49 protein-coding genes and 1 other annotated feature (1 of these 50 cut by a window edge) are annotated in these 53634 nt (G+C 37.8%); of the genes, 45 read left to right on the top strand and 4 right to left on the bottom strand.

The features are described 5' to 3' along the window. Positions 1 to 265: 265 nt before the first annotated feature. Entirely contained in the window at positions 266 to 631 is a 366-nt protein-coding gene (locus tag D1839_RS03360) for a YugN family protein (protein ID WP_120378470.1), read from the bottom strand. A 194-nt stretch (positions 632 to 825) separates the two neighbouring features. Here D1839_RS03360 and D1839_RS03355 point away from each other — a divergent pair, with 194 nt between their 5' ends. The 7 genes from D1839_RS03355 (at position 826) to coaD (ending at position 5928) form a co-directional block, all read left to right on the top strand. Further along, positions 826 to 1893: a CAP domain-containing protein gene (locus D1839_RS03355; RefSeq protein ID WP_120378469.1), complete on the top strand. Its 1068-nt coding sequence runs from the start codon at positions 826 to 828 to the stop codon at positions 1891 to 1893. A gap of 785 nt (positions 1894 to 2678) precedes the next feature. Then, positions 2679 to 3083, top strand: coding sequence for a YlbD family protein (locus D1839_RS03350; protein WP_120378468.1), 405 nt, complete (start codon positions 2679 to 2681; stop codon positions 3081 to 3083). 11 nt (positions 3084 to 3094) lie between these two features. After that, positions 3095 to 3328, top strand: coding sequence for a YlbE-like family protein (locus D1839_RS03345; protein ID WP_120378467.1), 234 nt, complete (start codon positions 3095 to 3097; stop codon positions 3326 to 3328). 51 nt (positions 3329 to 3379) lie between these two features. Continuing rightward, positions 3380 to 3817, top strand: coding sequence for a YlbF family regulator (locus D1839_RS03340; RefSeq protein ID WP_120378466.1), 438 nt, complete (start codon positions 3380 to 3382; stop codon positions 3815 to 3817). A gap of 242 nt (positions 3818 to 4059) precedes the next feature. After that, positions 4060 to 4335, top strand: coding sequence for a YlbG family protein (locus tag D1839_RS03335; RefSeq protein ID WP_120378465.1), 276 nt, complete (start codon positions 4060 to 4062; stop codon positions 4333 to 4335). 543 nt (positions 4336 to 4878) lie between these two features. Then, positions 4879 to 5433, top strand: coding sequence for a 16S rRNA (guanine(966)-N(2))-methyltransferase RsmD (gene rsmD / locus D1839_RS03330; RefSeq protein WP_120378464.1), 555 nt, complete (start codon positions 4879 to 4881; stop codon positions 5431 to 5433). A 15-nt stretch (positions 5434 to 5448) separates the two neighbouring features. After that, the gene (gene coaD / locus D1839_RS03325) at positions 5449 to 5928 is read left to right on the top strand and encodes a pantetheine-phosphate adenylyltransferase (RefSeq protein ID WP_050352636.1); all 480 of its coding nucleotides are present in this window, start codon (positions 5449 to 5451) and stop codon (positions 5926 to 5928) included. A gap of 237 nt (positions 5929 to 6165) precedes the next feature. On the opposite strand, the gene ylbJ is transcribed toward coaD, so the two are convergent. Beyond that, positions 6166 to 7374, bottom strand: a complete 1209-nt coding sequence (gene ylbJ / locus D1839_RS03320) for a sporulation integral membrane protein YlbJ (RefSeq protein ID WP_183030193.1) — start codon at positions 7372 to 7374, stop codon at positions 6166 to 6168. 421 nt (positions 7375 to 7795) lie between these two features. Between ylbJ and D1839_RS03315 the strand changes: the two genes are divergently transcribed. Continuing rightward, positions 7796 to 8806, top strand: coding sequence for a SepM family pheromone-processing serine protease (locus D1839_RS03315; protein WP_120378463.1), 1011 nt, complete (start codon positions 7796 to 7798; stop codon positions 8804 to 8806). A 93-nt stretch (positions 8807 to 8899) separates the two neighbouring features. Here the strand turns inward: D1839_RS03315 and D1839_RS03310 are convergent, their stop codons facing one another. Then, positions 8900 to 10114 carry a nucleotidyltransferase gene (locus D1839_RS03310; protein ID WP_120378462.1) on the bottom strand — a complete coding sequence of 405 codons (1215 nt, stop codon included), beginning with the start codon at positions 10112 to 10114 and terminating at the stop codon, positions 8900 to 8902. Positions 10115 to 10599: 485 nt separating this feature from the next. Here D1839_RS03310 and D1839_RS03305 point away from each other — a divergent pair, with 485 nt between their 5' ends. The 3 genes from D1839_RS03305 to D1839_RS03295 all read left to right on the top strand — a co-directional run bounded on the left by D1839_RS03305 (position 10600) and on the right by D1839_RS03295 (position 12291). After that, the gene (locus D1839_RS03305; protein ID WP_120378461.1) at positions 10600 to 11130 is read left to right on the top strand and encodes a YceD family protein; all 531 of its coding nucleotides are present in this window, start codon (positions 10600 to 10602) and stop codon (positions 11128 to 11130) included. 37 nt (positions 11131 to 11167) lie between these two features. Beyond that, positions 11168 to 11341 (top strand): 50S ribosomal protein L32, encoded by a 174-nt coding sequence (gene rpmF / locus D1839_RS03300; RefSeq protein WP_050352640.1) that lies wholly within the window; start codon positions 11168 to 11170, stop codon positions 11339 to 11341. 455 nt (positions 11342 to 11796) lie between these two features. After that, positions 11797 to 12291 carry an RsfA family transcriptional regulator gene (locus tag D1839_RS03295; protein WP_120378460.1) on the top strand — a complete coding sequence of 165 codons (495 nt, stop codon included), beginning with the start codon at positions 11797 to 11799 and terminating at the stop codon, positions 12289 to 12291. A 106-nt stretch (positions 12292 to 12397) separates the two neighbouring features. Here the strand turns inward: D1839_RS03295 and D1839_RS03290 are convergent, their stop codons facing one another. Beyond that, positions 12398 to 12880, bottom strand: a complete 483-nt coding sequence (locus D1839_RS03290) for an N-acetyltransferase (protein ID WP_120378459.1) — start codon at positions 12878 to 12880, stop codon at positions 12398 to 12400. Between the two features lie 394 nt (positions 12881 to 13274). Here D1839_RS03290 and D1839_RS03285 point away from each other — a divergent pair, with 394 nt between their 5' ends. From D1839_RS03285 to carB, 34 genes are all read left to right on the top strand, one after another. Then, the gene (locus D1839_RS03285) at positions 13275 to 13655 is read left to right on the top strand and encodes a DUF3397 family protein (RefSeq protein ID WP_158589591.1); all 381 of its coding nucleotides are present in this window, start codon (positions 13275 to 13277) and stop codon (positions 13653 to 13655) included. A gap of 87 nt (positions 13656 to 13742) precedes the next feature. After that, a complete protein-coding gene (bshC, locus tag D1839_RS03280; RefSeq protein WP_120378457.1) occupies positions 13743 to 15362 on the top strand; it encodes a bacillithiol biosynthesis cysteine-adding enzyme BshC in 1620 nt (539 codons plus the stop codon). Between the two features lie 610 nt (positions 15363 to 15972). Continuing rightward, positions 15973 to 16404, top strand: coding sequence for a division/cell wall cluster transcriptional repressor MraZ (gene mraZ, locus D1839_RS03275; protein WP_120378456.1), 432 nt, complete (start codon positions 15973 to 15975; stop codon positions 16402 to 16404). Positions 16405 to 16446: 42 nt separating this feature from the next. Further along, entirely contained in the window at positions 16447 to 17424 is a 978-nt protein-coding gene (rsmH, locus tag D1839_RS03270; protein ID WP_183030191.1) for a 16S rRNA (cytosine(1402)-N(4))-methyltransferase RsmH, read from the top strand. Next, a complete protein-coding gene (ftsL, locus tag D1839_RS03265; RefSeq protein WP_120378455.1) occupies positions 17424 to 17795 on the top strand; it encodes a cell division protein FtsL in 372 nt (123 codons plus the stop codon). Before rsmH ends, ftsL begins: the two co-directional genes overlap by 1 nt. A gap of 26 nt (positions 17796 to 17821) precedes the next feature. After that, positions 17822 to 20026 (top strand): penicillin-binding protein, encoded by a 2205-nt coding sequence (locus tag D1839_RS03260; protein WP_120378454.1) that lies wholly within the window; start codon positions 17822 to 17824, stop codon positions 20024 to 20026. A gap of 146 nt (positions 20027 to 20172) precedes the next feature. After that, positions 20173 to 22104 carry a stage V sporulation protein D gene (locus tag D1839_RS03255; RefSeq protein ID WP_120378453.1) on the top strand — a complete coding sequence of 644 codons (1932 nt, stop codon included), beginning with the start codon at positions 20173 to 20175 and terminating at the stop codon, positions 22102 to 22104. Between the two features lie 124 nt (positions 22105 to 22228). Beyond that, positions 22229 to 23704, top strand: a complete 1476-nt coding sequence (locus tag D1839_RS03250) for a UDP-N-acetylmuramoyl-L-alanyl-D-glutamate--2,6-diaminopimelate ligase (protein WP_120378452.1) — start codon at positions 22229 to 22231, stop codon at positions 23702 to 23704. Continuing rightward, positions 23704 to 25059 carry a UDP-N-acetylmuramoyl-tripeptide--D-alanyl-D-alanine ligase gene (locus D1839_RS03245; RefSeq protein ID WP_120378451.1) on the top strand — a complete coding sequence of 452 codons (1356 nt, stop codon included), beginning with the start codon at positions 23704 to 23706 and terminating at the stop codon, positions 25057 to 25059. Before D1839_RS03250 ends, D1839_RS03245 begins: the two co-directional genes overlap by 1 nt. A 38-nt stretch (positions 25060 to 25097) precedes the next feature. After that, positions 25098 to 26084, top strand: a complete 987-nt coding sequence (mraY, locus tag D1839_RS03240) for a phospho-N-acetylmuramoyl-pentapeptide-transferase (RefSeq protein ID WP_120378450.1) — start codon at positions 25098 to 25100, stop codon at positions 26082 to 26084. Continuing rightward, positions 26081 to 27430 (top strand): UDP-N-acetylmuramoyl-L-alanine--D-glutamate ligase, encoded by a 1350-nt coding sequence (gene murD / locus D1839_RS03235; protein ID WP_120378449.1) that lies wholly within the window; start codon positions 26081 to 26083, stop codon positions 27428 to 27430. Before mraY ends, murD begins: the two co-directional genes overlap by 4 nt. A gap of 230 nt (positions 27431 to 27660) precedes the next feature. Continuing rightward, positions 27661 to 28770 carry a stage V sporulation protein E gene (spoVE, locus tag D1839_RS03230; RefSeq protein WP_330585415.1) on the top strand — a complete coding sequence of 370 codons (1110 nt, stop codon included), beginning with the start codon at positions 27661 to 27663 and terminating at the stop codon, positions 28768 to 28770. 227 nt (positions 28771 to 28997) lie between these two features. After that, on the top strand, positions 28998 to 29783 hold the full coding sequence (locus tag D1839_RS03225) for a cell division protein FtsQ/DivIB (RefSeq protein WP_120378448.1): 786 nt from the start codon (positions 28998 to 29000) through the stop codon (positions 29781 to 29783). Positions 29784 to 30734: 951 nt separating this feature from the next. Beyond that, entirely contained in the window at positions 30735 to 32015 is a 1281-nt protein-coding gene (gene ftsA, locus D1839_RS03220; protein WP_120378447.1) for a cell division protein FtsA, read from the top strand. 112 nt (positions 32016 to 32127) lie between these two features. Beyond that, the gene (ftsZ, locus tag D1839_RS03215; protein ID WP_120378446.1) at positions 32128 to 33279 is read left to right on the top strand and encodes a cell division protein FtsZ; all 1152 of its coding nucleotides are present in this window, start codon (positions 32128 to 32130) and stop codon (positions 33277 to 33279) included. A 434-nt stretch (positions 33280 to 33713) separates the two neighbouring features. Next, positions 33714 to 34634 (top strand): sigma-E processing peptidase SpoIIGA, encoded by a 921-nt coding sequence (gene spoIIGA / locus D1839_RS03210; protein WP_120378445.1) that lies wholly within the window; start codon positions 33714 to 33716, stop codon positions 34632 to 34634. Between the two features lie 21 nt (positions 34635 to 34655). After that, positions 34656 to 35369, top strand: coding sequence for an RNA polymerase sporulation sigma factor SigE (gene sigE, locus D1839_RS03205; RefSeq protein ID WP_199689926.1), 714 nt, complete (start codon positions 34656 to 34658; stop codon positions 35367 to 35369). 123 nt (positions 35370 to 35492) lie between these two features. Continuing rightward, a complete protein-coding gene (gene sigG, locus D1839_RS03200) occupies positions 35493 to 36275 on the top strand; it encodes an RNA polymerase sporulation sigma factor SigG (protein ID WP_120378443.1) in 783 nt (260 codons plus the stop codon). 702 nt (positions 36276 to 36977) lie between these two features. Beyond that, a complete protein-coding gene (locus D1839_RS03195) occupies positions 36978 to 37244 on the top strand; it encodes a YlmC/YmxH family sporulation protein (protein WP_120378442.1) in 267 nt (88 codons plus the stop codon). 25 nt (positions 37245 to 37269) lie between these two features. Continuing rightward, positions 37270 to 37398, top strand: coding sequence for a hypothetical protein (locus tag D1839_RS20715; RefSeq protein ID WP_286164710.1), 129 nt, complete (start codon positions 37270 to 37272; stop codon positions 37396 to 37398). Between the two features lie 133 nt (positions 37399 to 37531). Continuing rightward, positions 37532 to 38341, top strand: coding sequence for a peptidoglycan editing factor PgeF (gene pgeF / locus D1839_RS03190; RefSeq protein ID WP_120378441.1), 810 nt, complete (start codon positions 37532 to 37534; stop codon positions 38339 to 38341). 27 nt (positions 38342 to 38368) lie between these two features. Further along, positions 38369 to 39037: a YggS family pyridoxal phosphate-dependent enzyme gene (locus tag D1839_RS03185; protein WP_120378473.1), complete on the top strand. Its 669-nt coding sequence runs from the start codon at positions 38369 to 38371 to the stop codon at positions 39035 to 39037. 4 nt (positions 39038 to 39041) lie between these two features. After that, the gene (locus tag D1839_RS03180; protein ID WP_120378440.1) at positions 39042 to 39467 is read left to right on the top strand and encodes a cell division protein SepF; all 426 of its coding nucleotides are present in this window, start codon (positions 39042 to 39044) and stop codon (positions 39465 to 39467) included. 7 nt (positions 39468 to 39474) lie between these two features. Continuing rightward, a complete protein-coding gene (locus D1839_RS03175) occupies positions 39475 to 39738 on the top strand; it encodes a YggT family protein (RefSeq protein ID WP_120378439.1) in 264 nt (87 codons plus the stop codon). 117 nt (positions 39739 to 39855) lie between these two features. Then, entirely contained in the window at positions 39856 to 40632 is a 777-nt protein-coding gene (locus D1839_RS03170; protein WP_120378438.1) for a YlmH family RNA-binding protein, read from the top strand. 315 nt (positions 40633 to 40947) lie between these two features. Further along, a complete protein-coding gene (locus D1839_RS03165) occupies positions 40948 to 41451 on the top strand; it encodes a DivIVA domain-containing protein (RefSeq protein ID WP_120378437.1) in 504 nt (167 codons plus the stop codon). 129 nt (positions 41452 to 41580) lie between these two features. After that, positions 41581 to 41800 (top strand) — a binding site (T-box leader). A 405-nt stretch (positions 41801 to 42205) separates the two neighbouring features. After that, a complete protein-coding gene (ileS, locus tag D1839_RS03160; RefSeq protein WP_120378436.1) occupies positions 42206 to 44962 on the top strand; it encodes an isoleucine--tRNA ligase in 2757 nt (918 codons plus the stop codon). A gap of 427 nt (positions 44963 to 45389) precedes the next feature. Continuing rightward, entirely contained in the window at positions 45390 to 45860 is a 471-nt protein-coding gene (gene lspA / locus D1839_RS03155; protein ID WP_120378435.1) for a signal peptidase II, read from the top strand. Next, entirely contained in the window at positions 45857 to 46768 is a 912-nt protein-coding gene (locus D1839_RS03150) for an RluA family pseudouridine synthase (protein ID WP_120378434.1), read from the top strand. The genes lspA and D1839_RS03150 overlap by 4 nt, the downstream gene beginning before the upstream one ends. Before the next feature lie 250 nt (positions 46769 to 47018). Then, a complete protein-coding gene (gene pyrR / locus D1839_RS03145; protein WP_120378433.1) occupies positions 47019 to 47564 on the top strand; it encodes a bifunctional pyr operon transcriptional regulator/uracil phosphoribosyltransferase PyrR in 546 nt (181 codons plus the stop codon). Positions 47565 to 48010: 446 nt separating this feature from the next. Continuing rightward, on the top strand, positions 48011 to 48952 hold the full coding sequence (locus D1839_RS03140) for an aspartate carbamoyltransferase catalytic subunit (RefSeq protein ID WP_286164709.1): 942 nt from the start codon (positions 48011 to 48013) through the stop codon (positions 48950 to 48952). Further along, entirely contained in the window at positions 48897 to 50174 is a 1278-nt protein-coding gene (locus tag D1839_RS03135; RefSeq protein ID WP_120378432.1) for a dihydroorotase, read from the top strand. The genes D1839_RS03140 and D1839_RS03135 overlap by 56 nt, the downstream gene beginning before the upstream one ends. Beyond that, positions 50174 to 51268, top strand: coding sequence for a glutamine-hydrolyzing carbamoyl-phosphate synthase small subunit (carA, locus tag D1839_RS03130; protein ID WP_120378431.1), 1095 nt, complete (start codon positions 50174 to 50176; stop codon positions 51266 to 51268). Before D1839_RS03135 ends, carA begins: the two co-directional genes overlap by 1 nt. Further along, positions 51261 to 53634, top strand: the 5' portion of a protein-coding gene (gene carB, locus D1839_RS03125; RefSeq protein ID WP_120378430.1) for a carbamoyl-phosphate synthase large subunit. The gene runs 839 nt beyond the window's last position; 2374 of the gene's 3213 nt are visible here — the first part of the coding sequence; the start codon lies at positions 51261 to 51263; its stop codon lies off the right edge, out of view. The genes carA and carB overlap by 8 nt, the downstream gene beginning before the upstream one ends.

The following is a 53634-nucleotide window of genomic DNA, read 5'->3' as shown; positions in this document are numbered from 1 at the left end:
GGTATGATTGTCCATGTATGACTCCTTATAATTTGGGATTTGGACAGGACTACCATTCCCTTATTATAAGGTTTTTTATGGATTTTTGTAGTGAAAACTCCCATTATTCCCAATTTTGGAACAATATATTTTCGCTTGACTTTGAAATAAAAAGTTTATGCAACGCTAGTGTAATTTCCTAGACTACAAAGAAAAACCGACTATCTTGTTCATAGGGAGTAGTCGGTTTGAGTTAAAGTTTCAGCATACAAGCAAATGAATGGTTTCATTGCTTTAGCTGGTCAATTTCTGTTTTTAATTTACTGATAAGATTCTTAGCACGCTCCACTAAATCGTTTGGAAAATTTTCTTCTTCTCCATATTCAACGCCATGTGGATAGTAATGTTTGCCTAATAAAGGCGTCATTAGTTGAATGACGGCGTTTCCACGATCGACGTCACCTTCTATAGCATAGCCTTGAACTCGAATATAGTATGTAATATTTTTCTCTTCAGAATCCATTCGATAATCATAGGTAACTCGCTCATAGTCCCATTGCCCTGCCCGAATAAAAGCGTGTTTTGCCGTTACATGATCAAGCGGTTTTAAGTCAATCTTTACGTCTTCTAACCCAGTATTTTCTAATTTCATTTTCCCCACCTCACCTTGTTATCCTCACTATACTATATTAGTATGAAATATAGCAACTTTCAATGAAAAAGGCATAGTTTATGCAAATATTTGCGGTATGTTCTATTTTTTATTATGATACAGTAAAATATTAGAATAACTAGCATGATACTTTAAATGAAACATATATATCGTATAAAAAGGAGAAACGAATAATGCGATTTATACGAAATCTTTTATTATTAGCTGTAGTCGCCGTAGTCGGTTTTTATTTATTAGAAAGTAATGAAATATCACCACAAGAAACCATGCAAACGATTACCGAGACTGTGAAAGAAAAGGAGCAATTGCTTAAAACGAAAAATGTGCCGGAAGAAAGACCAGACATTGCTTTAGAGGGTGATATATTTCAATGGTATGGGAAGTCAGATGATCAGTTACAAAAAGAACTTGGAGAACCAGTTAGAAAGGACCTCAGCGCTTACGGTTATACGTGGTGGGTTTATACAAATAAAAAAGACCAATACATTCAATTTGGAATTATAGACGGTACTATTCACACGATTTATGCTACTGGTAAAGGAACGAATATAAAACCTGTAGCAATTGGAGACAGCTATGAAAAGGTGCAAAATCATTTCACATTTTCTGAAGAAGTAAATTATCGAAATGGGCTTGCCTCTTATACCTTTAAACTTAATGCGGATGACAGAAAAACACGCCCATTAGTAAAGATTTCCGATTCTATATTTATGCAGCTTTATTTCGATACATTTCAACAGCAGCTATCCTCTGTGCGCATATTAGATATCGATACATTATTAAAGCATCAGCCTTATGAAATACAGTATAGAGGAGAGCTTCCTAAAAAGCCAAGCTTAGATGATGATCAGTGGGCTAAAATTGAAGCTGGAATGGAACGACAAATATTCGATATTACGAATATTATGCGTCAACAACGGGATAAAGAAATGTTGCAGTGGGAAAAATCAGTTGGTGAAGTTGCCTTTTTACACAGTAAAGATATGGCAGTAAATAAATATTTTTCTCATTCAAGTCAAGATGGAAGAGGGCTGAAGGAACGCCTTGACGAAGGAAAGGTTTCTTTTGTAGCAGCTGGTGAAAATATTGCTGCACAATATCCAGACGCAGCTGCTGCAATGGAAGGCTGGTTAAATAGCGAAGGTCACCGCGAAGCATTATTAAGTGAAAAATACACACACTTAGGTGTCGGCGTTTATCGTCTATACTATACACAAAACTTCTTGGCCAAGCCTTTTTAGAATTAAATTGATTTCTGAATTTTGAGTGGTGTAATGCTACCATCATGATGTGAAAAAGGTGCATTCTAAGCATAAAACAGAAGTTACCATGATCGCCTAGCAAGATAAACCGGCTAGAAGCAGTATTTGATGACTGCTTCTAGTCGGTTTTTAATTTAGGCTATACCAATATTTGTTGGAGTTAAGGGTTAAGAATAAGCCTCTAAAATATATGTTGGGGTGTAGAAAAAAGTTAGATAAATAAAAACAAGCCAACTCCATTCTTGTTAAGCTTGAATTACCTCAAACCAAGTAAAGGGGCTGCTAGTAATTAGAATTCTAATATCTTCTTTACTTCGTTTGGTCCCGCATCTAAGGTGTTGTAAGACTTCCGCTTCAAGAGTTGATAATCTGGAGCTGTAATAAGTCTAAGCAGGAGATAACAGCACCTAAATGTCCTATTTCGTAAGCGGCCCATATCATTTGCCGGTATGAACAAGCCGTAGGGCGAATTTTTAAAGTCCCACCGTTGTGGGCGATGGATCCGGACGTGGTTATCTGGTTATTTCGTTATCCCTAAGTACTTCATTTTATGCTTTTTATCTTATAAAAAAGGGGGGCGATTCCCGGTGGAAAGACAGCAAGATAAAATAATAAATGGGAGTGAGCTAAATCTTCAGTCTCATCAACGTTGACTTAAAACCTTAATTTGCGATTCATTATACAAAAAGCTATTAATCACAAGCGTTCATAATAGACATAAACTAATTAGTACATATGACTATGTGAAAAAGAGGTGAATTCAAATGAGTGAACGGCATTTACACCCTTCCGTAACTGCTTTCAAGCAATTCATAAATAAACATCCGAAATTAATAGAGGATGTTCGAAAAAGCGGAAAACCATGGCAAGATATGTACGAGAAATGGGCATTACTAGGTGAGGATGATCCTTATTGGGACAAATTTAAACAAGCGGATACAAACGAAAACAAAAAAAAGAAAGACGATAATTCTACGAATGAAAATAATAAGGAATTATTTAGCCAGTTATTAAAAATGGCAGAATCCATGGACTTAGATAAAATCCAACGGCAAGTGGAGCAATTTAGCTCATCTGTTACTACGATTCAGGAAATTATTTCCCAATTTAAACAAACAAAGGATACGAAACAGCCAACGAATGAACGTATGGGGTGGTTTCGTGATTAAGGAGCATAAATATGGACCCGTTATGTTATAACTATTTAGAGCAGCACCCGGAATTATTGCAATTCGTTCGGATGAATCCGGTTTGGTATCGCTACTTATCTCGGGACCCCTCTTTATTATCAGAAATGAAAAAGGAAGCCAAACAATTTTATGGGAAAACCTTTCCTCAACGCGTAGAGAAGGTAAATAATCACTTGCAGATGGTTCGAATGTTGATGCAGTTTGCTGGAGCAATGAAGGATTAAATATGTTCACAGGCTATAAAAAATGGTACTATGAAGTGGGAGGTGTATGGGATGATAGCGACAATGGACTATGTAGCAATCCTCGATCATTCAGAGGAGTTAGGAAAAATGATCTTGGATTCTGATGTCATGGAAGCCTATCGTCATTCTCAAAAAGAATTACAAGAAGATAAAGAGGCTCAGAAGCTTATTCAAGCTTTTTCATCCATTAAGGAGCAATATGAGGATGTACAGCGATTTGGCAGATATCATCCAGATTACAATACAATTATGAAGGAAGTACGGAAAGTAAAGCGCGAAATGGATATGAATGAGAAAGTAGCTTCTTTTAAAATCGCTGAGCGCAATTTACAGCAATTATTGGATGAAATTAGTCAATATCTAGCATATAGTGTTAGTGAACAAATCAAAGTTCCTAAAGACGGCGCGGCTTTAAGTGATAGTGGCTGTGGTTGCGGAAGTGGCGGCGGCTGCGGCTGTGCTGTATAATTGCTTTATCAGTATACTAATCCTTTATATATAGTAAATAGCGATTTGGATAGGGGAAGTTTCCTTCCATAAGCTACTGATATGTGATCTAAATAAGGAGAAGACAACATATCTGTTGATGAATGGGACTACAAATCATTTGTATTCAAACATCCATCTCTTCTCCTTATGGTCACAATATGGATGCATAAATAATCATCATTAATAATTTATCTGATAAATAGTAAGTGAGGTTAAAAATAATGCGCACAAAACGTCAAGGCTTAATTGTTTGGTTTCAACATATGAAAAATTTAAAACAAATCAAACGATACGGTCATTTATTGTATAGTTCAAAAAAACTAAAGTATGCGGTCATTTACGTAAATCAAGATGAATTAGAAAAAATTGAAAAAAAACTTTTGAAGTTTACTTTTGTTTCTAAAGTTGACAGATCATATAAACCTTTTGTTGAAACAAATTTTGAAAATGCGAAACCAGATAAAGCAAAACAGTATGACTATAAAATGGGAATATAGGGAAGACGGCTTGTTATCCCATATATAAGGTGCTGGAAGACTCTCACTTCAAGAGTAGGGTGAGACTGTACTACAACAACAAGTCTAATTGAGAGATACCAGCAGATAAATGCTCTATTTCGTAAGCAGGCTTTAAGTCATACCATCATGGTACTAACAATTACTGGGGGATTGAACGAAAACCCCTGCTGATGGAAGTTTTACTTTATCATTAGAAAAAACACAGAATATTGTTACGTTATTTTACAAAAAGAAAAAACCTGCAGAAAAAGTTCTACAGGTCCTTTTGTTTTCTTATAAAGAAAACAAAAAGGCAAAGGGAGAGGAGAAACCGGAAGAAGAACTTATGGGGAAGGGTAAGTCTTCTCCGTTTAATGAAACAGCCAAAGTAATCTATAGCTGATTCATTACACTAGTATGGACGTTCCGATGAATAATATACATATTGCCCCATTAATTTTTAATCCGCTCGTTATTATTTTTCGTTTCAGCGCTTTTGTGGTAGGATAAATGTCGAATAATGGTAAACGTGGAGGTGAAGCAATGCGGATAATTGCTGGAGAATATAAGGGAAGACAATTAAAAGCAGTTCCCGGTCATCTGACTCGTCCAACGACAGATAAAGTAAAAGAAGCAGTTTTTCAAATAATGGGACCTTTTTTTAATGGTGGGTATGCCTTAGATTTATTTGCTGGTAGTGGAGGATTAGGAATAGAAGCATTAAGCCGAGGAATAGATCGAACGATTTTCGTCGATAAGTCACCACAAGCGATACATATCATAAATGAAAATTTGCAAAAGTTAAAGCTTGAGGATCGGTCTGAAGTATTTCGTGCAGATGCTTTTCGAGCCTTACACGCAGCTGCTAAGCGTAGCTTTTCTTTCAAATTAGTGTTATTAGATCCACCTTACGGAAAGGTGAAGCTTGAAAAAATTCTGCAAAAGTTATTGGACTTGGAACTGGTAGCTACGAATACATGGGTTTATTGTGAACATGCTACATCCGAACAATTACCTGTTGCACATCCTCGTCTATCCATTGTCAAACAAGCAAACTATGGGGGGACAGTTTGTATAACCATCTATAAAGTTAATTAGAAGGGAGAGCTTATCTTGACTAGATTGGCGATATGTCCGGGTAGCTTCGATCCAGTAACATATGGACACTTGGATATCATTCAACGAGGAGCTAAAATTTTTGATCATGTAATTGTTGCTGTTTTTAATAATCAATCAAAAGATCCTTTATTTACAGTAAAAGAGAGGATGAAATTATTAGAAGAGTGTACAAGCCATTTACCGAATGTCACTGTTGATTCATCAAGCAGTTTGCTAATGGATTATGCGAAATCAAAAAACGCTCAAGCTGTTATACGTGGCTTGCGAGCAGTTAGTGATTTTGAATATGAAATGCAAATCACGTCGATGAATAGACAACTTTATGAAGATATTGAAACTTTTTTTATGATGACGAATAATCAATATTCATTTTTGAGCTCAAGTATTGTTAAAGAAGTTGCAAAATATCGTGCTAATGTTAGTGACATGGTTCCCAAAGCGGTTGAAGAAGCGTTAGCACTTAAATTCAAATAATCATTCTCTCTCGTAGTTACCTACAAAAAGAGATTATTAATTCCCCACCATTGCTAATGAAATTTAGGAAGACCTCCCCCTCCAAAAGAATAAACTTCTTATCCGTAATTATTATATCGGAAAGTTGAGGTGGGAGGTTTTGTGTCGAACCTCTTTTTAATCTGAAAAAGCATTGCCTTCTTACTCGTGCATCCGTTATTACTTCTTATGAATCTATTGGTAGGAGTTATGATTACCCTATTTTTTTCTTCGATAGCATAAAAGAATAATTGAAATTCCAACAAAGGATATGGTGAGTAATGGTCCGCTCGCTGCCAAATTTTCCAGAATTAAAAGCCACTTGTTTTCGGATATATCATGGTTTACTGGAACTACTTCCATATCAAAAACTTTCCTATCAATATACAGAGGCTTGTAGAACAAAATCGTTAATATACTAGCGAATACGCCATGAAGAATACGTGCAAAAAAATACGGTGCAAACCGGATATCGGTTTTTGCCAGAATACTGGCTACTTGTGCTTGCACAGAAAAACCATTAAAACCGAGAATAAAACTGACTAACACAGCTTGTATTAGCAACGTATCTTGAACAACAGAGATGCTTTGAACACCAATTGTTATTTCAAATAGACCAGATAGTAATGGAAGTCCAAAATCTTTGGATATAGATGCGAAATTTAATAATCTCCCTAAAAAATGAGCTATAAATGTAGATATTCCGCTTAAGAAAAGCAATTTCGTTAATACCGAAAATAGAACAATAAATCCTCCGACCACTACTAAGGTTTTGACAGAGTGAATAACAGCGTCTCCTAAAACCTCCCCAAGAGGTCGAACATCGTTCATTCTTGCGCGGTGCATCGCTGTAAAAGCTTTACGTACCGAATATTTGAATGATTCCTTTCTTTTGTTTTGGTTTGTTTTGTCCTTCTTTTTTCCATAAAATCGCATGCAAATCCCAACGAATGTATTACTTAAATAATGACATACTGCCAGCAGTACCCCTAAAGAAGTATTTTGAAAAAACCCTACTGAAATGGCGGCGAAAATAAAAAGTGGGCTTGATGCATTTGTAAAGGATACTAATCGCTCTGCTTCAATTCTCGTTAGCTGCTTTTCTTCTCTTAGTCGAGCACCAATTTTAGCCCCGGTAGGGTAGCCACTCGCCATTCCCATAAACCAGCCAAAACTGCCTACTCCTGGTACATTAAATAGAGGGCGCATAATCGGTTCGAACAGAATGCCAATAAATTGGACGACACCAAAACTAATCAGTAATTCTGCAATAATAAAAAATGGAAGTAAGGAAGGGAAAACTACTTCCCACCAAAGATTTAAACCACGTATACTTGCTTCTAATGATTGATCAGGAAATTTCACCAAAGAAATGGCGATAGATAGAGTTATCATAGAAAGAAGGAGTGTTTTTAGTATTTGCGCCAATAGTGATGCCCCCTAAGATTTCACCTTACTCTGTACTTATTTAAATGTTAGTAGTAAAATTGGAATATCGTTTCATGAAAATAGATGTTTAGCTCGACTTCTGTTTTTGTTTGTACAAGTATACTTAAATATACGCTTGTGCATAGTGGTTTTATGCCCACAATTTCATAAGCATGCAAATTGCCCAATAGCTGAAGATGACACAGGGACTTGTCTTGGGAGCTTGTTTCTCTAAAGTTTCTAACTCGTATTCGTAAGTCAACACCGCTTATCATGCGTTTACTATCTTAATAACTTGGTTCTTTACAGAAAACAATTGTGAAATAATATGGTACAAACGCATACATATTTGGAGTGGAATGTTAGATAGCTTATATGACGGATAGATAGTCAATTGTTCGTATGCGAGGGGGGGTAGGAAATGAAGAAAAAACATCTTGTTCATATATTGCTTGTTATATTAGCAGTATATTTTTTAGCAATATTTCAATTGCCATATTATATTTATAAACCTGGCAGTGCAGATGCACTTAATCCGATTGTAGAAGTGGAGGAGGGTTACTCTAGTAAGGGAGATATGCATTTAGTAACGGTTAGTGGTGCTCAAGCAACTCCTATGCAGTTTCTATTGGCAAAAATATTGCCCCATCATGATGTATTACCCATTGATGAAGTATTTCCTGAAGGGATCACAGACAATGAATACATGCATGTACAGTTACAAATGATGGAAAACTCTCAAGAAGCTTCTACAGTGGTAGCTTATCAAGCAGCGGATAAACAGATCTCTATTGATTATAATGGCGTATATGTTGCCATGGTTGTAGAAAATATGCCAGCGGAAGGTAAATTGGAAATGGGTGATCGTATCATCGAGATTGATGATAAAAAAATAACGCAAGCAGATGATCTACTTGATTATATCGAAACGAAGCGAGCTGGTGATACTATATTGGTGAAATTTGTCAGAGATGACGAAACAATGACAGAATCCATTACATTGAAAGAATTAAAAGACTTAGATAATAAGCCGGGGATTGGAATCCAGCTAGTAACCGATCGTGCTGTTTCTGTCAATCCTGAAGTAAAATTCTCCAGTGGTCAAATTGGTGGTCCTAGTGCTGGTTTAATGTTCTCCTTAGAAATTTATGATCAACTGACGAAGGAAGATATAACAAAAGGATATGAAATAGCTGGAACAGGAGAAATAGATTATGATGGCAATGTATATCGCATAGGCGGCATTGATAAGAAAGTTGTAGCAGCAGATAAGGAAGGTGTAGACATTTTCTTCGCTCCAAATGAACAAGGAAAAAAAGGATCCAATTATCAAGTTGCTCTTGAAAAAGCAAAAGAAATTGAAACAGATATGAAAATTGTTCCAGTCGATACATTCGAGGACGCAATTACTTATTTAGAAGAATTAAAATAAAATGTTAAAGACCTGCCCCTTTAGACAATGGTTGGAGGCAGGTCTTTTTATGATGCAACTAGAAGTATTTCCTGTATTGGTAAAACCGATTAACTATTTATGGTTGCTAAAAATAGGAGGCTGAAGCTCTTGTTTGAGCATATTTTGTTTATTTGCTGCAGGAAGGATACTGTAATAAGCATGACTTGCTCGTTCTTCCATCTCTAGCATCGGGTGCATGTGCCGAGTCATACTATGAATGAGTGGCGTTGGCAATTCTTTTTTACACTCGCGTAAGTATTTTTGCCCTTGTTTTGTAAATCCAAGAATCCGTATATAGGGGATTGCTGCTAAATGATGTAACGTTTTAATGTCCTGTTTTTTTGTATTGGTTAAAATATGTACAAACATACGTTGTAATCTAGTCCATGTATATCTTTTTGTTTTAAGTTTTTCCACCCAATCGTAAAAGGAATGTGCCTGTTTCGCTGTTTTTTTAATTCGGTATTCTAATCCTTCATCAACGCCATGAATCGATGCAAGCTCTTGCGCAGTCATTGTAGAAACACGATAATGAAGCAATGGGAAATATGCTTCCCACGTATGCCAAGTTGAAGCAGTTTGTTTGTAAGCAGTCAACCGTTCATACGTTGGATCTGGAATTGCGTTGCGGATCGAGGGAGAAATCGATCCTTCTTTCAGCATTGTTTCTCTAATACTTGTTGCGCTTGCAATGGATCCTGTAATCTTTTTATCATGATACTCGCTTTGACTTCGTTGAATAGTAAGGGGTTTAATTGGCAAATGATAATCATAGATCGTTTTTACATAGCTAAAACCTAATATATTATTTGGTTGTGTTAAATTCATGTAAGCTAGTCCAATTTGCTCGTAAGCATTTTTACTTGCTTCAGGAAACGCTAAACCAGCATTCAAATTTAGTTTAAGAGCGTCGTTGTATGTTTTTAAATTGGCAGTCAATTGTTTATAACTATTTGTAAACGAGGCTATCTCTCCTGATTCACTGCCGAAGCAGATGCTGGAAACTTGCAAAGCATGGAGGGTAAGTATTGCTCCTTTTGCAAACCAGTCACCGCTTTGTACTGCAAATGCGTAAGGGAGTTCCACTACAATATCCACGCCACCTTGAAGTGCGGCGTATGTTCGATGAAATTTATCAATGATTGCGGGTTCGCCACGTTGCAGGAACGGGCCACTCATAACGGCAATGATGCAATCAGTTTTAGTAAGTTTTTTTGCGCTTTGAACGTGATAAACATGTCCATTATGAAAAGGATTATATTCAACAATTAAGCCACATGCTTTCATTAATACCAACTCCATGAAAAAGGATTTTGACTTTAGTTAAACAGTGTCCACCACTATTTGTCGGATAAGTTAATAATTTTTCTAGACAGGTAATGTGAATAAAGCTAATAAATAGGGTGTGACACTTCGGAACGAATTAATCATAGCTTCCCTTTATTTTATCAGAACAGGGCTATATTCGCATGAAGGACAAAGTAATGGACTGCACTTTTTAGCATCAAACTGTGATTTGTGACTTTATTTGTGCAAATAATTTGTTTCCATAGAGTTCTTTTCCACCTGTTCCATAGGAAGTTAAAAAATAAAATTATAGCTTGATATTACTGCCTTGTTAGAATGTGGCATAAATACAGACCAGTGATTTCAGGTTTCCTATATGATATAGTGGAATGTAGGTGGTGAAGGAAGGAACTGTGTAAAGAGAATATGTTGACAAAACTCCTTTTTTCTTTTAAAATTACTCTTGTTGCCTTGAGGTGATAATTATGAAATTTGCATTAGCTCAGTTAAAGAAAAATGCTTATAAGGAACCTTTTACTTTTACAGACACGGAAGATGTTTCCGAACTGGAAGTAATGAACAACGATATTCGTCATATAGGCGAAGTTGAAGTTCAAGGAACGTGCTTTTTCCAAGAAGATAATGTTATTTTTTCCTTGCGTATTTTTGGTGAAATGGTACTTCCGTGCGCGCGAACGCTAGTAGATGTTCGATATCCGTTTGATATTCAAACAGAGGAGATATTTACAACGTCTTTATATAGAACGGAAGATAATATTGATGCTGAAATTCACCCGATTGAGGGAGAGGTGCTTGATTTAACCCCTTTAATCAAGGAAAATATCCTACTAGAGGTTCCGTATCGCGTATTTTCAGATGAAACGAACAGCCAATCAGACTATATAACAGAAGGTAAAGGCTGGCAATTTATTTCAGAAGAAAAGAACGCAAACACAATAGATGAGCGTTTTAAAAAGTTGGAAACATTGTTTAAAGATGATGATAAGGACAAATAAACTTGGTTCTTATCTTTCTATAAAGGAGGTGTAAGTCATGGCAGTACCTAAAAGAAGAACTTCAAAAAAAGTAAAAAATCAACGTCGTACACATAAAAAATTACACGTACCTGGCATGGTGGAATGTTCGAATTGTGGAGAATTAACAAAACCACACCATGTGTGTAAAGCATGTGGACACTATGATGGTAAAGAAGTAGTAAGTCAGTAAATAAACAATCATTTGTCAAATTACGAGGTAGCGGACTGAGAAACAATTTTTTTGATTCTCGGATCTTATTCATTTTAGAATAAAATGCTATTAAAAAGTAGGTCACCAAAAGTGAGCTGCTTTTTTGCATTAAGAAATGTTACGAAGCGTACGTTTTGTATAGTATCCTTATTTTACTTTTGAGAGTTTCTTTTAAAGCGTTCGTCGTTTAACTGCTTAAATGTTTACTTTTACTCCTAAGTATGGAATTGTTTTCTCCTCCTTTGTTTTGTAGCTAAAACTTTTTTAAAATTGCATGTCGGTAAAAAATCATTTAAATTTTGTCTTTTGAGCGAGTAAAAATGAATAGCTGTCGATAAGGCAATAATCAAAAATCTAATAAAAAACATAAACCTTTTAGTCTATCACTCCTAGTTTTTGCATACATTGATAGCAAATGTATAAGGAGGGGTGTTATGAGTGTAACAAGGCAAGATGCTTGGACAAAAGATGAAGATATTCTACTAGCAGAAACTGTTCTACGTTATATAAAAGAAGGGAAAACACAATTAGAGGCGTTCAAGGAAGTAGCTCATAGACTTTCTAGAACTGCTGCAGCCTGTGGGTTTAGATGGAATGCCACCATTCGTAAGCAATATCAAAAAGAGGTACTAAAAGCGAAAGAAGCGCGCAAAAATGATAATATCAACTATAGCTGGTATGTTTCAGAGCCAGGTCATCATGACCCGCTTGAAACAGTCATTTCCTTACTAGAAAAGATAAAGGCTGGCAATGAACAAATTACAGCGGAGCATTTGGACGATCATACGAAACATATGAAGCAATTAGAGAAAGAAAATGAGGAATTAAAAAACGCTTTGCTTCGCTATGAGAAAGCTTGGAAAGAGATAGGGGACTTATGGAATACGGTTGCATCGGAAAGAGCAATAAAGAAAGAGACGTGTGAGTAATTTTTTCATTTGTAGTGCAATTTATATTAAATCATGTACATGAAAAGAGAACGAAAGACATGAATGAACAAAAATTCATGTCTTTAATTCTTGATCCGGATTGCTCTTAATCCGCTGTTTGAATTTCTTTAACTCCTTCCGGCATCCAAATAAGTGGATTCTCCCCTAAATCACGCTCCATTTTATATTGCGCCTTTTGGAAACCCATTTTTTCCCAAAAGCCATGAGAATTAATGCGCGGGTTTGTTTTAATTGGTAGCTGATAGCTTTTAGCAAAATCAACTAATGCTTTTCCATAGCCTTTGCCTTGATACTCGGGTAGAACCTCTAATTTCCATAAAGTTAAATAATCCTGAGGTGGGTCAAAATAAAAATCATACTTTTGCTTTACTTTATAAAGGCTCATTCGAGCAATTAAACTATCCCCAATATAAATCCCATAGAACGGAGAGTCACTTTGATTTTCCACCAGATTATTTTCTAAATCTTCCAACATAGATAACTCTTGGTTTCCGTATTCTTTAAAGTGCTTAAATTTCTCTAATGTTTTATAATTGATCATAAGTTTTTCAACTTTCACCTTATCCATCGTCCTACCCCCTTGCCAACATAAATAATCCGTTTTTGTAGAATTATTTTGGCTTTTCTATGTATTTATTATAATATAAATAAGACGAAGATCAAAATAAAGTGAAGCGCATTCACCTAGGCTTTAATTGTGAAAAATGTTCATTTAGTATTATATAAAGAAAGTCTACTAGTAGTTTATCCATCTGTATTTAAAGATGTGATATTTCTCTCGCATATAAGGTGATGTAGGACTCCCAATCAGGAGTTAGATAAACTGTCCTACCACAAGTCTAAGTGGAAGATAATAGGCACCTAATGCCCTATTTCGTAAGTGGCCTTCAGGTCCTACTCTTCAGTTGGGAATGAATCTCCACTGGTGGAAGAATTCACTTTATCGGAGGTGTGAGGCAATTGTGAAAAATGGAATTATATATTTGGCCGCATTTTTTATTTCAATACCTTTCATGGCGACATGGCTTACCTACGTTTTTAGTTATAAACTGACACGAAGACAAATAAAGTCTTTTCACCTTGCAGTATATTGGACAACCCCGTTGTACTTGATAGCTGTGACACTAATGGTAGAAATGATTATTGGGGTATGGATAGCTGGAGTAATCATGATTTTACTACTTATTTTGTTAATCGGAATTCTTTTCTTTCAATGGAAGCAACAAACGGAAGTGCTCTTGTTCAAGGCAATAAAATTAACGTGGCGGATTTCATTTTTAGCGTTTGGTTTGTTATATGGAATGCTCATCATAACTGGAATTTTACAGCGGATCTTTTTTTAATATCTGATTTCAAACAGATCGCATGAAATTTTGAAATTTTTTAGGTACAATACATGAAGGACATTACATATAAAGGAGCATGAATCTATGCGGATCGAACCTATCAAATTAAAGCAACAAAATAAATTAATCGAAGACTATCGGAATAATGAGCCGAGAATAAAGCCATTTTTTGATTACCCCGCATTTGGTGAATGGGAGCATAGGTATCATGATCTGCAAAAAAGAACGTTTAAACGTCAGGAATTATGCGATTGTTTACAAATGATCAATAGCCATTGGGAGGCGCCGGAAACAACGCGAAAAAATATTGATAGATTGCGTCATCCTGATGCTGTAACGATTATTGGAGGGCAGCAGGCCAGTTTGTTGTCTGGTCCTATGTATACAATGAATAAAATTATTTCCATTATACATTTAGCGAAGCAACAGGAAGAAGAGTTGAGAGTTCCAGTAATCCCTGTTTTCTGGATAGCGGGTGAGGATCATGATTTTGCTGAGGTAAATCATGTTTATTTGCAAGAGGAACAACAGATGCAAAAATATGTATTAAAACAGCAAGTGCGTTCCAAAACAGCTCTATCAGACATTTGGATGGATCATGATAAAGCGAAACAATGGCTAGATGAGTTGTTTGAAAAATTACCAGAAACAAACCATACAAAAACATTATATGATGAAATGAATAAATGCTTAACTTCTTCTCAAACCTATGTTGACTTCTTTGCCAAGCTTATTTATCATTTTTTCCCTGAAGAAGGCTTAGTTTTGATGGATTCTGGAAGTAAATCCATCCGACAATTGGAAAGTGATTTCTTTGTTGAAATGATTGAAAGCCAACCTGAAATCAGTGAATCAGTATGTGATTCATTAGAGCAATTACAATCTTTAGGTTACACTATAGATTTATCAGTTGTACCGTCAGACGGTCATTTATTTTATTATAAGGATGACGAACGAATATTATTGCAACGCACGGATACAGGCGAATGGATAGGCAAACAAAACGAGGTTCATTTTACAACAGAACAGTTGAAACAAATTGCTAAACTAACTCCTGAACAATTGAGTAATAATGTAGTTACCCGTCCGTTAATGCAAGAGATGCTATTTCCAAATCTGGCGTTTATAGCTGGCCCTGGAGAAATCGGTTATTGGTCTGCGCTAAAGTCAGCTTTTCATCAATTGGAAATGAAAATGCCACCCATTGTACCGAGGCTTTCTATATCCGTTATTGACCGCGCGATTGAAAAGGCATTGCGTGATTGCCAAATGAATGCTGAACAAGTCATTAATGGAAGGGTAACAGATGAAAAAGAGGCTTGGCTAGCAAATACATCTTATCCTTGTATAAAACAGATTGCGCAAGAGGCGCAAAAGCAGATCATCGACGTGCATGCACCGCTAAGAGAATTAGCTGCATCCATGAGAGACGATTTAGGTGCAATAGCTGAGAAAAACCTCCATTATATACAAGGCCACATCCAATACTTGGAAAAACGCTTAGAGAAAGCTTGGCAATCTAAACATCAACATGATTTAGCGACATTTGATATACTCCAATGCGTCTTACACCCAGAAAATGGATTACAGGAACGCATCTGGAACCCGTTACCTTGGTTAAATATGTACGGGATATCATTTGCAAGCAATTTACTCCGACATTCATATACCTTTCGAAACTCCCACTATGCGGTATATTTATAGAGATATAAAATGAGGGTTTTTATCCCGAAAGTAAAGTCGTCAAACTTCCACTTCAAGTGTCGGAGGAGCGACAAAGAAGTCACGTGTGGAATAACAGTACCTAAATTCCCGGTTCGCTAGGGTTGGCTGTAATGTGAGGAGCTGTTGTAATAGAGAAGGATAGCTACGTTAGCGACACACCGCACACGCTTTTTTCTTTTTCAAGGGAACTTATGATTTTGACTATTCTTCTTCTAAGTTAGTAGGGTAAAAGAAAACCATGTAACTGGTTGTATGGTCTGCCCTTCAAGCTTATGAAGTGTATTCCAAAGGGAAGTGGGAAATTCAATTGTAAAATCAAATGCCTGATTCAGTTTAGAAGTTTTAGGTCGTAATTTTGCAGTACAAAATCATGTATGGATAGCCGTCTAAATGGTAGCTCCCCTTTCCCCCACTTTAATTAAAAAATGAGCGAAAAGACTGTCATAGCAATAAAGGCAGTCTTTTTTTGTTGGCAAAAAAATAGTTCTTATTACCTAATTTTTAACTAGTGCTAGCAATTTTAAAAAAATTGGTGGTGAATAGTGGGGGGATGTGGTAATATAGGGAATACGAAGGTGGGGCGGACTGTATGTTTATGGGTGAATTTCAGCATAACATTGATACGAAAGGCAGAATAATTGTCCCTTCCAAGTTTCGCGAACAGCTTGGAGAAAGCTTTGTCGTGACTCGAGGATTGGATCAATGTTTATTTGTTTACCCCATGACAGAATGGAAAATATTAGAAGAAAAACTAAAAAAACTCCCACTAACGAAAAAAGACGCCAGAGCGTTTACGCGATTTTTCTTTTCTGGCGCAGTTGAATGTGAAATTGATAAACAGGGTAGAATAAATATTCCGCAAACGTTACGAAAATATGCAGCAATTGAAAAAGAATGTGTTGTTATTGGTGTTTCGAATCGAATTGAAATATGGTCGAGTGAACATTGGGATTCGTATGTTACCGACTCTGAAGAATCTTTTGCAGAAATTGCGGAGAACTTAATGGATTTTGATATTTAAAGCTATTACAGTAGCTTGCTTGAAAAAGAAATGGGTGTTTATATGTTTGAACATAAAAGTGTTTTAAAAGAAGAGACGATTCAAGGACTTGCTATTAAAGCTGATGGAGTGTATGTCGATTGCACGCTCGGTGGTGGTGGTCACTCAGAAGCGATTGCTTCGATGCTTGGAGAGAATGGGCTATTACTTGGTTTTGATCAGGATATTCATGCATTAGAGGCTGCGAAGGATCGCTTACAGCCATATAAGCATCGTATGAAGTTCATTCATGCTAATTTCAGTGAACTTGAAGCGGTGCTAGCTAAAGAAAAAATTAGTCAGGTTGATGGTGTTTTATTTGATTTAGGGGTTTCCTCACCACAACTTGATAGAGGGGAGCGCGGTTTTAGCTACCAACATGATGCGAGATTAGATATGCGTATGAATCAACAACAAGAATTGGATGCTTGTCGTGTCGTTAACGATTGGTCTTTTCATGATTTGGTGAAGATTTTCTATCAATATGGAGAGGAAAAATTTTCTAAACAAATTGCTCGAAAAATAGAAGAACGTAGAAAGACAGCCCCCATTGAAACCACGTATGATTTAGTTGATATTATTAAAGAGGCAATTCCTGCACCTGCACGGCGTAAAGGTGGTCATCCTGCTAAGCGTGTATTTCAGGCATTACGAATTGCGGTAAATGATGAACTCGATGTGTTTACTGACGCCTTACACCAAGCGGCAAAGATAATTGGTATAAATGGGCGAATAGCAGTAATCACTTTTCATTCATTAGAAGATCGCCTTTGTAAACAAGCTTTTAAAAAATGGAGTACAGATAAAGAAACCCCACGTCATTTACCGATATTGCCAAAAGAAAATGAAGCACCATTTCGCTTAATAACCAGAAAGCCAATTGTTGCCACTTTAGATGAGTTGGATGAGAATAGAAGGTCTCGATCTGCCAAGCTTCGCATTGTAGAAAAAGTAGGCGAATGGAGAGATGAATTTACTTATAAAGAAGGGTGGAGAAAATAATGAGTGCAAATCATGCAAAAAGTTGGGAACAGGTAAGGCCGCAAAGAACCCCTAAGCATGAACAAACGGTCCCTGTAAAAGTTGCCAAGCAAGGCTGGATAACAAAAGGGGAAAAAATCATTTATTCGATTATTGGGCTATTCATTGTAGTGGCTTGTATTTACATGGTTTCATTTGCTTCTTCCACAGACTCGATCAATCGTGACATGCAAGAATTGGAGATTAAAGTAAAGGCACAACAATCCGAGAATGATCTATTATCAGATGAAATTAAAAAACTAAGTCGTCCAGAACGAATCATTGAAATTGCGAAGAAAAATGGCTTACAAGTTCAGGATGCAAAGGTTAGACAAGCACAATCTATCGATTAATTTCATTCAAGGAGAACGGATAGGTTATGAGGAAAAATAAAACAACGCATTTTATGGCAGGGATTTTTATCCTCCTTTTCATCGGCATCTTTTTAACTTTGTCGGGAAGGTTTCTCTATATTCAAGCAACAGCAGAAATTGATGGTGTTTCTTTAGAGAAGTGGGCAGATAAACAGCGTACGTCTACTTATAAATTACCTGCAGAACGCGGAAAAATCTATGACAATAATGGAATGACGCTCGCTTATGATCAGCCGAGCTACAGAATCTTCGCCATTGTTCAAGAGGCTTATTCGGACGGTGCGGAAGAACCAAGGCATGTGAAAGAACCACGAAAAATAGCTGCGCAATTAGCTCCTTTATTGGATATGAAGGAAAGCGACATAGAGAATCGTTTACAGGAAGGGATAGATAATGATCGCTTCCAAGTGGAGTTTGGAAATAAAGGTAGACAGCTTTCCTTGCAAAAGAAAGAGGAAATCGAGGAACTAGATTTACCAGGGATTCATTTTAAAGAAGAGACTGTTCGGGCATATCCAAATGGTACCTTCGCTTCACAAATCATTGGATTTGCGAAAGAGATGGAAATAGAGGGGAAAGAGAAGAATGCTACGACGCAACAAATAAAAGGTGTCACTGGTATTGAAAAGGAAATGGATAAACACTTGCGAGGTAAAGAGGGCTACATTGCTTTTCAACGGGATCAATACAATAAAAAGTTGCTCGATCCGAAAGAAGTAGTCAAAAAAAATGAGGATGGCGGGAACATTTATTTGACCATTGACCAAAAAATTCAAACCCTACTGGAGGATACATTAACGCAAGTTGAAAAGAAGTATGAACCTGAACGTATTTCTGCTGTCGTTATGAACCCAAAAACAGGGGAAGTTGTAGCGATGGGAAATCGACCAAGCTATAATCCGAACAACCCTACTGATGTAGAAAATTGGTACAATGACGTCGTGTCGACTCCATTTGAGCCTGGATCCACCGTGAAAATGTTTACTTGGGCTGCTGCAATAGAGGAAGGTGTCTATAACGGAACGGAAGCATTTAAATCGGGGCAATATCAGCCCAACGAAAAAATCAAGCCGGTTCGTGATCACAATGGCGGGGCTGGTTGGGGATCTATTTCATACAATGAAGGATTCGATCGGTCTTCTAATGTTGCCGCTTCGAAACTCGTATGGGAGAAAATTGGCTCGGATAAATACCTGGAGTACTTAAAAGCCTTTCAGTTTGATCAAAAAACAAATATCGACTTACCTAATGAGGCCGCTGGGAAAATTTTATACAATTGGCCAGCCGAAAAATTGACGACTGCATTTGGTCAAGGTACAACTATGACGCCAATCCAGCAAATGAAGGCAGCAACTGCCATTGCAAATAACGGTAAGATGCTGCAACCATATATCATTGATAAGGTAACAGAAGCCAATGCTCAAAAGCCAATCAAAGAAAAACAACCAAAAGTGGTGGGAGAACCCATCTCTAAAAACACATCCAAACAAGTATTACAATTATTAGATTCGGCAGTTAATGGGGAGCATGCAACGGGAAAAAACTTTCAATTAGATAGTTATAAGGTAGGGGGTAAAACAGGAACGGCACAAATCCCCAACCCTGACGGTGGCTATTTAATAGGAAGAGAAAACTACATCTTTTCCTTTTTAGGGATGGCGCCAATTGATAATCCTCAACTAATGATGTACGTGTCTGTAAAGCAACCAAAACTAGGGGAGAAAAAAGACGGGTCCTTGGAAATGGGATCCGATCCAGTTGCATTTATTTTTAAACACGTTATGGAAAATGGTCTCCATTACTTAAACATAGATCCGGATAAGCAAAAAATGGACCAAGTAAAGCATATTGAAATCCCCTCTGTAGTTGGTAAAAATGTGGAAGCCGTAGCAAAAGAGTTGATGGAAAAAGGCTTACGTGTTACGACAACTGGAAAGGGGAAAATAATAAAAAGCAATGTTCAAGAAGGAGATCAAGTATTACCCAACGATCACATTATGCTCATTACTGAAAAGCCTAAAATGCCCCAAATTATTGGTTGGTCGCTTCGGGATGCGTTGCAGCTTGCTAACCTACTAGAATTAAAGACAGAAACATTTGGCGATGGTTATGTTGCGACACAAAATATAAAAGCAGGCGTATCTATTAGGCCTGGTGATTATCTAGGTATTGAGCTAAAATCTCCGAACAAACAAAAAAAGCAAGAATAGACCCGGGGATCGGATGAAGTGATGCTTGGTGGGAGGTATAGAAATAAGCTTTACTGGACCATAGATTAACATGAGAAACAGTGTTCTATTCCCTTTTTAGCGTTCATATAGTGGATACAAGCATGTCTTTAAAAAGGAGATGTCGTATGAAACGTGTATCCGCTGTGACGACAAAAAAGAGGATTGTCGCTGTTTTTCTTATTGGTTTACTAGTCTATGTAATTATCGATATCCGTCTGGGTTATGTACAATTCGTTATCGGGGATGATCTGACAGGACAGGCTACAGAATTATGGACGAGAGATATTGAATTTGAACCGGAAAGAGGAAAAATATTAGATAATCATGGGGAAGTACTAGCCGAAAATGTAACGGCTCCTTCTGTAGTCGTTGTCCCAAGACAAGTTGATGACCCTAAGCAAACGGCCCAAAAATTGGCCTCGATACTAGAAATGCCAGAAGATGAGGCGTTTGCATATGTAACGAAAAATGCCTCCAGTGTCAATATTCACCCTGAAGGTAGAAAGATAAATGAAAAGCAAGAGATGGCAATCCGAACATTGGATATGAACGGAGTATATTTATCTAAGGATTCTAAACGGCATTATCCATATGGTGACGACCTCTCTCATGTACTTGGCTTTGCAGGTATTGATAACCAAGGTTTAATGGGCTTGGAGCTATACTATGATGAACAACTAAGCGGGGAGAAAGGAAGTTTATCCTTTTATTCGGATGCCAAAGGAAGAAGACTAGATCGTTTAGCAGATGTTTATTCAGAACCAAAAGATGGACTGGATTTAAAGACGACGATTGACACAAGAGTACAAACGATTATGGAAAGAGAACTGGATTTAGTTGCCTCTAAGTATAATCCTGATGGAGCTGTTGCCATTGCTGTAAATCCAAAAACGGGCGGTGTTCTTGGGATGACATCACGGCCAAATTTTCATCCGGAAAACTATCAGGAAGTGGACGCAGATATTTTTGATCGTAATTTGCCAATCTGGAGTACATATGAACCAGGATCAACATTTAAGATTATTACGCTTGCTGCTGCCCTGGAAGAAGGGGTAGTTGATTTAAACAATGATCATTACCATGATGATGGTGATATTTCAGTTGGTGGTTCGAAATTGCATTGCTGGAAAAGTGGTGGGCATGGGCATCAAAGCTATTTAGAAGTGGTGCAAAATTCATGTAACCCTGGGTTTGTAAGTCTTGGTCAAATGCTTGGAAAAGAAAAATTGTTTTCCTATATTGATCAATTTGGCTTCGGAAAAAAAACTGGAATCGACTTACAGGGAGAAGGTACTGGAATTTTGTTTAAACCTGAAAAAGTAGGACCTGTTGAACTAGCAACAACCGCTTTTGGACAAGGAGTTTCCGTAACACCAATTCAACAAGTAATGGCTGTTTCTGCCGCCGTAAATGGCGGATATTTATATGAACCATACATTGCAGAGGAGTGGATTGATCCGAAAACATCCAGTGTTCAAAAGCAAGCGAAGCCTGTAATGAAAAAAAGAGTTATCTCGGAGGGAACTTCAAAAGAAATACGCCAAGCATTAGAAAGTGTAGTGGCTCAAGGGACAGGGCGTCCCGCTTATGTGGATGGATACCGAGTAGGTGGAAAAACAGGAACAGCTCAAAAAGTAGGACCTGATGGCAGGTATATGAAAAATAATTATGTGGTTTCTTTTATCGGCTTTGCTCCAGCTGATGATCCCGAAATGGTTGTGTATGTTGCTGTGGATAATCCGAAAAACGCGGTACAATTTGGTGGAGTTGTTGCAGCTCCAGTAGTTGGAAGGATTATTGGTGACAGCCTGAGAGCGATGGAAGTAAAACCTCGTACGAAAGGACTTGAAAAAGACTACCAATGGCCGGAACAGCCTAAAGTAGAGGTGCCGGATGTTGTAGGATTAAAGCGAAAAGAACTCCAAGAGTATATGACAAATTTATCCATTCAAACGAGCGGGAAAGGGGATTATATAGTGGATCAAGCACCTAAACCAGGTACTAAAGTAGAACAAGGTGCAAAAATTAGAATTTATTTAGCAGAAAATGATCGTTAATTATGCGTAAATTTGCTATAATAGATAGGCAAAAAAGAAAGAGGGTGTCTTTCACCCTCTTAAAAATGGTTCGAAGCCAGAATATCTTTATCGAGATAATTACAATGAGAATGGGATGTTACACATGAAATTAGAGCAATTATTAAGCTGTATGCCATTTTATAAAGCAACCGAAAATATATCAGATCTATATATTGACAAAATTGTCATGGATTCGCGGAAAGTAAAGCCGGGAGACTTATTTATATGCATTTCGGGGTATACAGTAGATGGGCATGATTTTGTGAACCAGGCCGAAGCTAACGGAGCTGTAGCGATTATTGCTGAAAAACCAGTGGATTCGAAATTGCCAGTCATATTAGTGCCTGATTCTAAACGAGCTTTATCAATTCTTGCAGTGAATTATTATGATAACCCAACTGGTAAGTTTTCACTAATAGGAGTAACTGGAACAAACGGTAAAACGACAGTAACTTATTTATTAGAAGCTATTTTTAGATTTGCTAAACAAAAAACAGGTGTCATCGGAACGATACATACAAAAATTGGTGACAAAACGTATTCAGTGCTAAATACAACCCCAGATGCGCTTTCGTTACAGCAGACCTTCGACAAGATGGCAAAGAAGCATGTAGAGCAGGCAATTATGGAAGTTTCTTCCCATGCGCTTGTTCAGGGGAGAGTGCATGGTTGTGATTATGATATTGCTGTTTTTACGAATCTCTCTCAAGATCATTTAGATTTCCATAAAGATATGGACGATTATTTGCGAGCAAAAAGTCTGTTGTTTGCACAAATGGGCAGCCAATATGATAACGGAAAACGTAAATATGCTGTTCTAAATCAGGATGAACCTGCCAGTGAGTTGCTAAAGCAAAGTACAGCACAGCACGTGATTACGTATGGAATAGATCATGATGCACTGGTAATGGCTAGTGATATTGAGCTTGGAGCTGCGGGAACTTATTTCCAACTGAAAACCCCAATAGGTAATATACATATTAAAAGCAAGCTAATGGGGATGTTTAACGTTTATAATATGCTGGCAGCTTCTGCTGCTGCAATCGTATCGGATATTTCATTGGATACGATTAAAGAGGCATTTGAGCAAATGGAAGGGGTAAATGGACGGTTTGAGCCTGTAAATGAAGGGCAATCTTTTGCTGTCATTGTAGATTATGCACATACACCAGATTCATTGGAAAATGTGTTACAGACTGTGAAAGAATTTGCTAAACAGCGTGTATTGGTTGTCGTTGGCTGCGGCGGCGACCGCGATAAGACAAAACGACCGATTATGGCGCAAATAGCAGTGAAATACGCCGATAAACCGATTTTTACTTCTGACAATCCAAGAACAGAGGATCCAATGGCCATTCTAGAGGATATGACAAATGGTTTAGACAATGCCACAACATACGAAGTAATAGCTGATCGGAAAGCAGCCATTCATGAAGCGGTAAATCAAGCATTGGATGGTGATATCATCGTTATTGCTGGAAAAGGGCATGAGACATACCAGCAAATAGGGCATACAAAATATGACTTTGATGATCGTGAAGTTGCTCGCGAAGCAATACGTGCGAAGGAGCGTGCCTAATGTTCACAGTAAAATGGCTTGCCAAGATGTTTCATTCATATACAGGAAATATCGCTGAACAACCTATTAAAGGCGTCTATACAGATAGCCGTATAGAAATGGCGGATGGTTTATTCGTTCCAATAGTTGGAGAAAATTTTGATGGCCATGATTATGTTTCTGAAGCAGTGGAAAAAGGAGCGATTGCTGTTTTGTGGAATAAACAAAAGCAATTGCCTGACGCTCTCCCTGCTTCGTTGGCAGTATTTTATGTGGAAGACACGTTGGTTGCCTTGCAGCAATTGGCTTCTGCGTACCGGGAAAAAATGAATCCAATTGTAATCGGGATAACCGGTTCAAATGGTAAAACAACGACAAAGGATATGGTTGCAGCTTTATTACAAACAACTTACCGAACTCATTATACGAAGGGGAATTTTAATAACCATATCGGCTTGCCTTTGACTATTCTATCTATGCAGCCGGATACCGAAGTTTTGGTAGTGGAAATGGGAATGAATCATGCTGGTGAAATAAAATTATTATCTACTATAGCGAAACCAGATTATGCGATTATTACCAATATTGGCGAATCCCATATTGAATACCTCGGTTCGAGAGAAAATATTGCTAAAGCAAAACTAGAAATTTTATCAGGGCTAAGTAAAACAGGACTGTTAGTCATAGATGGCGACGAGCCCTTATTAAAGCAAGTTCATAATCAAGAACAAGTGATTACTTGTGGTTTTATGAAACATAACATGAACCAAATAACATCGCTACAAGTACGTGATAATGAAACATCGTTTACGATAAACGAGAATGTAGATTATACGGTTCCTTTTTTAGGAAAGCACCATGCTAAGAATGCGTTATTGGCAATTGCAATCGGTATGAATTTAAAAATCGAAGCAGGAAAGATGCAATCGGCTTTTCGTCATATGAAGAAGACAGGGATGCGATTTGAAAAACTACGTGGAAAAAATGGCGTGACATTGGTTAATGATGCTTACAATGCTTCTGCTACATCGATGAAGGCTGCCATCGAGGTCGTAAAGCAACTCGATGGATACTCTGAAAAAGTCCTTGTTTTAGGAGATATTTTAGAATTAGGGGATTATTCTGAGGTGATGCATCGCTCTGTAGCGGATTCCATAACCAAGCCAATTACAAATGTCTACACATTTGGTAATGCTGCTAAATATATTACTGAAGAGCTCGTTGAACAGGATGACCCAATTCCAGCTATCCATTATACAGATAAGAATGGTTTGCTAAATGCGCTTCAACCCCATTTACATGAAAAAGCAATCATTTTATTTAAAGCTTCCAGAGGGTTACGGCTTGAGACATTTATAGCTGATTTAAAGCAGTAACAATTTTGATGGACGGTTTCGTATAAGGAGGAAATGTAATGAACATTACTGTGTTAATGATAACCATAGCAATAGGATTTTTAATTACCGTCCTTTTATCTCCTATTTTTATTCCATTTTTACGTAGGTTAAAGTTTGGACAAAGTATTAGGGAAGAAGGACCGAAATCCCATCTTAAAAAAACTGGAACCCCAACAATGGGAGGAATTATGATCGTGTTCAGTATCGTGATTACCTCCCTTATTATGAGTTGGAAAATTAATCCAGTTGGTATTAGTTATGAACTGTGGATTTTATTATTTGTACTGGTAGGATATGGTCTGCTTGGCTTTTTAGATGACTTTATAAAAATTATTAAAAAAAGAAATCTTGGATTAACGTCAAAGCAAAAACTACTTGGACAGCTTATTATCGCGCTGGTCATTTATTTTGTTTTAAGAGAACAAGGTTTCCCAACCTATGTTTCCATACCTGGCACTACTATTCAATTAGAACTGGGCTGGGGATATGCTCTGCTAATTATATTTATGCTTGTTGGTGCTTCCAATGCAGTAAATTTAACAGATGGTTTAGACGGCTTATTAGCAGGTACTGCCGCCATTGCTTTTGGTGCATTTGCAATTTTGGCTTGGTACGGTTATCCTCAAAATGAGGTAGCGATATTTGCACTAGCAGTTGTAGGCGCGTTACTCGGTTTTCTCGTATTTAATGCCCATCCTGCTAAAGTATTTATGGGTGATACAGGATCATTAGCTTTAGGTGGGGCCATTGCGGCTGTTGCTATTTTAACAAAACTGGAAATCATTTTAGTTATTATTGGCGGCGTGTTTGTTATTGAAACATTATCAGTTATCATCCAAGTTATTTCATTTAAAACAACTGGAAAAAGAGTATTTAAAATGAGCCCGTTACATCATCATTACGAGCTATTAGGTTGGTCGGAATGGCGTGTTGTTACAACGTTTTGGCTAGTAGGGCTTGTTTTTGCTGCGTTAGGAATTTATATTGAGGTGGGTATAAGTTGAAAAAGCTAAAAAATTTCCCCTATGAGCACATCCTAGTGTTAGGATTAGCAAAAAGCGGAACTGCAGCAGCAGCTGTTTTACTCGAGCAGGGGAAAAGGGTACGCGTTAATGATCAGAAAGCAACCGAATTTGATGCAAATGTGAAGAAATTAAAGGAGATGGGAGCAGAATTAATTCTTGGCGCCCATCCTATTCGTGTTTTGGACGGAATAGATATCGTCGTAAAAAATCCTGGCATTTCTTATGACAATCCTATCGTAGCAGAAGCTGAAAAACGTGGGATAGCTGTGATTACGGAAATTGAAATAGCCGGACAATTAGCAAACGGGCATATTATTGGTATAACTGGTTCAAATGGAAAAACGACGACGACAACTTTAACTACAGAAATGCTAAAACAGAGCGGAAAGCGAGTTAAAGTGGCTGGCAATATCGGAATTGTTGCAACCGAAGTAGCAAAAGATCTGGAGCAAGATGAACATCTGGTTTTGGAGTTATCTTCATTTCAATTAGTTGGCGTACACCAGTTTAAACCGAAAATAGCCGTTTTACTAAATATATTTGAAGCACATTTAGATTATCACAAAACATGGAAAAATTATAAACAAGCTAAATATAATATATTTAAAAACCAAATGGATGATGATTATCTTGTTTATAATGCAGAAGATGAAAGTTTAGTAGAAGCAGCGAAACAAGCAAGATCTCAAAAAGTTCCTTTCTCTGTGAAAAACAGACAGATGGATGGGGCTTGGATGGATGAAACAGCAATCTATTTTAAACAAGAAAAAATAATGGAACGGCATGATATTGTTTTATTAGGCGAGCATAATTACGAGAATATCTTAGCTAGTGTAGCAGCAGCTAAGTTAAGCGGTGCGACAAATGAAGGAATTCGTAAAGTATTAGCTATGTTTACTGGTGTGAAGCATCGCTTGCAGTTTGTTGGAAATTATCATGGGCGGTTATTTTATAATGATTCGAAAGCTACGAATTGCTTAGCTACACAAAAAGCTTTATCAGCATTTGAACAACCTATTATTCTACTTGCGGGAGGGCTAGATCGGGGGAATGGCTTCGATGAGCTTCTTCCATATCTAAACCATGTAAAGGCGATGGTATTATTTGGGGAAACTGCACCGAAATTAAAGCAATTAGGTCTCAAAGCGAATATTTCAACGATTCGCTTCACTGAAAACGTGCAAACAGCAGTACAGACCGCATATGAAATTTCTGAACAGAATGATGTGATTTTGTTGTCCCCTGCTTGTGCAAGCTGGGATCAATATCGAACCTTTGAAGAAAGAGGAGACATGTTTATACAAGCTGTGCATACATTAGTATAGGGGCTTGTTTAATAAAAGAATAGACAGATAATAGATAATAGGATTCATAGTTAGTTGATGAAGCGAGCGAACGGGCTTTATTCTTACAAGCAATGTGTTTGGCTGAAGCCCGACTCTATTGCGTGTAAATCTGATTTAAGGTTCAGAGATATGTCTGAATACACTATCATACATGAAATTCTTTTTAAACACCCCCTAGTAATATTTAAAAGCGGGGTGTTATTTTGCTAGTGAAAAAGAAATCATTTACCAATGGCTCACCGGATTATATGTTAATTGGTGTAATTATATCGTTACTTGTTATTGGTGTTGTAATGGTGTATAGCTCTTCCTTTGTTTGGGCTGAATATAAGTTTAATGACGCTTGGTTCTATGTAAAACGTCAGCTTCTATTTGCTGGTGCAGGTGTTGGCGCGATGATCTTTACGATGAATCTCCCGTATACAACATGGAAAAAATACGCAAAATTAATTTTACTGCTTTGTTTTGGTCTATTATTTCTCGTCTTAATACCTGGAATTGGGATCGTAAGAGGTGGGGCGCAAAGTTGGATTGGGATTGGTGCATTTAGTATTCAACCATCTGAGTTCATGAAATTAGGGTTGATTATATTTTTAGCTGCGTACCTATCGAACTATCAAAAGTATATCACTTCATTTAAAAAAGGATTTCTACCTTCTATACTATTAATTTTTACTGCTTTTGGATTGATTATGCTGCAGCCTGATTTAGGAACCGGAATGGTTCTTGTATTGACCTGTATGGTGATGGTCTTCACTGCAGGGGCTAGGATGTCTCATTTCCTTGGTCTGGGAATGATTGGAATAGTAGGTTTTATTGGGTTGGTGTTGTCTGCTCCGTATCGTATCAGCAGAATTACCGCTTTTTTAAACCCTTGGGAGGATCCGCTTGGTGATGGTTTTCAGATCATTCAATCGTTATACGCAATCGGTCCAGGAGGTTTAATGGGATTAGGGTTAGGGAAGAGTTTACAAAAATACTTTTACTTACCAGAACCACAAACCGATTTTATTTTTGCCATTTTGGGTGAAGAATTAGGTTTTATTGGCGGTAGTGCAGTCATCTGCTTATTTCTACTGCTCCTTTGGAGAGGCATAAAAGTGTCCTTAGAAGCCCCGGATAGTTTTTCTCGATTTTTAGCTTTAGGTATTGTGTCTATGCTAGCTATCCAAGCAATGATTAATATTAGTGTCGTTATCGGTTTAATTCCTGTAACCGGTATTACATTGCCGTTTTTAAGTTACGGTGGTTCCTCTTTAACATTAATTCTTTGTTCTGTCGGTATTCTTTTAAATATTAGTAAATACACCAAAATATAATTCTTCTGGTTGTTTATAATTCCAACTGGGTGATATTAATTGTAGTGGTTTCAATTTATTCAAAATGAATACAAGAATGAGTAAGACAATGGGAAGAAAAACTTTGCTTTTCCTCTAAGTCGCACTACATTTTTTAATGTATAATATGATATACTCATAGTAACAAGCTGAAATGGCATGTCTGTGCCATTTCTTGTTGTTAATTTGGTATAAAGGAAGAAATGGAGATGGCTCAAAAGAAAGTCGTTTCAATCGAAGATCGCATTCCTAAATTGAAACAGGCAAGAAAGAAAAAGGCAAATCGCAGGCTGCTATTTTACCTGTCTATTTTTTTCATTTTAATTTCAATTATCGTTTATTTACAATCCCCTTTAAGTTACATACGTACGATTGAAGTAGAAGGGAACTCTTTTTTAAAAGATGATGAAGTTGTCAAGCAAGCGGATTTAACCAAAAATGAAAACATATGGACAATTGATACAGAAGTTACTGAATCTAAATTAAAAGATAGTCCAATTATTGCTTCTGCAAAAGTTAGCCGCAAGTTACCTTGGACCGTTTCCATTACAATTGATGAATACGAGCTTGTCGGATATAAACAACAAGAAACGACTTATTATCCAGTATTAGGTAACGGAACAACGCTTCAAAGTATGGGGAAAAACACGTATAATGGAGATGCCCCATTAATTAAAGGTTTTAATAAGGAAGCATATTTACATAGGATGACGAGTGAGTTGGAAAAACTTCCGGAAACGATAAGAAAATTAATTTCTGAAGTTCATTGGATGCCCGAGAAGGAAAATAACGATAAAATCATGCTGTATATGAATGATGGATTTGTGGTTGATGCCCGTATTCCTAACTTTGCTGAAAGTATGGACATTTATCCTTCCATTGTGTCACAGTTAGAAGAAGAAAGTGAAGGAATTATTCATATTGGGGTAGGGGCTTATTTCGAATCTTTTAAGGAAGCAAAAAAGGCTTCGTCTGATGAGAAGCAGGAAGAATAATATGATATCTAACTTCAAAAGACATATTTTCAATCCAGCTTACGAACAATTATAGTATAGCATACTTAGATGCAAATAGTTTTGCTGAAGCCTAACGTTATTTCAGTGAATCGATGTTAAAACTAAGTTTTGTTTACCCCCTACGTAAGAGCTGTATAAATTCTATTCAAAAGAGATTTGGGAGATACCTAGAATTCTAAGAGGAAGAAAACGGTAACCTAAATTTCAATTCGATCCGTTTTAAGATGTAGGTCGTAGGGAGCGTGACACATAGGGAAAGAGTTTTTTTCAAGGACGAGGAAAGCTGTGACAGCGATTTTATCGCATTTAGAAAGAGTGTTTTTATTTGAAGATAAAGAAGTATAAAATTAGGTACTAGTGAATAACAAATAATCGACTAGTCACGTCCGGATCCATCGCCCAGCATTACGAAATCGCCCTAAGATAAGTCTTCATCGGTTCGTTACAAAGAGGGCTGCAGACTAAAAACGGGCTTGCCGCTCAGCCGTGGGCTTACCCCTGTTTTTAGTAGCATGATTCCTTTATTTCAGTTGATTCGTTCCATTCGCTTACGTCGCTAAACGGGCGCCCTGCGCCTTTGTTCTTCAAGGATGCTTAAATTTTGGCCTATGCTTCTCACAAATCAGTGGAAAAAGAAAAAATGCTCCATTGATTTGGTTGAAGGTACAATTTTTTACCAAGTTTATTCATGGGCTGAATGTTAGAGATTTTTATTTCATAAACCAATGCTTAATTGAAAGTTTCACTTTAAAAGCTTTTATGATTTTTTAAATAAAATACCAAAAAATAAAGGAAATCCTTAGTTTTATGTGGAATATCCTAATATATTATATTTTTGGGAAGTTTCAATAGATTTATAATCAGATAAAAATAGATGATGGAGAGAAGTGTGCTTTTAATGCAGCTTTTGAATTTGGGAGGTGCCTCGTTTTGAACAACAGTGATGTTTTAGTAAGCCTTGATATAGGTACATCAAGAATAAAAGTGATTATCGGTGAGGTTTTAAATGATTCATTAAATATTATTGGTGTAGGGACTGCTAAGTCTAATGGTATGAAAAAAGGAGCAATTATCGATATAGATCAAACGGTACACTCCATTCGTAACGCAGTAGAACAAGCTGAAAGAATGGTTGGGATGCAAATTGAACGTGTCGTCGTAGGAGTTAACGGCAATCACATCCAATTACAACCTTGTCATGGGGTGGTGGCAGTTCAAAGTGAAAATCGTGAAATAACTGATGAAGATGTTACTAGAGTCATTGATGGAGCTCAAGTAATGTCCATTCCTCCAGAGAGAGAAATTATTGATGTCATTCCAAAGCAATTTATCGTAGATGGGTTAGATGAAATTAATGACCCAAGAGGGATGATTGGTGTCCGATTGGAAATGGAAGGTACCATAATTACCTGTTCGAAAACCATTTTGCATAATATTTTAAAATGTGTAGAGCGTGCAAACCTCCAAGTAGCGGATATCTGCCTTCAACCGCTTGCCGCCGGAACCATTGCGTTGTCTAAAGATGAGAAAAATATGGGCGTTGCTTTAATAGATGTAGGCGGTGGCTGTTCCACAGTTTCTATCTTCGAAAACGATCATCTTGTCTCAACGAGTGTGGTGCAATTGGGTGGAGACAACATTACAAAAGATCTCTCGATTGGTTTGCGTACATCGACAGAAGAAGCAGAAAATGTAAAAGTTAACTATGGTCATGCCTTCTATGATGACGCATTAGAAGAAGAAGTGTTTGATGTTTCCATTATAGGCAGCAATTCTAAGCAAACTTCAAACCAATTAGAAATAGCAGATATCATTGAGGCGCGGATGGAAGAAATCTATGCATTTGCAGAAAGAGAAATAAGAAAAATGGGTTACCATGAATTACCAGGAGGCTATGTCCTAACTGGTGGAACAATGGCTATGCCTGGTGTACTTGAACTCGCAGAAGACTTATTTCGTTCCAATGTTCGGATCGCTATACCAGATTACATAGGTGTACGGGAACCGCAATTTACTGCAGGCGTTGGAATCTTGCAATTTGCTTATTGGAATGCGAAAATACAGGGAAAAGAATTATTTCCAACTGTTATTTCACAAGGATATGATGCCCAACCAAAACGTCTAAAAAAACAAACGAAAGCAAATGATTCAAAAGAACCTAAGAAAAAAGAGGCTAAAATCGCTAATTTGTTTAAGTATTTTTTTGATTAATATAAGTCTTATCATACCTGTATGAATGGTACTCTATTGATATATGAAAAATAACCTCTATTCAATTAGCTTCTAGAACGTTTGTAATTTTGCAAATTAGGAGGAACGAGATATGTTGGAATTTGATATGAATATGGAAGAACTAGCTACTATAAAAGTAATTGGAGTAGGCGGTGGTGGTAACAATGCTGTCAACCGTATGATTGAGCATGGTGTCGAAGGTGTTGAATTTATCGCTGTCAATACGGACGCTCAGGCTTTAAATCTATCGAAAGCTGAATTGAAAATTCAAATAGGGGAAAAATTAACTAGAGGATTAGGTGCAGGTGCTAATCCAGAAGTTGGAAAAAAGGCAGCTGAAGAAAGTAAAGAGCAGCTAGAAGAAGTGTTGCAAGGAGCAGATATGATCTTTGTAACGGCCGGTATGGGTGGAGGTACTGGAACTGGTGCGGCACCTGTTATTGCGCAAATTGCTAAGGACCTCGGGGCACTAACAGTGGGTGTCGTTACACGCCCATTTTCTTTTGAAGGTAGAAGGCGATCGACACAAGCCATTTCTGGTATCGAAGCATTAAAAGGTAGTGTTGATACGCTCATCGTGATACCGAATGATCGGCTATTGGAAATTGTAGATAAAAATACGCCAATGCTGGAAGCTTTTCGTGAAGCAGATAATGTATTACGCCAAGGCGTACAAGGCATCTCTGATTTAATTGCTAAGCCTGGCTTAATTAATGTGGATTTTGCCGACGTAAAAACAATTATGTATGATAAAGGCTCTGCACTTATGGGAATCGGGGTTGCTACTGGTGAAACGCGAGCAACGGAGGCAGCTAAAAAAGCCATCTCTTCACCATTACTCGAAACTTCTATCGATGGAGCACATGGTATTTTAATGAATATTACGGGTGGAACAAATTTAAGTTTATACGAAGTACAAGAAGCTGCAGATTTAGTAACTTCTGCTGCAGATAATGAAGTAAACGTTATTTTTGGTTCTGTCATCAATGAAAATTTAAAAGATGAAATTATTGTCACGGTGATTGCTACTGGGTTTGATGAATCCGTAAAGAAACCAGAGCAGCCTGCAAAGCAGCAACGTTCAACCTATCATCAGCATGCAGCAACTCGCACAAATGAAGATATACCAAGAAGAGAACGGGAAAGAGAGCCAGAACCTCAACAGCAACGTCCAGTTCAGGAAGAGGATACATTGGACATCCCTACTTTCTTGCGTAACAGAAACAGAAATAGAAATCGTTAACTAGGGCGGTCTCAAAGGCTTTCTTTAAAAAATCTCAAGGAATCTAAAAATTCCTTGAGATTTTTTTATGTTTATGGATGAATGGAGTACACAACTTTTAAGCCTGCAGTTATAGTAGCAATTCTCAGTCCATATGAAAGAAATATTTAACATAGTAATTAAGATTACTATAGCGTATTTCGGCGAATATAAGGTAAATCACGTCAGATAAATCATTTTGGTTCAAATGTGTTAAAAAATAGTGCAGAGATTGCGCTTTTATCCATCAACTATACAATGACAAACCTTCTGATAACTCGAGAAAAATAGTCATATTTACAGTACAGAATATGACAGACTTTGCTGACATGCTTCGTTATACTAGAATCACTATGAATCATGGCAAGCTTTGAAAAACACAGATCTAGTAGCTGATGTTTGAAGGGAAGGGAAACATGACCATTTACTTGGATGCGGTATGGGCGTTGAACTTTTTATTAGATCTCATGCTATTGATGCTGACGCAAGCATTAGCCAGAGATGATACGAAGAAGCGACGATTAATAGGTGGGGCGTTTATTGCATCCTTACTCGTGCCGATTTCCATCTATTTTCCTGAATCTTTTGCTACCAGTGCACTTGGGAAAATAATGATTTCTGGCATTATTATCATGGTTGCATTCGGTTATCGGAATAAGTATCGGTGGCTCAAATTATTTGGTTTATTTTATTTTGTAAGTTTTTCAATAGGAGGTGGTTTAATTGGCATCCACTTTTTACTCAAGCGCCCGTTTAGTATGAGTACAAACGGATTATTGACGTACAATAGTGGCTTTGGTGATCCGGTGAGCTGGTTATTCGTTGCAATTGGCTTTCCGATTGTATGGATGTTTACAAAATCTCGTATGGACAAGCACGTGAAAGAAAAAATTCGCTATGACCAGTTGATTCCTGTAACGATTAAGATGAGGGGAAGAAGTTACTCCACCACTGGATTTATTGATAGTGGAAATCAATTAACTGATCCAATTACCAAAAAGCCAGTTATTTTATGTGATGAAATAGCATTAAAACAATGGTTTACAGACCAAGAATGGGAACAGCTTGAACAATGCTATCAAACATTTCAAATGGATACATTACCATCTGAGTGGGAGAAATATTTACAAGTCGTACCTTATCAAGGAGTAGAAGGGAGTAGTATGTTTTTATTTACACTCCGACCTGAGCAACTCCTTATATATTATGGCGAAAAACGAATTACGACAACAAAAGTATTAATAGGCATTCAATTCGGACAGTTAACTAAGGATGCGAGTTACCATTGTTTATTGCATCCACAAATGATTCAGACAGCTACCATTCATAGTGCTTAAAAGGAGAGATAAAAGTTGAGAATATCTAAATTACGCCTTCGTTTATGGTGGTATAAACTTTTAATCAAGCTACGATTAAAATCAGAAGAGATTTATTATATCGGAGGTAGTGAAGCGCTTCCTCCACCGTTATCTAAAGAAGAAGAACGGGAATTATTAGCATTATTACCTAAAGGCGATAAATCAGCCAGAGCGATTTTAATTGAGCGTAATTTACGTTTGGTGGTCTACATTGCCCGAAAGTTTGAAAACACGGGAATCAATATTGAAGATTTAATTAGCATTGGTACGATTGGTCTTATAAAAGCTGTTAATACGTTTAACCCAGAAAAAAAGATAAAGCTGGCAACATATGCTTCACGCTGTATTGAAAATGAAATCCTCATGTACTTACGGCGCAATAATAAGTTGAAATCAGAGGTTTCCTTTGATGAACCCCTTAATATAGATTGGGATGGAAATGAATTATTATTATCTGATGTGTTAGGGACGGATGAAGATATTATAACAAGAGATCTGGAATCCGATGTAGATAAGCATTTGTTAAAAAATGCTTTATCGCAACTCAATCCTCGTGAGAAACAAATTATGGAACTACGGTTTGGCCTTGTTGGAGAAGAAGAAAAAACACAGAAAGATGTTGCTAATATGTTAGGTATTTCACAGTCATATATATCAAGATTGGAGAAAAAAATTATTCGCCGACTTAAAAAAGAATTTAATAAAATGGTTTAGCCCTGTGTTTGTACGCTTTCATGTTTTTTCATCATTTATGTAAGATAAGGACCTGCATAAAAAACCTTCCTTAAGGAGATACTGTCCATGAACAGCATCACCAACTGGGAGGGTTGAACATAGATGACGAGACATAAGGTTGAAATATGTGGTGTTGATACATCAAAATTACCCGTATTAAAAAACGAAGAAATGCGGAAGTTGTTTAAAAAAATGCAGGAGGAAAATGATTTAGCTGCTCGAGAAGAGTTGGTAAATGGAAATCTACGGCTTGTTTTAAGTGTGATACAACGATTTAACAATCGAGGAGAATATGTTGATGACTTGTTTCAAGTAGGCTGTATCGGATTAATGAAATCAATCGATAATTTTGATTTATCCCATAATGTTAGGTTTTCCACTTATGCTGTTCCGATGATTATTGGGGAAATCAGAAGATATTTACGGGATAACAACCCTATACGTGTATCCAGATCTTTGCGTGATATTGCTTATAAAGCATTGCAAGTGAGAGAAAAATTGATTAGCAAAACTTCTAAAGAACCGACCCCAATAGAAATTGCGGAAGAATTGGGCATTCCTCATGCAGAAGTTGTTTTTGCTCTGGATGCGATCCAAGACCCTGTTTCTTTGTTTGAACCAATCTATAATGACGGTGGAGACCCCATTTATGTCATGGATCAGATTAGTGATGATAAGGACAAAGATTCTACATGGTTAGACAAATTAGCTTTAAAAGAAGGAATGCATCAATTAAATGAACGGGAAAAAATGATTCTAAATAAGCGCTTTTTTCAAGGGAAAACACAAATGGAAGTAGCGGATGAAATAGGAATTTCTCAAGCCCAAGTATCACGTTTGGAAAAAGCAGCAATTAAACAAATGAATAAAGAAATGTTTGAATAGAGCTGTTATTTCACAGTCAGTATGTAGGAGGAACTTTGGTTTCTCCTATTTTTTTATTGAGATAAGAAATGAGGTGCTTGTGGATAACGAAATAACCGAATAGCCACGTCTCACTCGTTGATCAGTAACTAGGCGATTTCACGAAACCGCTCTACGATAAGTAATTATCGGCTGTCGCCTCACCGTGATTCTTTATCTCAGTTGATGTTCCATTCGCTATGTTGCTAAACGGGCGCTTACGCCTTTGTTAAAAAATAGTCACATTCGGCTCCGTCGTCCAGCATATGCGAAAGGATTACATGTAGCTATACTTGTACAATGTTTGAAACAATGGTGAATCTTCCATTAGTGGGAGAGTTTTCCCCCTTCCTATTATTGATACTACAAGGTTCCTTAACGGAATCGAAAATAAACTGGAAGTACTCGTAGGCCAACATTAAAAGCGGCCATAAAATTAAAGAAAGAATGTAAAGCTTAGGCATATATATAAGTATTAGAGGTTGTTCAAAAGTTCGGTGGTTATCATTAAAAGTTGAATAATCTGTAAGCAACAAAGTCTAGGTAGGAGATAACAGCATCTAAACGCCTATTTCGTAAGCTGGTCATACCATTACGGTCCTAACGACAGTGGGGGATGCATGAAGCCCATCACTGATTGACGGTTCGATTTATTGAAAATGTACAAATTGGCGAGGTGAAAGTATGGTTAGATTATCAGAATTACAAGTAAAAGAGGTTATCGTTATGGATAGTGGAAAAAAGCTTGGTCATATACATGACTTAGAAATTGATACAAATCAGGGGAAAATAGTAGCTATTATAGTTATTCCACGAGACAAAAAGAATGGACTATTTGGAAAGGCAGAGGAATTAGTGATTGACTGGAAGCAAATTATCCGGATCGGTACAGATGTTATCCTTGTAAAGGAAGCAGAAAAGCCTGCTTTATATTACAACACAAATTCATAGGATTGTAGAGAGGATAAATTGAATTATGAAAGCTACGTTTAATCATGCACGGAAGGATGCAAAGAAGTTGCATGTTGTTTTTGATGAAGTTAGTTGGGCGGCTGCTACTGAAAACGACGTGGATACCGACAGGTTGCAGGAGCGTCCATTTTAAAAAATGAACTTTGCCATCGAATAAAATAAGAAGAATACCCGGAAATACTTCCCATTCTTAAGAATAATAAACGATAAAAACAAGTGAATTTATGGTAGAATAAAGACTAGTGTATGTTTTCGGAGGTGCTATATTGAACGACATATGGAAACAAAAGGATACGATATATTTACATATAGAAAAATGGCAACGATTGAACGATCGGCTAATAACTGGGTTTACAACAAAACAAGGCGGAGTTAGTAAAGGCAGCTACCATTCCTTAAATGTTGGCTTCCATGTTCATGATTCTCGAGCGGATGTGACGATGAATAGAAACCGGATTGCCTCTAAAATCCATTTCCCTATCAACAGCTGGGTGTGTGGGGAGCAAGTACATCAAACCAATATCCAGCTTGTAAGTGAAGCTGATAAAGGGAAAGGTGCAGCAGATAATTCTTCAGCCATAAAAGGGGTTGACGGTCTCATTACTAATCGCCCTGGCATTTTGTGCACTGCTTTTTTTGCAGACTGTGTCCCCCTATTTTTTTACGATCCTTCCACATCCTTTATCGGTATCGCTCACGCAGGCTGGAGAGGAACAGTAGATCAAATGGCCATGCATATGGTGGAGGCTATACAGGCACAGGGAAGTGATCCAGCCAACTTACTTGTCACGATCGGTCCATGTATTTCTCAAGAATATTATGAAGTCGATGATAAAGTAGTGAACCAAATTCCCGAAAAATATAAGAAAAATGCTGTTGTTCCAAATGGGAAAAAGCGCTTTTTACTCGATTTAAAGCAATTACATGTAGATATTCTTTTACAAGCGGGGGTATTACGTAATAATATAGATGTAACGAATTATTGTACGTATCGTGATGAAACTCTTTTTTTCTCACATCGTAGAGATCATGGGAAAACAGGACGAATGTTAGGATTTATTGGCTTTTTGCCATGATTATAGGAGAGGAGAGAATTGGAAACAATGGACGTAGCAAGTAATTTACAAACAATACAGAAAAATATAATGCGGGCTTGTGAGGCAAACCGTCGAAATAAAGATGATATTACCATCATAGCAGTAACGAAATATGTTACAATAGAGCGAACAGAAGAAACGTTACAAGCAGGAATTACGGATATCGGAGAAAATCGTTTAGAAGGTTTTCTAGAAAAATATGACTATTTCCATGATCGAGCAACATGGCATTTTATTGGCACATTGCAGTCGAGAAAAGTGAAAGAAATGATTGATTATATCGATGTATTGCACTCGTTAGATCGGTTGTCTTTAGCTAAAGAAATCGATAAGCGAGCAAAAAAACAGGTAGACTGCTTTATTCAAGTTAATGTTAGCAAAGAGGCATCGAAACATGGAGTGACACCAGAACAATTATTTACGTTTGTTGAAGATTTGCGAACATATTCAAAGATTCGGGTGATTGGATTAATGACGATGGCTCCGCATATTGAAAATGAAGCAGAATTAAGAAGGGTTTTTCGCGACTTAGCGAAGCTGCGTGATCAAGTACAAGCAAAAGATTTGGCATATGCTCCTTGTAAGTTTTTGTCTATGGGGATGAGTAATGATTATACGATTGCTGTTGAGGAAGGTGCGACGCATATACGAGTTGGTACTAATTTAGTGGGGTGAGACAATGAGTATTAAAAATAAGTTGAAAAATTATTTTACGATGGAAGACGAATTTGAATATGAATATGTGGACGCGGATGAATTGGAGGCTGAACAGAAGGTATCAAGGGAAAAAAATAAAAACGTTGTGAATCTTACCAGTGTAAATAACCCAACTTCTAAAGTCGTGCTTTGTGAACCAAGAACGTATAGCGAAGCTCAGGAAATTGCCGATAATATTGTTAATCGTCGTGCTGTAGTGATTAACTTGCAACGGATGGATAATCAACAGGCAATGCGCATTGTCGATTTTTTAAGTGGCACAGTTTACGCCGTTAATGGTGACATTCAAAAACTGGGCGCGAAGACTTTCTTATGTACACCAGATAACGTGAATGTTACTGGCACGATTACAGATACACTTGAAGATGAATACGGCAAAGGATGGTAATTGATACATGCAGGAAATTTTTCAAATTCTAAATTTAGCTTTTACAGTCTATACTTTTGCGTTAATTATATATATATTTATGTCCTGGTTTCCAGGAGCCCGCGAGTCGGCATTTGGCGAAGTATTAACTAAAATTTGTGAGCCGTATTTAGAGGTTTTTCGCAAATTTATTCCTCCATTAGGAATGATTGATTTTTCTCCAATTGTGGCAATCATTGTTTTGCGATTTGCTCAAAGTGGCTTGTTGGAACTATTTAGAATGTTGATGTAATTTGTTTCTGGGGATACCCATATAAATTAGCTGGGGTTATAGATCATGGTTCGTTAAGAGTTCATCCAATACTACAATTAGGAGTAATGATCAGGAACAAGTATAGGAGTTTTGATGATGGAATTGTATCAGCATTTTCGTAAAGAGGAAGAAGCGTTTATTGATCAGGTCCTATCCTGGAGGGAGCAAGTGGAGCGAACATATCAACCAAAGGTGACTGATTTTCTTGATCCACGCGAGCAACAGTTAGTTACGATGTTAATTGCAACGAAAGATAGTGACGTAAACCTTCTTTTTAACGGCGGACATGATTTTGCAGAGCGGAAACGAGCTGTGCTTGGTCCAATTTATGAGGATTTGCAACAAGTAGATATAGGACTCACCTTACTTGAAGGGCATTACTCAATTAAGTTTGTCAATTTATCGCATCGTGATGTAATGGGGGCATGCCTGTCGTTAGGATTGAAAAGGAAAATTCTTGGTGATATTGTTGTAGGCAATGGTCGTGTACAATTGGTCGTTGCTTCTGAAATAGCCCCTTATGTGATAACCCATTTAACCTCCATAAAAAACACGAGCATGCGGCTTAGAGAACGGCCGTTAAACGATTTAGTTATCAAGCAACCGATTTGGAAAGAACTAGAAACAACTATTTCTTCATTAAGGCTCGATGTCATAGTGAAGGAAATATATCGTTTGCCCCGAAAGGAAGCAAGAGAATATATTAAAAAATTGCTAGTGAAAGTAAATTATAAGCCTGTAGATGACGTTGCATTTACGTTACAAGCTGGAGATATCCTTTCTGTAAGAGGGATGGGGCGAAGTAAGTTAGTCGAAGTGCGAGGGCGATCAAAGAAAGACAAGCTGAAAGTTACACTAGCACGATTACAATGAAAAATGGTGGGTCAGACACGATAAATAGTACACATGAAAGTACGCTCGTCAAACATAGAGGCTTTGATTGTACTATTCACTCTCATTAGAATTGCACCGATATGAAGATTCGAGCTTTCCATTATTTTTTGCAGGAATTATGTAGTTTTTGTCGAATTGGATAGTGTATAATGAATGATATGTATAAGAAATGTCATTAGTAATTACGATTACCAATGCTTCAGGAAGCAGAAATGGTTTATGTGTGTTGAAAGTTGGACAAGCTTATTACATCGTATTATTTGGAAATAGTAAGTAAAATAGGAGGTGGCAATTGTGCCATTAACACCATTGGATATTCACAATAAGGAATTTACCAGAAAATGGAAAGGTTATGATGAAGATGAAGTAAACGAATTTCTTGATCAAGTAATCAAAGACTATGAAATGGTCATTCGCGAGAAAAAGGATTTACAAGAGCAAGTAGATCAATTAAAACAAAAGCTGGGACATTTCACTAATATTGAGGAGACCCTTAATAAATCTATTTTAATTGCGCAAGAAACGGCAGAAGAATTAAAAGGGAATGCTTCTAAAGAGTCGAAGCTAATCATTAAGGAAGCAGAGAAAAATGCGGATCGTATTATTAATGAGGCTTTAACTAAGTCCCGTCGCATTTCCATGGATGTAGAAGAAATGAAAAAGCAAGCAAAGGTTTTCCGCACGCGTCTTAAAATGCTTGTGGAGGCACAACTTGATATGATTAAAACAGATGACTGGGATCAGTTGTTTGATACGGATTTAGGTGAAGAGCTTGAATTGGAAGAAAGCGAAACGTAAATCTTGACGGTCACGTAATTTTTACATATAATTCATACACGGATATGTTTTTGATTCGATTTTATGAGATTTAAATTATCTTGTACTAATGCTAAATTCAATAGATATTTCGACTTAAAAGTGAATAAAGAGAAAGCATAGAAGGAGAGAGTATAAAAGCAAAGGCTGGTTTAGCGAGTCAGGACGTGGTGAGAGCCTGATGCAGTTAGCTTTTAGAAAATCACTCTTGAGTTGTCATTATGAATTAGAGTAGTAATAATGACCGGTTTATTCCCGTTATGGATATCGAGTGAATATGGCAATTTCCCATATTTATAAGGGTGGTACCGCGAGTCTTCTCGTCCCTTGAGGGATAGAGAGGATTTTTTTGTAGTCTAGGAAATTACAAAAATTTGCAGCTGTGGATAAACTTACTAAGTTATTTAGCCACGTCCGGCGCAAGCGCCCAGCAACTAGGCGACTTCACGAAATCGCCTTCCGATAAGTCATCATTGGTTCGTGGTTAAGAGGAAGGTCGACTTAAAACGGGCTTGCCGCTCAGGCGTCGGCATACTCCTGTTGCAGGAGCATGATTCCTAAAACTTTAGTTGCTTCGTTCCAGTCGCTACGTTGCTAAACGGGCGCTCTGCGCCTTTGTTCTATATAAATAGATAACCGTTTACTACGAAATCGTATGAATATATTCGATGCTGTTTACTTAACTGATTGATATGTATGTTTGGATAACCGTGAAAATCTCGAAGGAGGAATAAAAATGGAATATAAGGATACTTTGTTAATGCCAAAAACCGCATTTCCTATGCGTGGTAATTTACCAAATAAAGAGCCGGAACGGCAAGCTGAATGGGAAGAAAATGATCTATACGAAAAAAGCTTGCAACGAACAAAGGGGCGGCCCCAGTTCATACTGCATGATGGGCCACCATATGCAAATGGAGATTTACATATTGGTCATGCAATGAATAAAATCTTAAAGGATTTTATTATTCGATACAAATCGATGAGCGGTTACTATGCTCCATATGTTCCCGGATGGGATACGCATGGGTTGCCAATTGAAACAGCGCTGACAAAGAAGAAAAAGATCAATCGTAAAGAGCTGAGCATTGCTGAATTTCGCAAGCTATGTGAAGAATATGCTTTAAAACAATTAGATAATCAACGAGAACAATTTAAAACATTAGGCGTTCGTGGTGACTGGGACAATCCATATATTACCTTAACGAAAGAATATGAAGCAGCGCAAATAAAAGTATTCGGAGAAATGGCTAAAAAGGGTTATATTTATAAAGGGCTCAAGCCAGTTTACTGGTCTCCATCATCAGAATCAGCTTTGGCTGAAGCAGAAATTGAATATCAGGATAAGCGATCTCCATCTATATACGTTGCTTTTGAAGTAATCGATGGTAGAGGTTTGTTAGATGAGGGTAGTAAACTGATTATTTGGACAACAACACCTTGGACTATTCCTGCTAACTTAGGAATTAGCGTACATCCTGAATTAGAATATGTTGTTGTAGCAGTGAACGAGGAAAAATATGTTGTCGCACATGCGCTGTTGGAAGCTGTAGCTGAAGTACTAGAGTGGGAAGATTATCAAGTGGAAAAAACGTTCCGCGGAGAACAAGCAGAACATATTTTAACGAAGCACCCATTCTATGATCGTTCTTCACTAGTGATGCTTGGAGATCATGTCACCACGGATGCTGGTACGGGCTGCGTTCATACTGCTCCTGGACATGGGGAAGATGACTTTTATGTATCGAAACGCTATGGTATTGACGCACTATGTCCGGTTGATGAAAAAGGTGTATTTACAGATGAAGCACCAGGTTTTACTGGACTTTTCTATGATAAAGCGAATAAAGTGATTACAGAAAAACTAGCGGAAGCGGGTGCTTTGTTAAAGTTACAATTTATTACCCATTCTTATCCACATGATTGGCGTACGAAAAAGCCAACTATTTTTCGAGCTACGTCACAATGGTTTGCTTCGATTAAGGATTTTCGTCAGACCATTTTAGAAGAGATTAAAAATGTTCAATGGTATCCGCAATGGGGAGAAACAAGGTTATATAATATGGTGCGAGACCGAGAAGATTGGTGTATTTCCAGACAACGTACATGGGGCGTTCCAATTCCGGTTTTCTATGGAGAGGATCGTACGCCAATTATTACAGACGAAACAATTCATCATGTATCGGAATTGTTCAAACAGCATGGATCGAATATTTGGTTTGAATGGGAAGCAAAAGATTTATTACCAGAAGGGTTTACCTCTGAACATAGTCCAAACGGCATGTTTACAAAGGAAATGGATATTATGGATGTGTGGTTTGATTCTGGTTCCTCCCATGAAGCAGTATTAGTTGGAAGAGAAGATCATTACCGTCCTGCAGACATTTATTTAGAAGGAAGTGACCAGTATCGTGGCTGGTTTAATTCTTCTTTGTCCACTTCCGTTGCAGTGACAGGAAAATCACCATATAAAACGGTCATCAGTCACGGTTTTGCACTTGATGGTGACGGAAGAAAAATGAGTAAATCTCTAGGTAATGTCATCCAGCCTGCTAAAGTACAAAAGCAGCTTGGTGCTGATATTTTACGTTTATGGGTATCTTCCGTAGACTATCAAGCAGATGTCCGTATTTCAGATGATATCTTGAAACAAATTTCCGAAGCATACCGTAAAATTCGTAATACGATTCGATTTATGCTTGCTAACCTTAGTGATTTTAAACCGTCAACAGACCGGATACCATATGAAGAATTAGAAGAGGTTGACCAATATATGCTTCATCGGTTGAAGAAATTAGTTGCCGATGTCAAGGAATCCTATGATAATTATGAGTTTTCACCGATTTTCCACCAAATCCATAATTTTTGTGCGGTTGATTTAAGTTCATTTTACTTGGATTTCGCAAAAGATATTCTTTATATTGAAGCGGCCGATAACAAACGCAGAAGAAGCATTCAAACAGGCTATTATGAAGTGTTGACAGCGATTGTTAAATTGTTGACGCCGATTATTCCACATACTGCTGAAGAAGTATGGGAGTATATTCCAGAAGCAGAGGCTGATTGGGTCCAATTAACGGATATGCCAGACTCGAAATCAATGAAGTCTTGGGATGATGTAGCTGAAAATTGGGATAAATTTATGCTTATCCGGGACGATGTATTAAAAGCATTAGAAGAGGCACGGAATGAAAAAGTTATTGGAAAATCATTGGAAGCTAAATTAACGATCGTTCCAAAAGATACACAAATTAAAAAGTTGTTACAAGCAATGGAATATCTTCATCAGTATCTCATTGTGTCGGAAGTAAATATAATGGAGGATAGTGATCATACTAAGCAGTATACGTATGTGGATGTTCAAGTGGAAAAACACCCTGGTGAAAAATGCGAACGCTGCTGGGTTGCTTCCAATACGGTTGGTGATGATGAGGAACATCCGACCCTTTGTACACGTTGTGCTACAGTTGTTAAACAATATAAATCAATGTAATGAAAGATAGGTTAAATTCCCAACCGGGGTTTAACCTTTTTTAAAGAATAAGAAAGCATAAAATTTATTATTTTGTCATAACGAAATAACCGAATAATCCACGTCCGGCGCAAGCGCCCAGCAACTAGGCAACTTCTCGAATCGCCTTCCGATAAGTCACCATCGGTCCGTTCCTCACCGTGGTTGGTTCCTAGAACTTTAGTTGATGTTCCGTTGCTACGTTGCTAACCGGGCTCCATGCGCCTTTGTTCCAGCTTGAAATAGTATATTCATTTTCAAACTATCTGTTCTTAACTCCGCTTCTCAAGATGTATCCACTTCTGGTTTAAGGAAGGTACCACTGTATAGACGAAAATGAATTGCTATTTTTGCTTGTAGCGTTTACCATTAAAATAAAGTGTCTAAACAAAATTGCGGAGGAAAAAGAATGTATTGGTATTACATCATTGCACTATTAATAATCGCACTCGACCAAGCGAGTAAATGGATAGTTGTAACAAGAATGGCTCTAGGAGAACGGCTTACGATGATAGAGAATTTTTTCTATATAACTTCCCACCGTAACACAGGTGCTGCGTGGGGTATTTTAGAAGGACAAATGACCTTTTTCTATATTGTGACTGTCATTGTGGTTGCCGTCGTAGTTTATTACATACAAGTGTATGCGAAAGGTAGTAAACTGTTAGGCTTTGCATTAAGTTTTGTATTGGGTGGAGCAGTCGGTAATTTTATTGACCGTGTGTTTCGGAAAGAGGTTGTCGATTTTTTTGATTTTATAATCTTCGGTTATGATTTCCCAATCTTTAATGTAGCAGATTCCAGTTTAGTTATAGGGGTATTTCTCATCATGATTACCATGTTTATTGATGAAAGAAGGAAAGGGAAAATATCAACATGACAAAAAATAAATATATCGTACGTGAAAAAGAACATAAAAGCCGAATAGATAAACTCTTAGCGGAGCAAAATAGAGAGGTTTCCCGCTCCAGAATACAATCATGGATTGCAGAAGCTTATGTAACTGTAAACGGCGAACCGGTAAAGGCAAATTACAAATGTCAGCAAGGGGATCTTATTGAGTGGACGATTCCTAAAGCGGAGCCTTTATCGTTAATTCCAGAAGCGATTAAGTTAGATATTGTTTACGAAGATAAAGATATTTTAGTTGTTAATAAACCAAAAGGGATGGTAGTCCATCCTTCTGCTGGTCATCATCATGGTACTTTAGTACATGCATTGCTTTATCACTGTACAGATTTATCGGGTATTAATGGTGTAGAAAGACCAGGAATTGTTCATCGTCTTGATAAGGATACAAGTGGTTTGCTTGTGGTTGCAAAGCATGATGAGGCACATCAACATTTAGCAGAGCAGTTAGTGCAAAAAACGATGAAGCGTACATATCAAGCGCTGGTGCATGGTCAAATAGCACATGAAAAAGGAATGATTGAAGCTCCAATTGGAAGAGACCTGAAAGATAGACAAAAAATGAGTGTAGTCGAAAATGGCAAAGAAGCTGTTACTCATTTCCGGGTACTTCAGGCTTACCCTGATTATTCTCATATAGAATGTCAGTTGGAGACAGGAAGGACCCATCAGATCCGTGTCCATATGAAATATATCGGTCATCCTGTTGTTGGTGATTCTAAATATGGTCCAAGAAAAACGTTGCAAGCTAATGGTCAAGTATTACATGCAAAAGAATTACAGTTTTACCATCCCATATCAAAGCAAGTGATGCATTTTTCGACTGATTTACCAACGTATTTCCAAGAATTACTAGCCTATATTCAAAAATTGCATTGACAAATGAGAACAGTTTTGCCATAATTACATGGAAGCGCAAAATAAGCTCCTTTAATTATAGTCCAGTGAGGCTGAAAAGGTTACGAATTATGTACTTGAACAGTAAGCCCTTTTCCTCTTGGATAAAAGGGCTTTTCGTATGCAAAGACAATAGATATTGTTTCAAATTAGTGGTAAGTCTCCCAACCGCGAATGTAATGGTAATAGCTTACTTAGATCAAAGAATTTCAAAAATAGGACGGTGGTAAAGGTGAAGAAAAAAGCAGACTTACTTGACGCATCAGCAATTAATCGAGCACTAACCAGAATTGCTCATGAAATATTAGAAAAAAATAAAGGTGGAAAAGATTTGGTGCTAGTCGGAATAAAAACCCGTGGGGTGCCAATAGCAAAACGGTTACAAGCGAAAATTAACCAAATTGAAAATATGGAAGTACCCATTGGTGACCTTGATATTACGTTATATCGAGATGATTTGGATAAAGCTACAGAAGGGGAAGATCCGGATTTAAAAGCAACTCATATCACTACTGATATTAATGGTAAAAAAGTTGTATTGGTTGATGATGTTCTTTACACCGGAAGAACGGTACGTGCAGCGATGGATGCCGTTATGGATATTGGAAGACCTGCCCAAATTCAATTAGGTGTTTTGGTTGATCGAGGACATCGGGAACTTCCAATACGTGCTGATTACGTTGGCAAGAACATTCCAACTTCTGAAAGAGAAATTATTATGGTAAAACTTGAAGAAATTGATGGAACAGAAGATACTGTTTCTATTTATGAAAAATAATGAATGATAACCAAAACTTCATATAAAACCTTTAATCAGGTACGAGATATCTGAAAGGTTGCCCAGATATACGTGTATAGCACACGTCTACCTCTTTGCGACCTTTTAGCAAAGAGGTTTTTTTTTAGAGATAAGAAAGTATAAAAATTTTTGCATTGGGATAACGATATAACGGAATAGTCACGTCCGGCGCAAGCGCCAGCAACTAGGCGACTTTAGAAATGCGCCTTCCGATAAGTCATCATCGGTTCGAGGTTAAGAGGAAGGCCGAGTAAAAACGGGCTTGCCGCTCAGGCATCGGCATACTCCTGTTGCAGGAGCATGATTCCTAAAACTTTAGTTGATTCCTTCCATTCGCAACGTTGCGAAACGGGCGCTCTGCGCCTTTGTTCTGTCTGATAATTATATAGTTTGTTTGAAAAATCAGTAAAGGGAGTGAAAGAAGAATGATGCGACACTTTATTTCTTTAGACGACTGGACGGAAAGAGAGATCATGGAGCTGCTACGTTTGGCAGAGGCTTACCGTGAGCAGTCTTTTATTCTAAGCGAGCAACTGTTTGCAGCAAATTTGTTCTTTGAACCAAGCACACGTACAAAGATGAGTTTTATCGTTGCCCAACGTAAACTAGGACTTGATGTGCTTGATTTTAATGAAGAATTTTCCAGTACCCAAAAAGGTGAGTCCCTCTATGACACCGCCAAAACTTTTGAAGCTATTGGCGCTAGCTTGTTAGTGATTCGCCATCGAGATGATTGCTGGATAGAGAAACTGAAAGGAAATTTAGCGATCCCCATCATTAATGCGGGAGCTGGAAAAAAAGAACACCCAACTCAATGTTTGTTAGATTTACTAACTATTTATCAGGAGTTTCAGACGTTTAAAGGGATAAACGTTGTGATTGCAGGCGATATTTCACATAGTCGTGTAGCAAAGTCGAATGCATATACATTACAAAAAATGGGGGCACATGTGTATTTAACAGCACCTGAAGGATGTAAAGATCGATCGCTTCCGTTTCCTTATATAGCTATGGACGAAGCAGTAGAAATAGCGGATACGCTTATGTTATTGCGCATTCAACATGAAAGACATAAAGTAGCTTACGATGTAACAACAAGCTATTTAGATAAATATGGACTAACGAAGGACCGAGAAAGAAATATGCGACCGCACGCAATTATCCTTCATCCAGCACCAATTAATCGAAATGTTGAAATCGACACCGATTTAGTGGAGTGTAAACGATCGCGAATTTTTAAGCAAATGAATAACGGCGTTTATGCAAGAATGGCAATTATAATAAGTGTACTAACAGAATGGGGGGCTATCCATGAAACAGTTGATCAAAAATATCAAACACCTTTTACCTACGGGGGAGCTAGTTAAGCGCGATATTTTAATCGAAAACGATAAAATTACTAAACTAGCACCAATAATTAAAGAGGAAGCGGATCGCGAAATGGAGGGTAGCGAGCGATTAGCAGTTCCAGGATTCATGGATGTTCATATTCATTTACGGGAGCCTGGAGATGAACATAAGGAAACGATCATTACCGGTACAAAAGCAGCAGCCCGAGGCGGCTATACGACAGTTTGTGCGATGCCAAATACCAACCCTGTACCGGATACGGTAGAAAGAGTACGGGCGTTACACCAACGAATTGATAATGGCGCAGTAGTTCGCGTTCTCCCATATGCTTCAATAACAAAACAGTTACAAGGAAAAGAGCTAACTGATATCCCTGCTTTAGCGCAGACAGGTATCTTTGCGTTTACCGATGATGGGGTCGGTATTCAATCGACTCACCAAATGCTTCAAGCAATGAAGCTTGCAAAAGCAAATAATAAAGCAATTGTTGCCCACTGTGAAGACAACTCCATTGTATATGGAGGGGTTGTCCATGATGGGGAGGTGAGTGAACGCTTGGATATACCGGGAATTCCTTCGCTAGCAGAGTCCGTACAAATTGCCAGAGATGTGTTAATAGCTGAAACTACAGGATGTCATTATCATGTATGTCATGTAAGTACGAAAGAGTCAGTTCGAGTGATTCGAGATGCCAAAAAAGCTGGCATTCATGTTACGGCAGAAGTAACACCGCACCATTTACTACTCAACGAATCTGACATTACGACGGCTGACACCAATTTTAAAATGAATCCGCCATTACGAGCAAAAGAAGATCAGGAGGCGCTGTTAGCTGGATTGTTAGATGGTACAATTGATTTTATTGCCACTGATCATGCTCCACATGCTTCACATGAAAAGGAACAAGGGATGTTACGTGCTCCGTTTGGAATTGTAGGTTTAGAGCATGCATTTTCCTTACTTTATACGCATCTTGTCTTAACGGAGAAAGTGACCTTGGAGCAATTAATTGCTTGGATGGCTTTAAAACCAGCAGCAACATTTGGTCTTCCTTATGGGAGGTTACTAGAAGGCTCTCTAGCTGATATCACATTGATTGATTTGCAAAAATCGATAACGATAGATAAAAACTCTTTCTATTCTAAAGGAAAAAATACACCCTTCCATGGATGGAGCGTACAAGGTGTACCAACATTAACGATGGTAGCAGGAAAGATCGTATATGAGGTGGGAAAATAATGGGAAAACGTCAGTTAGTATTAGAGGATGGAACGGTATTTATCGGTGAAGGGTTTGGCAGTGAGCAGGAAGCCATCGGTGAAGTAGTATTCAACACGGGTATGACCGGGTATCAGGAAATTATAACGGATCCCTCCTATTGTGGTCAAATCGTTATGATGACATACCCGCTCGCTGGAAACTACGGAATTAATCGTGACGATGTAGAAACAGTGACACCGTTTATTCATGGGTTTATTGTTAAGGAAGTTGCAGCATATCCTTCAAATTTCCGAAGTGAAGAAACATTGGACGCCTATTTAAAGGCGAACCAAATTCCTGGAATTTCGGGAGTCGACACGAGAAAACTTACGAAAATCATTCGTTTACAAGGAACGATGAAAGCTGCAATAGCTGATGTCACGATTCCTTATGAGCAAATTGTACGGCAATTAAGGAAAACAAAACTCCCGAAAGATCAGGTACGAAAAACATCGTCCCTAAAGCCTTATGTGGTACCAGGAAGAGGAAAACGAATTGTCGTTGTCGATTGTGGAATGAAACATGGAATCTTACGTGAATTAACAAAACGCAACTGTCACATTACAGTAGTTCCTTATAATTATAGTGCAGAAGACATACTTCGTCTAAAAGCTGACGGTTTATTGCTCACGAATGGACCAGGAAATCCTAAAGATGTGCCGGAGACCATTGCGATGATTCAGCACGTGCTTGGGAAGCTTCCTATCTTTGGGATTTGTCTCGGTCATCAACTGCTCGCTTTAGCTTGTGGAGCGGATACAGAAAAAATGGCATTTGGTCATCGCGGGTCAAATCATCCGGTGAAAGATTTACTTACGAATAAAACCTATATAACATCACAAAATCATAGTTACGCTGTACAACAAGCTTCACTTGCAAAAACAGACTTGCAATTAACGCAAGTAGCATTAAATGATGGGACCGTTGAGGGCATACAACATAAACGTTATGCTGCTTTTTCAGTTCAATACCACCCTGAAAGCTCACCCGGACCAGAAGATACGAATCACTTGTTTGATACATTTTTAACCGTAACAGAGAAATTGACCAAGGAGGATGAAGTATATGCCTAAAAATGAGTCGCTTTCCAAAATTTTAGTAATTGGATCAGGGCCGATTGTGATAGGGCAGGCAGCTGAATTTGATTATTCGGGAACGCAAGCTTGTCAAGCGTTAAGGGAAGAAGGCTATACGGTCATATTAGCTAACTCTAATCCGGCAACCATTATGACTGACCATACGGTAGCAGACAAAGTGTATATGGAGCCATTAACAGTTGAATTTTTAACTAAAATCATTCGCATAGAAAAACCAGATGCATTACTGCCAACACTAGGCGGACAAACGGGATTAAATTTAGCGGTTGCCTTAGATCAAACAGGGATATTAGCCGAATATAATGTAACTTTATTAGGCACTTCCTTGGAAGCCATCCAAAAAGCAGAGGATCGGGAGAAGTTCAGAGATTTAATGCATGCATTAAATGAACCTGTTCCAGCGAGCCAAATCGTTCACACGGTAGATGAAGCTTGTGCATTTGCCAATGAAATCGGCTACCCGTTAATCGTTCGTCCGGCATATACGCTTGGCGGAACAGGCGGAGGAATGTGTAATACAAAAGAAGAACTAATGACGACTACAAAAAATGGTCTAACTCTTTCCCCCGTTCATCAATGCTTAATCGAAAAAAATATTGCTGGCTTCAAAGAGATAGAATATGAAGTGATGCGGGATAAAAAGGATCAAGCTATTGTCGTGTGTAATATGGAAAATATGGACCCTGTTGGCATTCATACTGGAGATTCACTCGTCGTTGCACCTTCACAAACGTTAAGTGACCGTGAATATCAGTTACTTCGCAACGCGTCTTTAAAAATAATTCGTGCATTAGAAATAGAAGGCGGATGCAACGTTCAGCTCGCTTTAGACCCAAATAGTTTTCAATATTACATTATTGAAGTTAACCCTAGGGTAAGTCGTTCATCTGCATTGGCATCGAAAGCAACGGGTTACCCAATTGCAAAAGTGGCAGCAAAAATTGCCGTTGGTTTAACGCTTGATGAAATCATAAACCCTATTACTGGAAAAACATATGCATGCTTTGAACCAGCGCTCGATTATGTGGTAACGAAAATACCGCGATTTCCATTTGATAAATTTACGACAGGAGATCGGAGCCTCGGAACGCAGATGAAAGCAACTGGAGAAATCATGGCGATAGGCAGAAATTTTGAAGAATCGTTATTAAAAGGAATTCGTTCATTGGATATGGCTACCGACCAATTATGGTTGGAAAGTTTAACGTATTTAGATGAAGAGACTCTGAAAACGCGAATGAAAAAAGCGGACGACGAGCGGATTTTCGTTTTAGCGGAAGCCCTTAGAAGAAAAATGACGGTAGAAGAGATTTTCCAAATGACAAAAATAGATCGATTTTTCTTAGTGAAATTGCAACAATTAATGGCATTAGAGCAAGCACTAACGGAGCAGCCAAATTCGCCAGACGTGCTAAAGCAAGCGAAAGAACGCGGATTTTCAGATGCACATATCGCTCGCTTATGGAAAATAACAGAAGATGACCTATACACTATGCGTAAGCAGCATGAAATTGTGCCAGTATATAAAATGGTAGATACTTGTGCAGCAGAATTCGCCTCGTCAACACCGTATTTTTACAGTACGTATGAGGAAGAGAATGAGTCCATTGCAAGTCTACGTAAAAAAGTGCTAGTTCTTGGCTCGGGTCCAATCCGGATTGGGCAAGGAATCGAATTTGATTATGCTACGGTCCACTCTGTATTGGCACTAAAAGAAATGGGTTATGAAGCAATCATCATGAATAATAACCCAGAAACAGTATCAACTGATTTTAGTATATCAGACAAGCTATATTTTGAGCCGCTTACTTTAGAAGACGTGATGCATGTGATCGATTTAGAGCAGCCGGAAGGGGTTATTGTACAATTTGGCGGGCAAACTGCAATCAACCTGGCTGCCGGATTAGAGCGACGTGGTGTAGCCATCCTGGGAACAAACTTACATGCCATTGATCAAGCTGAGGACAGGGATAAGTTTGAACTGCTTGTTGACCAATTGCGTTTATTGCGCCCTAAAGGAAAAACGGTGATGAAAATGGAACGTGCGAAAGAAGTAGCAGAGGCGATTGGCTATCCTGTGCTTGTTCGTCCGTCCTACGTCATTGGTGGAGCTAGGATGGAAATCGTCTATAATGAAGCAGAGCTTACAGCCTATCTAGAAAAAACGGAACATATAAATGACAAACATCCGATTTTAATTGATAAATATGTTACTGGATTGGAAGTAGAAGTGGATGCTATCAGTGACGGTGAAACGGTCATTATCCCTGGAATCATGGAGCATATTGAACGAGCTGGCGTTCACTCTGGAGATTCCATTGCCGTATATCCGCCGCAACGAC

Source organism: Roseburia sp. 1XD42-34, assembly GCF_009917385.1.
Lineage (GTDB): Bacteria > Bacillota > Bacilli > Bacillales > Amphibacillaceae > Virgibacillus.
This window is presented reverse-complemented; position numbering and strand designations above follow the sequence as displayed.

Excerpts from the sequence above, each read along its gene's own strand:
- D1839_RS03360 (WP_120378470.1), bottom strand. The coding sequence starts at position 631 with ATGAAATTAGAAAATACTGGGTTAGAAGACGTAAAGATTGACTTAAAA.
- D1839_RS03355 (WP_120378469.1), top strand. The coding sequence starts at position 826 with ATGCGATTTATACGAAATCTTTTATTATTAGCTGTAGTCGCCGTAGTC.
- D1839_RS03350 (WP_120378468.1), top strand. The coding sequence starts at position 2,679 with ATGAGTGAACGGCATTTACACCCTTCCGTAACTGCTTTCAAGCAATTC.
- D1839_RS03345 (WP_120378467.1), top strand. The coding sequence starts at position 3,095 with ATGGACCCGTTATGTTATAACTATTTAGAGCAGCACCCGGAATTATTG.
- D1839_RS03340 (WP_120378466.1), top strand. The coding sequence starts at position 3,380 with ATGATAGCGACAATGGACTATGTAGCAATCCTCGATCATTCAGAGGAG.
- D1839_RS03335 (WP_120378465.1), top strand. The coding sequence starts at position 4,060 with ATGCGCACAAAACGTCAAGGCTTAATTGTTTGGTTTCAACATATGAAA.
- rsmD (WP_120378464.1), top strand. The coding sequence starts at position 4,879 with ATGCGGATAATTGCTGGAGAATATAAGGGAAGACAATTAAAAGCAGTT.
- D1839_RS03315 (WP_120378463.1), top strand. The coding sequence starts at position 7,796 with ATGAAGAAAAAACATCTTGTTCATATATTGCTTGTTATATTAGCAGTA.
- D1839_RS03310 (WP_120378462.1), bottom strand. The coding sequence starts at position 10,114 with ATGAAAGCATGTGGCTTAATTGTTGAATATAATCCTTTTCATAATGGA.
- D1839_RS03305 (WP_120378461.1), top strand. The coding sequence starts at position 10,600 with ATGAAATTTGCATTAGCTCAGTTAAAGAAAAATGCTTATAAGGAACCT.
- rpmF (WP_050352640.1), top strand. The coding sequence starts at position 11,168 with ATGGCAGTACCTAAAAGAAGAACTTCAAAAAAAGTAAAAAATCAACGT.
- D1839_RS03295 (WP_120378460.1), top strand. The coding sequence starts at position 11,797 with ATGAGTGTAACAAGGCAAGATGCTTGGACAAAAGATGAAGATATTCTA.
- D1839_RS03290 (WP_120378459.1), bottom strand. The coding sequence starts at position 12,880 with ATGGATAAGGTGAAAGTTGAAAAACTTATGATCAATTATAAAACATTA.
- bshC (WP_120378457.1), top strand. The coding sequence starts at position 13,743 with ATGCGGATCGAACCTATCAAATTAAAGCAACAAAATAAATTAATCGAA.
- mraZ (WP_120378456.1), top strand. The coding sequence starts at position 15,973 with ATGTTTATGGGTGAATTTCAGCATAACATTGATACGAAAGGCAGAATA.
- rsmH (WP_183030191.1), top strand. The coding sequence starts at position 16,447 with ATGTTTGAACATAAAAGTGTTTTAAAAGAAGAGACGATTCAAGGACTT.
- ftsL (WP_120378455.1), top strand. The coding sequence starts at position 17,424 with ATGAGTGCAAATCATGCAAAAAGTTGGGAACAGGTAAGGCCGCAAAGA.
- D1839_RS03260 (WP_120378454.1), top strand. The coding sequence starts at position 17,822 with ATGAGGAAAAATAAAACAACGCATTTTATGGCAGGGATTTTTATCCTC.
- D1839_RS03255 (WP_120378453.1), top strand. The coding sequence starts at position 20,173 with ATGAAACGTGTATCCGCTGTGACGACAAAAAAGAGGATTGTCGCTGTT.
- D1839_RS03250 (WP_120378452.1), top strand. The coding sequence starts at position 22,229 with ATGAAATTAGAGCAATTATTAAGCTGTATGCCATTTTATAAAGCAACC.
- D1839_RS03245 (WP_120378451.1), top strand. The coding sequence starts at position 23,704 with ATGTTCACAGTAAAATGGCTTGCCAAGATGTTTCATTCATATACAGGA.
- mraY (WP_120378450.1), top strand. The coding sequence starts at position 25,098 with ATGAACATTACTGTGTTAATGATAACCATAGCAATAGGATTTTTAATT.
- D1839_RS03225 (WP_120378448.1), top strand. The coding sequence starts at position 28,998 with ATGGCTCAAAAGAAAGTCGTTTCAATCGAAGATCGCATTCCTAAATTG.
- ftsZ (WP_120378446.1), top strand. The coding sequence starts at position 32,128 with ATGTTGGAATTTGATATGAATATGGAAGAACTAGCTACTATAAAAGTA.
- spoIIGA (WP_120378445.1), top strand. The coding sequence starts at position 33,714 with ATGACCATTTACTTGGATGCGGTATGGGCGTTGAACTTTTTATTAGAT.
- sigG (WP_120378443.1), top strand. The coding sequence starts at position 35,493 with ATGACGAGACATAAGGTTGAAATATGTGGTGTTGATACATCAAAATTA.
- D1839_RS03195 (WP_120378442.1), top strand. The coding sequence starts at position 36,978 with ATGGTTAGATTATCAGAATTACAAGTAAAAGAGGTTATCGTTATGGAT.
- D1839_RS20715 (WP_286164710.1), top strand. The coding sequence starts at position 37,270 with ATGAAAGCTACGTTTAATCATGCACGGAAGGATGCAAAGAAGTTGCAT.
- D1839_RS03185 (WP_120378473.1), top strand. The coding sequence starts at position 38,369 with ATGGACGTAGCAAGTAATTTACAAACAATACAGAAAAATATAATGCGG.
- D1839_RS03180 (WP_120378440.1), top strand. The coding sequence starts at position 39,042 with ATGAGTATTAAAAATAAGTTGAAAAATTATTTTACGATGGAAGACGAA.
- D1839_RS03175 (WP_120378439.1), top strand. The coding sequence starts at position 39,475 with ATGCAGGAAATTTTTCAAATTCTAAATTTAGCTTTTACAGTCTATACT.
- D1839_RS03170 (WP_120378438.1), top strand. The coding sequence starts at position 39,856 with ATGGAATTGTATCAGCATTTTCGTAAAGAGGAAGAAGCGTTTATTGAT.
- ileS (WP_120378436.1), top strand. The coding sequence starts at position 42,206 with ATGGAATATAAGGATACTTTGTTAATGCCAAAAACCGCATTTCCTATG.
- lspA (WP_120378435.1), top strand. The coding sequence starts at position 45,390 with ATGTATTGGTATTACATCATTGCACTATTAATAATCGCACTCGACCAA.
- D1839_RS03150 (WP_120378434.1), top strand. The coding sequence starts at position 45,857 with ATGACAAAAAATAAATATATCGTACGTGAAAAAGAACATAAAAGCCGA.
- D1839_RS03140 (WP_286164709.1), top strand. The coding sequence starts at position 48,011 with ATGATGCGACACTTTATTTCTTTAGACGACTGGACGGAAAGAGAGATC.
- D1839_RS03135 (WP_120378432.1), top strand. The coding sequence starts at position 48,897 with ATGAAACAGTTGATCAAAAATATCAAACACCTTTTACCTACGGGGGAG.
- carA (WP_120378431.1), top strand. The coding sequence starts at position 50,174 with ATGGGAAAACGTCAGTTAGTATTAGAGGATGGAACGGTATTTATCGGT.